The sequence below is a fragment of the Streptosporangium sp. H16 genome, from assembly GCF_051918855.1.
In the GTDB taxonomy this organism is placed as follows: Bacteria; Actinomycetota; Actinomycetes; order Streptosporangiales; family Streptosporangiaceae; genus Streptosporangium.
In genome coordinates this window covers 115344-173014 of the sequence record NZ_JBPXMD010000019.1, presented here as the reverse complement: position 1 = coordinate 173014, position 57671 = coordinate 115344, and the positions used below count along the sequence as shown (strand labels likewise).

43 protein-coding genes and 1 pseudogene (2 of these 44 cut by a window edge) are annotated in these 57671 nt (G+C 71.2%); 16 read left to right on the top strand and 28 right to left on the bottom strand.

The window, feature by feature from the left end:
- The 5 genes from ACTOQ2_RS28610 to ACTOQ2_RS28590 form a co-directional block, all read right to left on the bottom strand.
- Nucleotides 1-276: the beginning of an SMI1/KNR4 family protein gene (locus ACTOQ2_RS28610; protein ID WP_440103695.1), read on the bottom strand. The gene continues 852 nt to the left of window position 1, outside the view; 276 of the gene's 1128 nt are visible here — the first part of the coding sequence; its start codon is at nt 274-276; its stop codon lies off the left edge, out of view.
- 428 nt (nt 277-704) lie between these two features.
- Nucleotides 705-3137 (bottom strand): NACHT domain-containing protein, encoded by a 2433-nt coding sequence (locus ACTOQ2_RS28605; protein ID WP_440103693.1) that lies wholly within the window; start codon nt 3135-3137, stop codon nt 705-707.
- Between the two features lie 427 nt (nt 3138-3564).
- Nucleotides 3565-5010, bottom strand: a complete 1446-nt coding sequence (locus tag ACTOQ2_RS28600) for an MFS transporter (RefSeq protein ID WP_440103691.1) — start codon at nt 5008-5010, stop codon at nt 3565-3567.
- Complete coding sequence (locus ACTOQ2_RS28595) at nt 5007-5591, bottom strand: TetR/AcrR family transcriptional regulator (RefSeq protein WP_440103689.1); 585 nt, start codon at nt 5589-5591, stop codon at nt 5007-5009. The genes ACTOQ2_RS28600 and ACTOQ2_RS28595 overlap by 4 nt, the downstream gene beginning before the upstream one ends.
- Nucleotides 5592-5762: 171 nt before the next feature.
- Complete coding sequence (locus tag ACTOQ2_RS28590) at nt 5763-6563, bottom strand: cellulose binding domain-containing protein (protein ID WP_440103688.1); 801 nt, start codon at nt 6561-6563, stop codon at nt 5763-5765.
- Nucleotides 6564-7038: 475 nt separating this feature from the next.
- Here ACTOQ2_RS28590 and ACTOQ2_RS28585 point away from each other — a divergent pair, with 475 nt between their 5' ends.
- Nucleotides 7039-7866 (top strand): alpha/beta fold hydrolase, encoded by an 828-nt coding sequence (locus ACTOQ2_RS28585; RefSeq protein ID WP_440103686.1) that lies wholly within the window; start codon nt 7039-7041, stop codon nt 7864-7866.
- Nucleotides 7867-8055: 189 nt separating this feature from the next.
- On the opposite strand, the gene ACTOQ2_RS28580 is transcribed toward ACTOQ2_RS28585, so the two are convergent.
- Complete coding sequence (locus ACTOQ2_RS28580) at nt 8056-9021, bottom strand: helix-turn-helix transcriptional regulator (RefSeq protein ID WP_440103684.1); 966 nt, start codon at nt 9019-9021, stop codon at nt 8056-8058.
- Nucleotides 9022-9273: 252 nt separating this feature from the next.
- Between ACTOQ2_RS28580 and ACTOQ2_RS28575 the strand changes: the two genes are divergently transcribed.
- Entirely contained in the window at nt 9274-10395 is a 1122-nt protein-coding gene (locus tag ACTOQ2_RS28575) for an epoxide hydrolase family protein (RefSeq protein ID WP_440103682.1), read from the top strand.
- Between the two features lie 146 nt (nt 10396-10541).
- Here ACTOQ2_RS28575 and ACTOQ2_RS28570 read toward each other — a convergent pair whose 3' ends face one another.
- Nucleotides 10542-11024 carry a hypothetical protein gene (locus ACTOQ2_RS28570; RefSeq protein WP_440071916.1) on the bottom strand — a complete coding sequence of 161 codons (483 nt, stop codon included), beginning with the start codon at nt 11022-11024 and terminating at the stop codon, nt 10542-10544.
- Between the two features lie 168 nt (nt 11025-11192).
- Between ACTOQ2_RS28570 and ACTOQ2_RS28565 the strand changes: the two genes are divergently transcribed.
- Complete coding sequence (locus tag ACTOQ2_RS28565) at nt 11193-14492, top strand: ATP-binding protein (RefSeq protein WP_440103680.1); 3300 nt, start codon at nt 11193-11195, stop codon at nt 14490-14492.
- 81 nt (nt 14493-14573) lie between these two features.
- Here ACTOQ2_RS28565 and ACTOQ2_RS28560 read toward each other — a convergent pair whose 3' ends face one another.
- The 5 genes from ACTOQ2_RS28560 to ACTOQ2_RS28540 form a co-directional block, all read right to left on the bottom strand.
- Nucleotides 14574-15527 (bottom strand): NAD(P)-dependent alcohol dehydrogenase, encoded by a 954-nt coding sequence (locus ACTOQ2_RS28560; RefSeq protein ID WP_440103678.1) that lies wholly within the window; start codon nt 15525-15527, stop codon nt 14574-14576.
- Nucleotides 15524-15757, bottom strand: a complete 234-nt coding sequence (locus ACTOQ2_RS28555) for a helix-turn-helix transcriptional regulator (protein ID WP_440103677.1) — start codon at nt 15755-15757, stop codon at nt 15524-15526. Before ACTOQ2_RS28555 ends, ACTOQ2_RS28560 begins: the two co-directional genes overlap by 4 nt.
- Nucleotides 15751-16182 (bottom strand): hypothetical protein, encoded by a 432-nt coding sequence (locus ACTOQ2_RS28550; protein ID WP_440071913.1) that lies wholly within the window; start codon nt 16180-16182, stop codon nt 15751-15753. The genes ACTOQ2_RS28555 and ACTOQ2_RS28550 overlap by 7 nt, the downstream gene beginning before the upstream one ends.
- A 280-nt stretch (nt 16183-16462) precedes the next feature.
- On the bottom strand, nt 16463-17698 hold the full coding sequence (locus ACTOQ2_RS28545; protein ID WP_440103675.1) for an epoxide hydrolase family protein: 1236 nt from the start codon (nt 17696-17698) through the stop codon (nt 16463-16465).
- 196 nt (nt 17699-17894) lie between these two features.
- The gene (locus ACTOQ2_RS28540) at nt 17895-18884 is read right to left on the bottom strand and encodes an AraC family transcriptional regulator (RefSeq protein ID WP_440103673.1); all 990 of its coding nucleotides are present in this window, start codon (nt 18882-18884) and stop codon (nt 17895-17897) included.
- A gap of 328 nt (nt 18885-19212) precedes the next feature.
- Here ACTOQ2_RS28540 and ACTOQ2_RS28535 point away from each other — a divergent pair, with 328 nt between their 5' ends.
- Nucleotides 19213-20160: a dienelactone hydrolase family protein gene (locus ACTOQ2_RS28535; RefSeq protein ID WP_440103672.1), complete on the top strand. Its 948-nt coding sequence runs from the start codon at nt 19213-19215 to the stop codon at nt 20158-20160.
- Nucleotides 20161-20302: 142 nt separating this feature from the next.
- Here the strand turns inward: ACTOQ2_RS28535 and ACTOQ2_RS28530 are convergent, their stop codons facing one another.
- Nucleotides 20303-22468: an amylo-alpha-1,6-glucosidase gene (locus ACTOQ2_RS28530; protein WP_440103670.1), complete on the bottom strand. Its 2166-nt coding sequence runs from the start codon at nt 22466-22468 to the stop codon at nt 20303-20305.
- 188 nt (nt 22469-22656) lie between these two features.
- Between ACTOQ2_RS28530 and ACTOQ2_RS28525 the strand changes: the two genes are divergently transcribed.
- From ACTOQ2_RS28525 to istB, 10 genes and pseudogenes are all read left to right on the top strand, one after another.
- Complete coding sequence (locus ACTOQ2_RS28525; protein ID WP_440103668.1) at nt 22657-23850, top strand: LacI family DNA-binding transcriptional regulator; 1194 nt, start codon at nt 22657-22659, stop codon at nt 23848-23850.
- A 56-nt stretch (nt 23851-23906) separates the two neighbouring features.
- Complete coding sequence (locus tag ACTOQ2_RS28520; RefSeq protein WP_440103666.1) at nt 23907-25178, top strand: sugar ABC transporter substrate-binding protein; 1272 nt, start codon at nt 23907-23909, stop codon at nt 25176-25178.
- 65 nt (nt 25179-25243) lie between these two features.
- Nucleotides 25244-26365 (top strand): carbohydrate ABC transporter permease, encoded by a 1122-nt coding sequence (locus ACTOQ2_RS28515; RefSeq protein WP_440103664.1) that lies wholly within the window; start codon nt 25244-25246, stop codon nt 26363-26365.
- A complete protein-coding gene (locus ACTOQ2_RS28510) occupies nt 26365-27252 on the top strand; it encodes a carbohydrate ABC transporter permease (protein WP_440103662.1) in 888 nt (295 codons plus the stop codon). The genes ACTOQ2_RS28515 and ACTOQ2_RS28510 overlap by 1 nt, the downstream gene beginning before the upstream one ends.
- A 44-nt stretch (nt 27253-27296) precedes the next feature.
- Nucleotides 27297-27527 (top strand): zinc-ribbon domain-containing protein, encoded by a 231-nt coding sequence (locus ACTOQ2_RS28505; RefSeq protein ID WP_440089808.1) that lies wholly within the window; start codon nt 27297-27299, stop codon nt 27525-27527.
- Between the two features lie 166 nt (nt 27528-27693).
- Nucleotides 27694-29223: a golvesin C-terminal-like domain-containing protein gene (locus ACTOQ2_RS28500; protein ID WP_440103660.1), complete on the top strand. Its 1530-nt coding sequence runs from the start codon at nt 27694-27696 to the stop codon at nt 29221-29223.
- Between the two features lie 676 nt (nt 29224-29899).
- Nucleotides 29900-30613, top strand: coding sequence for a polymorphic toxin-type HINT domain-containing protein (locus ACTOQ2_RS28495; RefSeq protein ID WP_440103659.1), 714 nt, complete (start codon nt 29900-29902; stop codon nt 30611-30613).
- A gap of 474 nt (nt 30614-31087) precedes the next feature.
- A complete protein-coding gene (locus tag ACTOQ2_RS28490; protein WP_440103657.1) occupies nt 31088-31537 on the top strand; it encodes an Imm1 family immunity protein in 450 nt (149 codons plus the stop codon).
- 689 nt (nt 31538-32226) lie between these two features.
- Nucleotides 32227-33854, top strand: a pseudogene (gene istA / locus ACTOQ2_RS28485) (IS21 family transposase); the annotation flags it as partial.
- 46 nt (nt 33855-33900) lie between these two features.
- Nucleotides 33901-34683 (top strand): IS21-like element helper ATPase IstB, encoded by a 783-nt coding sequence (istB, locus tag ACTOQ2_RS28480; protein WP_440103655.1) that lies wholly within the window; start codon nt 33901-33903, stop codon nt 34681-34683.
- Between the two features lie 216 nt (nt 34684-34899).
- Here the strand turns inward: istB and ACTOQ2_RS28475 are convergent, their stop codons facing one another.
- Together ACTOQ2_RS28475 and ACTOQ2_RS28470 are read right to left on the bottom strand one after the other, a co-directional pair.
- Nucleotides 34900-35100: a transposase gene (locus tag ACTOQ2_RS28475; protein ID WP_440103737.1), complete on the bottom strand. Its 201-nt coding sequence runs from the start codon at nt 35098-35100 to the stop codon at nt 34900-34902.
- 5 nt (nt 35101-35105) lie between these two features.
- Nucleotides 35106-36158, bottom strand: a complete 1053-nt coding sequence (locus ACTOQ2_RS28470; RefSeq protein ID WP_440103654.1) for an ISL3 family transposase — start codon at nt 36156-36158, stop codon at nt 35106-35108.
- 243 nt (nt 36159-36401) lie between these two features.
- On the opposite strand from ACTOQ2_RS28470, the gene ACTOQ2_RS28465 reads away from it, so the two are divergent.
- Nucleotides 36402-36710 (top strand): hypothetical protein, encoded by a 309-nt coding sequence (locus tag ACTOQ2_RS28465; RefSeq protein WP_440103653.1) that lies wholly within the window; start codon nt 36402-36404, stop codon nt 36708-36710.
- Between the two features lie 205 nt (nt 36711-36915).
- Here ACTOQ2_RS28465 and ACTOQ2_RS28460 read toward each other — a convergent pair whose 3' ends face one another.
- The 4 genes from ACTOQ2_RS28460 to ACTOQ2_RS28445 form a co-directional block, all read right to left on the bottom strand.
- Nucleotides 36916-37533, bottom strand: coding sequence for a DUF2461 domain-containing protein (locus tag ACTOQ2_RS28460; protein ID WP_440103735.1), 618 nt, complete (start codon nt 37531-37533; stop codon nt 36916-36918).
- A 54-nt stretch (nt 37534-37587) separates the two neighbouring features.
- The gene (locus ACTOQ2_RS28455) at nt 37588-38781 is read right to left on the bottom strand and encodes a 3-deoxy-7-phosphoheptulonate synthase (RefSeq protein WP_440103651.1); all 1194 of its coding nucleotides are present in this window, start codon (nt 38779-38781) and stop codon (nt 37588-37590) included.
- Entirely contained in the window at nt 38778-40502 is a 1725-nt protein-coding gene (locus ACTOQ2_RS28450) for a (2,3-dihydroxybenzoyl)adenylate synthase (RefSeq protein WP_440103649.1), read from the bottom strand. The genes ACTOQ2_RS28455 and ACTOQ2_RS28450 overlap by 4 nt, the downstream gene beginning before the upstream one ends.
- Before the next feature lie 157 nt (nt 40503-40659).
- Entirely contained in the window at nt 40660-41304 is a 645-nt protein-coding gene (locus ACTOQ2_RS28445) for a pyridoxine/pyridoxamine 5'-phosphate oxidase (protein ID WP_440103647.1), read from the bottom strand.
- A gap of 111 nt (nt 41305-41415) precedes the next feature.
- Here ACTOQ2_RS28445 and ACTOQ2_RS28440 point away from each other — a divergent pair, with 111 nt between their 5' ends.
- Complete coding sequence (locus ACTOQ2_RS28440; protein ID WP_440103645.1) at nt 41416-42099, top strand: methyltransferase domain-containing protein; 684 nt, start codon at nt 41416-41418, stop codon at nt 42097-42099.
- Nucleotides 42100-42197: 98 nt separating this feature from the next.
- Here the strand turns inward: ACTOQ2_RS28440 and ACTOQ2_RS28435 are convergent, their stop codons facing one another.
- The 9 genes from ACTOQ2_RS28435 to ACTOQ2_RS28395 all read right to left on the bottom strand — a co-directional run.
- Nucleotides 42198-42953, bottom strand: a complete 756-nt coding sequence (locus tag ACTOQ2_RS28435; protein WP_440103644.1) for an ABC transporter permease — start codon at nt 42951-42953, stop codon at nt 42198-42200.
- Nucleotides 42950-43738, bottom strand: a complete 789-nt coding sequence (locus ACTOQ2_RS28430) for an ABC transporter permease (protein WP_440103642.1) — start codon at nt 43736-43738, stop codon at nt 42950-42952. The genes ACTOQ2_RS28435 and ACTOQ2_RS28430 overlap by 4 nt, the downstream gene beginning before the upstream one ends.
- Nucleotides 43735-44850, bottom strand: a complete 1116-nt coding sequence (locus ACTOQ2_RS28425) for an ATP-binding cassette domain-containing protein (protein ID WP_440103640.1) — start codon at nt 44848-44850, stop codon at nt 43735-43737. The genes ACTOQ2_RS28430 and ACTOQ2_RS28425 overlap by 4 nt, the downstream gene beginning before the upstream one ends.
- Nucleotides 44851-44916: 66 nt before the next feature.
- A complete protein-coding gene (locus ACTOQ2_RS28420) occupies nt 44917-45315 on the bottom strand; it encodes a nuclear transport factor 2 family protein (protein WP_440103638.1) in 399 nt (132 codons plus the stop codon).
- Between the two features lie 42 nt (nt 45316-45357).
- Nucleotides 45358-46137: a thioesterase II family protein gene (locus ACTOQ2_RS28415; RefSeq protein WP_440071891.1), complete on the bottom strand. Its 780-nt coding sequence runs from the start codon at nt 46135-46137 to the stop codon at nt 45358-45360.
- Nucleotides 46134-47261 carry a Gfo/Idh/MocA family oxidoreductase gene (locus ACTOQ2_RS28410; RefSeq protein WP_440103636.1) on the bottom strand — a complete coding sequence of 376 codons (1128 nt, stop codon included), beginning with the start codon at nt 47259-47261 and terminating at the stop codon, nt 46134-46136. Before ACTOQ2_RS28410 ends, ACTOQ2_RS28415 begins: the two co-directional genes overlap by 4 nt.
- Nucleotides 47258-48412, bottom strand: coding sequence for a saccharopine dehydrogenase NADP-binding domain-containing protein (locus tag ACTOQ2_RS28405; RefSeq protein ID WP_440103634.1), 1155 nt, complete (start codon nt 48410-48412; stop codon nt 47258-47260). Before ACTOQ2_RS28405 ends, ACTOQ2_RS28410 begins: the two co-directional genes overlap by 4 nt.
- Nucleotides 48409-54039, bottom strand: coding sequence for an amino acid adenylation domain-containing protein (locus tag ACTOQ2_RS28400; RefSeq protein ID WP_440103633.1), 5631 nt, complete (start codon nt 54037-54039; stop codon nt 48409-48411). The genes ACTOQ2_RS28405 and ACTOQ2_RS28400 overlap by 4 nt, the downstream gene beginning before the upstream one ends.
- On the bottom strand, nt 54036-57671 hold the 3' portion of the coding sequence (locus tag ACTOQ2_RS28395) for an amino acid adenylation domain-containing protein (protein ID WP_440103631.1). It continues 3426 nt past the right edge of the window; only the last 3636 of its 7062 coding nucleotides appear in the window; its start codon lies off the right edge, out of view — the gene reads right to left on this strand; it ends in the stop codon at nt 54036-54038. The genes ACTOQ2_RS28400 and ACTOQ2_RS28395 overlap by 4 nt, the downstream gene beginning before the upstream one ends.

Sequence of the window (57671 nt, the reverse complement as noted above, 5' to 3'; positions counted from 1 at the left end):
CATCGGCTCCAGATCGGTCAACCAGCCGATCTCCTCGGTGCCGCGTAGGCTCCAGACGAAGTTGCCCGCGTGTCGCCAGCCGTTGGTGACCAGTAAGAACTCCCGGAATGATGGGGGCAGAACGCATCCTAGACGCGACTCCAGGGCGCGTACCTCGTCCTCGGTGGCGGGCGAGCACCCGAGCCAGGGCTCGCCGTCCGGCTCCTCGTCGGGGTGGGCGATGCGCCATTCCTCGCTCCAGCGCTGAAGGAACTGCTTCCATGCATGACGGTCCACGGCGGGCTCCTACGGCGTCGCATTATTTGGTCCCGCGAATTCCATCAGGCGCCACCGACATCGCCGGTGCCGGGAACAGCGGAACAGCCATCGGCGATGAGAAAAATCTTGCTGCTTGTTGTGGCCGTAAGCTGGTCGAACGCGAAAGAGCCCGGCGTTCAGGGCGCGCTGACGCCAGAGCACGGCCCCGGGAAACACCGGCCCGACATCCTGCATGGCCTTCCGCGACCTGCGACGCAGCGGCTGACCGCCGGTGGCTGTTCCGCTGTTCCTCAGCCCCGTACCCGGCTGGTGGCCGCTGTACGACGAGCGACCGCGTGGTGGCCCACCGCTCCGGCAGAAAACCAGGAATCTCATCTGGCGACCGGCCTCGAACTCCTATGGCCACGGCAAAGGGCAGGGTATCGGAGCGGGAGCGCCTGAGGAGGTCAGAGGTCGTCGAGGGGCATGCTCACCAGCGAGCGGTCCAGCGCGTCGAGATCGAGGCCGCGCAGCCGCGCGAGCAGCGCTTCGGCCTCGGGCGCCTCGTGCGCGGCCGCCCACTCCAGGACGATCTCCGCGGTCCTCGCGGTTTCCGTGGCGGTGAACCGCCGGAAGCGCAGGCCGGCGCCGCCGCTGATCACGTGCTCACGGCCTCGCCGGTCGGGGACGAGCCGCAGCAGCCGCTCTCCCAGGACCACCGCCTCCGCGAGCGGGACCTGGGACTCGTCGTAGTCGACCGCCCACAAAAAACAGGATCGGGCCCCCTCGACGTCACCGCGGTCGAGCAGGTCGAAACACGAGCGGAAGGTCTCAGCCGGATCGAGGTCGACGGGCCGGAGGCCGTCGAACCCGCGCCTGTCGTCCTCGGCGATGCCCTGCCTGGCGAGATGCTCGAGCAGCAGCCGGTGGATGAAGACATGGCCGTCGTCGACGTCTCGCATGATGACGCGGTCGCACGCGAAGACGAGGAACCGTTCATACCGAAACGGCACGAGCCCGGCGACGGCGAGAAGGCCGTGGACCAGATAGTGGTGAAGGAGATTGATACCCGCGCGCCAATAGCCCAGGGTGAGTCCGAAAAGCACGCCGACGGCGATTCCCGACCACCCGAGAACGGGCGTCAGCAAGGCCGCCACGCCCAAGGCTCCCACCGTGAACAACCGGGCGAAACGGCGGAGCAAGGGGCCCGGCCGGCAGCTCGTCTCCTGATGGGGGATCTCCCCGATGGCGTACGGCGCGCCGTGGAAGTGGCGTTTCACGCTCTCCACCTGGTCCTCCCCGAATAACACCGCCACCGCCACGATCAAGCCGCCGGCGACTCCGCGCATCGCGGTGGCCAGGACGTCGCCGGCGAACAACCCGGCCACGAGGCCGACAACTCCCCCGGCGATGCCGAAGACGGGAACGCTCCCGGCGACGAAGGCCAGGTCGTCCGGCGTCATCCGCGGAGGAGCGGGGCGTGCCGACGCCGGCAGCGGAACACCCAGCAAGCCGTCCTTGACCGCCAGGCAGGCGATCAAAAGCCCGGCGGCAGCCCCGAGGACCAGGCCCATGACCGGCCCGAGGAAGGTCCAGCCCAGCGCGCCGATAAAAGACCCGAAGGTCAGGCCGCCGATGCTCGCACCTGTCACCAACAGGAACCGTCGCCGACCGATTCCTGGGAGCCACTCCCCAGCCTGCGCGCCGACGCTGAAAACGACGTTCCTGCCCCGGGCCAGGTCGCGGGCCATGTAGATCAGCCAGCGCAGGGACGTGGCCTCCGTGTACTCGGGCCTGAGCCGCCTGCGCCCGAACATGCGGTGGAGGTAGTCGTCGAAGAGCTTGGCCCGCCAGGTGCGGACCGTGGCGTGGTCCGGCGGCGCGACGACGGCGACACCGGAGTAGGCGGCGACGGCGACGTGCAGCATGAGCGGGGTCCTCACGAGGTCCCAGAGCACGGGGTCGGAGCCGATGGCGGTGCGGATGCCGTCCAAGGGCTCGCCCAGCTGCTCCAGGAAGGAGGCGACCTGCTCCCGGCTCAGCGGCTCCAGGCGGACCGCGTCGTCGATGTCGAGCTTGATGCCGAGCGCCGCGTAGTCCGCGGTCCTGCTGCAGACGACGAGGGGGGCCGCCCCGCTGTGGCGGATGTACTCGTTGATCTGCGACGCGCACGTGACTCGCAGCTCGGGCGTCACCTCGTCCAGGCCGTCGAGCAAGGGGACGATCTCGTTCTTCTTCAACCACGCCGCAGCGGCGTCCGGGTGCACCTTGTAGCGCACCCCGGTGAGTTCGTCGTGTAGCCAGTCGCCAAGGGATCTCGTGCCCCGGGTCCAGGAGCCGAGGTGGAAGACGACCGGGATGGGGCGGTCGTCCCCGGCTTCCTCCAGCAGACCTTTCGCGATCTCCAGCAGGAACGTCGTCTTCCCGGTGCCGGGCTCGCCCAGGATCAGGAATCTTCCCCCGAAGCGGGAGAAGACCTCGACGGGGCGGGTGCCCGCCGGCAGGCGCGACGCTGCGGGCCCGAGTTCCCGCACCAGCGGATTCCACGGCCTGACCACGGCGCCGGGATCGTCGATCAAGCCGATCTCCAGGCGAGGGGTCTGCTCGTAGGCATGGTCCAGGAAGCCGGCGATCCAGGTCCTCCGGACCTTCCGTAGGATCTCGCGGCGCTCCCGCAGCAGCAGGTCTTCGTCGGCCTCCGGCCGGGTCTCCCGGGCGGCCTCCCTCGCGCGACGCCATCCGAGAAGGAGCGTGAGAAGCGGGATCACTAGCCACGCCACCCATAGGTACGGCTGGAGCGCTTGCGGAATGGTGTCGGTGGCGACGTTTATCGTGATGCCGAGGAGAACGCCGATGAGCTCTCCCGCGACGATCCATACAAAGGTCGGCGTTCGGCGCATGAGGCAGGCCCTTCACGCTCATCGACGAGAGATACGTCTCAGTAGACAAGACGATCACCTCCCGCGCAACGCCTGATTCGGCCGCTTCAGACGAACAGGCGTCGACGCTCCGCCAGAGGGCCATCTGGCCATCATGAGGGATGTGCTGGCCGACGACCGCCGCCACAGCTACTGGGGCGGCGTCACCGCGATCAGCAAGGACCTGGAGCTGCGAGCCCTGCTCACAGAGCGGCTGTCGCACGCCTGAGCCGCCTGCGAAGGGTCAAGTCGCCGGGCAACGCGGCCGGCGTACGGGCAGGAAGGCCCGTACGCCGGCCAGGGCCGCCTCATCCTGCCCAGCGCGCCCTCAGCAGAGCGGCTTACTTCGGGGTTGGGGACAGGTTCGGGAGGAGGAGGCCGTTGCAGGTGACGCGGCAGCCCGCCGCCGCTATCGGCGGGTGGCGTGAGAGGGCAGCCTGGCCGCCGCCGGGACGCCGAGCGCAGCGACGGCGGCGAGAAGCAGCAGCGTGGGCCCCATCGCGCCGCCGAAGGCCGCGGCCGTCCACCGCGGTCCCCCGCCACCGGCTTGTCCGGCGGCCAGGCCGGGCGCGATGAGCGTGATCGACGTGGTGGCCAGGGCGATGCCCAGCGCCGGGCCGATGTTCATGACGGTCTGCTTCAGTCCGCCGGACACCCCCGCGTCATCGGCGGATGCCCGCTGCACGACGACGGCCGTCGCCGTGACCATCACCGTGCTGAAGCCGGCACCCAGCATGAGGAACGCCCCCGTCATCACCGGCGAAGCCGTCGGCCGGTCCACGCCGGCCAACAGCAGCATTCCCAAGCTGACCAGGGCCGTCGCCGCCAGGGCCGTCCGGCGGGGACCCTGCCGGCGCAGGAGCACGGCGGCGACCGGCGCGCCGACCACCATCGTCACCGCCGGCGGCAGCATGCGCAGCCCAGTCTGCAGCGGGTCCAGTGCCAGGACCTCCTGCAGGAAGTAGCTGCCGACGAACAGTGCCCCGAACATCGCCGCGGCGGCTGTCAGCAGGACGGCCAGCGCCGCGGTCAGCGTCCCCGACGCGAGCACGTGCCGGGGTATCAGCGGGTGGGCGGCGATCCGCTGGTGCCGGGCGAACGCGCCGCCCGCCGCGACGGCTGCGGTCAGGCTGAGCGCGGTGCCCGCGGTCCATCCCGTGCGCGGTGCCTCCACCAGGGTGTGGACCAGGCACGCCAGGGCCGCGGCCAGCAGGCAGGCGCCGGTCAGTCCGAGCCGGCCGGCCCCGACCCCGGTGCCGACCCCGGTGCCGGGGTCGGGGTCGGGGTCGCGCGGTGCCGGCGCGCGGACGGCCAGAGCTGCCACGCCGATCGCGAGCGCGGGGGCGATGTTCAGGAGGAACACCGAACGCCAGCCGAAGTGGGCGGTCAGCGCGCCGCCGAGGAGCGGGCCGGCGGCGGCCGCCAGGCCGATGGCGCTGTTGCGTACCGCGATGGCCATCGGGAGCCGGTCGGGCGGGAACGCGGCACGGAGCATCCCGAGGGTGGCCGGTTGCAGCAGCGCGCCGAAAAGTCCCTGGGCGACGCGCAGGCCGATGACCCAGCCGATGCCGGGCGCCAGCGCGATCGCCGCCGAGGTGGCGGCGAAGCCCAGGGTCCCGGCGGCGAAGACCTCCCGGTGACCGTAGCGGTCGCCGAGCCTGCCCGCGAGGACGAGCAGGGCGGCCACGACGATGAGATAGCCCGTGCTGGTCCACTGGACCTGCGCGAACGAGGCGTACAGGTCCCGTTGCATGGCGGGCTGGGCGATGGTGAGCACGGTTCCGTCGAGAGCGACGATGGCCGCCCCCGTGACGCTGCCGGCCAGCGTGAGGTGGCGGTGGCGTCCCGGCCTCACCGCGGTTCCGGCCCGAGGTGCGCCTCCAGCGCGGCCCGCAGCAGCGATTCGAGCTCGGTCGATCCGGTGGTCAGTTGCAGGCTGCCCCAGGCCCACAGCTGGGCGATGCCGTGCGCGTTCGCCCACAGCACGCCCGCGGCGATCCGCGGATCCACGCCCGGCCGCAGGCCTGCCCGGGTCAGCAGATCCACCACGACGTGGAACAGCGGCAGGCTGGCCTCCCGCAGGCCCAGATGGTTGCTCTCGAGCAGGTCGTGGCGGAACATCAGCTCGTACATGCCGCGGTTGGCCAGCGCGAAGCCGAGATATGCCCGGCCCAGCGTCGTCAGCTGCGCGCGCGGATCCGCCCGGCCGTCGCCCAGCGCCCGGACGACCTCGGCGCCCAGGGCCGCGAAGCCCTCCCGTGCGATGGCGGAGAGCAGTTCCAGGTGGGTGGGGAAGTATCGGCGCGGTGCGCCGTGCGAGACTCCGGCCCGGCGAGCGATCTCACGCAGTGACAGCGCCTGCGTCCCCTCGCGGGTCACCAGATCCACGCCGACCTCTATCAGGCGGGTACGCAGCCCGGCGTCCTCCTCGCGCATGGACACTGTCTACCAGCGTTGAGTAGACAGTGTCTATGCGCGAGGACCGACGGGATGCCCCCATGCCGCTTCTGGGGGCATCGCCTGTCTCAACACCTCGGTGGCACGCCTGGTCACGGTCAGCTCGGTCCGCTGCGGTAGGGCCGTGCGGCGCTGCGGGCGGCGGGTGCGCTAGTCGTTGTCCTGCTCGACGGCGTTCCACAGGAAGGCGCTGCTGCCGGTGATCTGGCTGCTGCGGGAGTCGAACGTCGCCGAGCCGTTCACCGCGTCGTCGTCCTCGGCCGCCGTCACGGTGAGAGGCTGAGGGACGTCCCAGTTGTCCGGGGTGAAGGTCAGCGGCGGTCCGGCGGACAGGTCCGTGTCGCCGTAGACCCGCGCGGTGCCCACGATGACGTTGCCCGGGGGCTGCTGGCTGAGCCGTACCTGGACGCTCGCCGTGCCGCCCTCGGGCACCGTGAGGTTGGAGGGGGAGATGAGGATCCGCAGCCGCGGGGGTGAGGGCGAGGGGCTGGGTGAAGGGGTGGGACTCGGCACCAGCTTGACCGTGCACGGCACGCCGTTGAGGGCGAAGTCCGTCGGCGGCGGGTTGCTGCCGGTCCAGGTTCCGTTGAAGCCGATGCCGAAGGTCCTTCCGGAGCCGATCGATCCGCCCCAGGCGGGGTTTCTGGCGGTGACCCGCTGGCCGCTCTGGCTCCACTGCGCGCTGAAGCCGCTGGTGATCTGCTGGGTGCTCGGGAACGTGAAGGTCAGCGCCCAGCCCGAGAGCGGGTCTCCGGTGTTGGTGATGTCGATGAAGGCGGTGAAGCCGCCCGACGAGGTGCCCCAGGTGTGCGAGGTATAGGTCACAGCGCAACCGACCGCCGCGTCGGCGGAGGTTGCCGTGCCGCCTATGACGGCCCCGGCCGCGAGCAGCGCGGTGGCCGCGGCCGACGTCAGAACCCTGTTCCTTGACGAGCCCTTACCGAGTCTCACGAATGACCAACCTCCCGTTGAGACGCCCCGTTGGCCGCCGCCCGTCCGCGTCGGCGGTTTCAGGTTCGGACGGTTCTCTGAGGATGTACAGACACCGTCGTCGCCCGTACGGTCATCGCCTCCCCGGAGCCCGTGCGAGACCTGGGGAAGGGCCTTCAAGACCTCGGGAAACGCCGCCCTCACACCCGACGCCCAAGCGGGGACGGCAGGCGGAACCGCATGAAAGATTCACGCGGCGCCGACGGCCCGACCGGCGAGCCGCCGGTGACGATCAGCACGTCCTCGATGAGTGACCGGCTCGCAGGACGGTGACCCGCCGCCGGCGGGGTCGTCCGCGACGGCTTACGAGTCGGTGGCGACAGTGGCGAGGCGCGCAGGCGGTTGTCCGGTCGGCTCCGGTGTCCGGTCGGCTCCGGGCTGGAGATCGAGATCGTGGCGTGACGGCTTTCGGGGGCTGCGATGCGAGGATGGAGGGATGGTCAGTTTTACGTCATATGACGGGACCGTGCTCGTCTGTCATGAGCGCGGAGAAGGTCCGGCGCTGGTCTGCTTGCCGGGCGGGCCGGGGCGGTCCTCGCGATACCTGGGAGATCTCGGCGGTCTGGCGGCTCAGCGTCGGCTCTTCCTGCTGGACAATCGAGGAACCGGCGAATCCGCGGCGCCACTGGATCCAGACACGTATGCGATGGACCGCATGGTCGCGGATGTCGAGGCGCTGCGGGTGCGTCTGGGGTTCGAGCGGATGGACCTGCTCGGGCATTCGGCGGCCGGAGGGCTGGCGTTGCTCTACGCGGCCCGGTATCCCGAACGGACAGGGCACCTGGTGTTGGTCACACCGAGCGTGCACCCGGTGGGGATCGAGATAACCGATGAGCAGTGGTACGCCCAGATCGAGCGCCGAGCCGATGAGAGCTGGTACGAGAGCAGGCTGCCGGACCTCAAGGCGTGGGACGCGGGCGATGAGAGCCGGCGCCTGAGGGCGCAGCCGTTCTTCTACAGTCCTTGGAACGAGACCGCCGAAGCGCACGCCACACGGTTCGCCGAACGCTCGGTCGAGGCGGCGAAACGCTTCCACACCAACATGCCCGCTGCCGAGAAGACCCGGGCGAGCCTGGCGAAGGTCACCACGCCGGTCCTGGTGATCGCGGGAGAGCAGGATCCAGGACCACTGCCCGCGCACGCGGCCGAGCTGGCCGGGATCTTCCCGCGCGGGACCAGCATCGTGCTGCCCGGGGCTCACTATCCCTGGGTCACCGCTCCGAAAACCTTCGCCGAGGCGATCGAGAGATTCCTCGGCAGCTAGCCGAGCGGCGGCACATCTGGAAGTGTCGCAGCTGGGCGGCACGACGCGTCATTCATGACGATCAGCGAGCATGTCGCCCTGTCCCATCCCGTGTTGACCGGGATCTCCAGAAAACATCCGGCGGGAAGGGGAAGGGACGCTGCCCGGCGCCGACGGGAAACCGGGCGTCCAGGCCCGCATACGCACCGGTCATCCGGCAGACGGGCCGAGCGCGTGGCCGATGCGCGCGTGCAGCGTTCCGAAGCGCTCGACGAGCTCGGCCGGTTCGTGGACGGTGAACTCGAAGCCGAGCAGGGTCACGTGCAGTGCGAGCCCGTCGAGGGAGTCCGAGCCGACCCACAGGGTGCAGCTGCGCTCGTCGACCGCTTCGATCACCCCTGTTTCGGCCGATACCCGTTCGGCCACCTGTGCCGCCGGGGCGTACATGGTGAACCGCGCCCGGTGGCGATAACGGCCGACGCCCACGGCCCAGGACGCGTACCCACCGATGTCGTCGGCGGGCGGCTCGCGAGGGCTGAACCGGGGGCCGGCCGGGGTCCGGGTCCGCAGCCGGTCGACCCGGAAGGTCCGCCAGTCCGCCCGGTCGAGGTCGTAGGCCACCAGGTACCAGCGGCGCCCGGCGTGGACGAGCTTGTGCGGCTCGACCGTGCGGGTGCTCTCGGTGCCGTCATGGCTGCGGTAGTCCATACGCAGCCGCAGGTGGTCGCGGCAGGCCGCGGCGATCGTGGTCAGCGCCTCGGCCGAGACGACCGCGCCCGGCCGGTGCTGGGCCACGATGGCCGCGTCCAGCGTCGAGACCCGGTATCGCAGCCGGGGAGGCAGGATCTGTTCCAGTTTCGCCAGAACCCGCACCGACGTCTCCTCGATCCCGGCCACCGCGGCGTTGGCCGCGGTGCGCAACCCCACCGCGACCGCGACGGCCTCCTCGTCGTCGAGCAGCAGCGGCGGCATGGCGGCCCCGGCACCCAGCCGGTATCCGCCGACGTTCCCGATCGTGGCGTGCACCGGATAGCCGAGCTCGCGCAGCCGATCGACGTCACGGCGCACGGTACGCACCGTCACCCCCAGCCGCTCGGCCAGCTGCGGACCGGTCCAGTCCCGGCGCTGCTGCAACAACGACAACAGCCGGAGCAACCGGGCGGACGTCTCAAGCATGCCCCCATTGTGCATCGCAACGAGGACAGTAACTGACCTCCTTGGCTGACATGATCGTCTCAGTGTCCGCCGCTGACCGCCGCCGAACGGAGCAGACGCCGGACGGCGTGGTGTCGGCGGAGCCTTCGCCCGGAACACCGGTCACGGGCCTTCGGGCGGGTTCGCGACCGGGCCCAGCGAGGCGAACCCGCCCAGCCAGGGCGCCACCCCACGCACGCGGCCGAGCGCTTCGTGCCGACATAGAGGAGTCGTGTGTTGAACAGCGAGATCAAGCCGTTCCAGGTCCACATCCCGCAATCCGAGCTGGACGATCTGCAGCGGCGCCTGTCCGCCGTTCGCTGGCCCGGCCAGATTCCGGACGTCGGCTGGAGCCGCGGCGTGCCGGTGGGTCACCTGAAGGAGCTGACCGAGTACTGGACCACGACATACGACTGGCGCGCGACGGAGAAACGGCTCAACCGGAACCCGCAGTTCACCACCCGGATCGACGGGCTGGACCTGCACTTCCTGCACGTCCGCTCACCCCACCCGCAGGCGTTCCCGCTGATCCTCGCGCACGGCTGGCCCGGGTCGATCGCGGAGTTCCTGGATGTGATCGAGCCGCTGACCGACCCCGACGACCCTGCCGACGCCTTCCACCTCGTGATTCCCTCGCACCCGAACTTCGGGTTCACCGGGCCGGCCGCGGCGGGCTGGGACGCGCGCCGCATCGCCACCGCCTACGCCGAGCTGATGGCCAGGCTCGGCTACGACAGGTACGGGGCGCAAGGCGGCGACTTCGGCTCGATCATCGTGCCCGACCTCGGGCGGGTGGATCCCGAACACGTCGCCGGCGTGCACGTCAACGCGGCCACCGTCGGGTTCATCCCGCTCGGCGACGTGCCCGCGGACACGATCCTCACCGATGCCGAGCAGGTCAGGCTCGACCGGATGAACCAGTTCCTCTCCGACGGCAACGGCTACTTCCAGATCCAGGCCACCCGCCCGCACACGCTCGGCTTCGGCCTGGCCGACTCCCCTGTCGGCCAGCTCGCCTGGATCGGCGAGAAGTTCCACGACTGGGCCCATCCCGCGGGCTCGATCGGAGCCGACCAGGTCATCACCCACGCGATGATCTACTGGCTGACCAACACCGGCACGTCCTCGGCCCAGATGTACTACGAGTCCATGCACACCGGCAACTGGCCCACGCCCTCCCAGGTGCCCACCGGCGTGGCCAACTTCGCCGAGGACATCGCGATCCGCGCCTTCGCCGAACCGCTCAACAACATCACCCGCTGGACCGAATACGACCGCGGCGGGCACTTCGCCGCGCTTGAGGTTCCCGACCTGTTCGTGGACGAGGTGCGCGCCTTCTTCCGTACCGTCCGCTGAACACCCGGCCACCGCATCCCGGCCGGAGCTTCGATCGGGAACGCCATGCTCCTTCTTCAGGAGCAGGGCGTTCCTCGCATTGTGGGAGGCCGACGCTCTTGCCGCGCTGCCCCGCGGTGGCAGCGCGGCCTCGGCTCCGGGGGCGGTTACAGAGCGATCATCTCAAGGCGGACCACGTACGAGTACGCCGTCTGCTCGGTCCCGGTGAGGGTCCTCGTGATGATCGTGCTGGCGCCCGTGGCGAGCCCGGCGCACGTGCTGCCGGAGGCGGTCACCGTGCCGAGCCGGTCGCCCTGTCCCCAGGCCGGGCCGTCGGTCTCGCGCAGCTCGAAGTCCACGTCCTGGGTGCTCTGGATGATCGAGGTCGGGTATTCGAAGTCGCCGGGGTCCCCGTCGCCACCGGCGTTCATGCCGAAGTAGTTGGCGTTGAGCGTGGGGAACAGGTTCCCGCCGACCAGGAACCGGACCTCGTCCCGGCCGTCCCGGTCGGCCACGTTGCCGGCGTCGATGTCGTACAGTTCCACGCGGCACGAGCCGGCCATCGCGGCCGCCGGGGTCGCGGCCAGCGCCATCGGCGCCACCAGACCTCCGGCCAGGGCGAGTGCGGCGATCACCTTACGAGAATGCATGCTGCTCCTCCTGGAGACGCTGACGTTTCGCGACCGTCGCGAAACGCGGCATCAGAGTCGCGGACGTGGTGTGAGCACATCGTTAGACCACAGGTCAACGGCATAGAGCACACGGTCTCCGCGCCTTCTGACACAGCCGCGCGGCAGGCCCGCGCCTACCGTCCTCGCATGGGAGACTCCTTCAGCCTGCTGCTGCTCGGCACGCCCGAGCTGGCCGTCGGGGGAAGGCCGGTGCGGATCCGTTCGGCCAAGACCCGGGCACTCCTCTGCTACCTCGCCACCACGCCGGGGGCGCGCTCGCGGGCCGAGCTCGCGGGGCTTTTGTGGGGCGAGCGTCCCGACGCCAACGCCAGGGGCAGCCTGCGGCTGGCGCTGTCGGAGCTGCGCAGGGACGTGGGCGGCTGGCTCGACATCACCCGCGACCACGTCGGCCTGCGCGCCGGCGACGGCTGCTTCGTGGACTACCGGCAGCTCACCCGGGACCCGACGGTGGCGGGGGCGCTCCGGTTGTGGCGCGGAGAGTTCCTCGACGGTCTCTCCTTCGGGGACGCGCCCGCGTTCGCCGGGTGGCTGGAGTGCGAGCGGCGGCGGGCCCGGCTGGTGCTGCGCGAGCTGCTCGTACGCGCCGGGCCCGCCGCCTGCGAACACGTCGTGCGGCTGGCCAGGATCGTGACGGAGCTGGACCCGTACGACGAGGAGGCCCACCGGGTGCTGATCGCCTCCCTGGCCGGGTCCGGGAACCGGGCCGCGGCCCTGGCCTGTTACGAGGAGCTGCGCCTGCGGCTGGCGCGCGAGCTGGGCGTCGATCCCGCACCCGAGACCCGCGCGCTCCGCCGGGACCTCACGTCCCGGCCCGCGACCGCCCGCCGGGCCGCCCTGCCGGTCCCCGGGGCGGAGCTGGTCGGCCGCGAGTCCGACATTCGCCGCCTGCGTGCCCTGCTGTCCCGGGAACGCCTGATCACCCTGTCGGGCCCGGGCGGCATCGGCAAGACCCGCCTGGCCATCGCCGCGGCGGAGGCCGAGGACCGGGATACCGCGTCCCTCTCCCCCGCGAGGACCTCCACGGGGACCGGGAAGAACGACACCGCCGTCCCCTCCTCCGCGAAGCCCGGTGAGCACGACTCCTCCGCGAAGCCCGGTGAGCACGCCGCCGCGTCCCCCTCATCGACGGATGTCGCGTTCGTGTCTTTTGCCGGGGTGCAGGCGGAGGCGGCCGTGACGACGCTCGCGCGCCGGCTCGGCGTGGACCTCTCGCCGCCGCGGCCCGCCGCCGAGCTGCTGCTCGCCGCCCTCGCCGGTCGCTCGACGCTGCTGGTGCTCGACAATCTCGAACATCTGCCGTCCTTCGACGGGGTGATCGCGGAGATCCTGCGGGTGGCGCCGGGCCTGCGGGTGCTGGCGACCAGCCGGCGGCGGCTGGACGTGCCCGGGCAGGTGATCGTCCCGGTGGAGGGGCTTGCCGAGCCGGCCGCCGAGGCGTTGTTCGTCGCGCGGGCGCTCGAGGCCCGGCCGGGGTTCGACCCCGAGCGCGAGGCCCCGCTGGTGGCCGCGATCTGCGCCGCGACCGGCGGGCTGCCGCTGGCGATCGAGCTGGCGGCCGGCCTGCTGCGTGCCGTGCCGTGCGCCGACCTGGCCGAACGCCTCGGCGTGGACACGGAGCTGCTCTGCACGTCCGGACCCGCCGCACGGCCCAGGCACGCGAGCATGCGTACGGTCTTCGAGACGTCCTGGCGGCTGCTCGACCCGGCGAGGCGGGCGGCGCTGGCGGCGTTGTCGGTGTTCGGCGGCGGCGCCACCCTGCGCGCGGCCCTGGAGGTCGCGGAAACCGGCCCTGAGGTGCTGGTCCACCTGGTCGACCACAGCATGCTGCGGCTCACCCCGTCCGGCCGGTACAGCCTCCACCCTCTCATCCAGCGGCTCGCCGCCGCCCATCTGGAGGACCCGGGGGTACGCGAACGGCACGCCCGCCATTACGCCCGTCTCCTCGACCGGCACGCCACCGCGCTCCAGGACGGCTCGGACGCCGAGGTCGTCCGCGTGCTCGGCGTCGAGATGGACAACATCCGCCTGGCCTGGCGGGTGTCCGGGCAGCCGCGCTTCCTGGACCGCTACTGGACGTTGTGCCTGCGGTTACGCCTGTACGAGGAGTCGGTGGCGATCGTCCGCGAGCACCTCGACCGCCCTGTGGAGGACCCGCGCCTGCGGGCCCGCCTGCTCCGGATGGCCGCGGTGAGCTCCCACCAGCTCGCCAGGGAACGCGCCGCCACCCGCCTGGCCCGCGCCGCCCTCGACACGCTCGGCGAGCCAGTCCCCACCACCCCCACCGGCCTCGCGGCCGCTCTCCTGACCGCCGCCACCCGCCAGGCCGCCCACCGCCTCCTGCCGGCCGCGGCCGCCCGCCTCCTCCTCCCCGCACCCCGCGCGGACGAGACCGAGGCCGCGCAGGCGCTGACCTTGCTCGCCCGGCTCGCCTACCACGGGCAGGACCTCCCCGTGATGCTGGTGACCTCGCTGCGCCAGCTCAACGCCGCCGACCGCGGCACCGACCTCGCCCTGCGCGCCGAGTCCTGCGCGAACTTCGCCACTATCGCCCGCCTCGCCGGTCGCCACCGGATCGCCACCTGCTACGGCAGCCTCGCCGATCAGGCACTTTCCGGCATCGACCATCCGGACGAGGCCGTGCACCGGGCCCGGCTGGCCCGCGGGATCGACCTGCTCCACGCGGGCCGTTTCGAGGACGCCAGGCGGTCGTTCACGGAGGGACGGTCGCGGACGATCGACCCGCGGGTGGCCGAGAACTGCGCCGGCATGCTCGCCGAGACCGCGCTGTGGCAGGGTGAGTTCGCCACGGCGGCCGCCGGGTACGCGGAGACGGAGGAGCTGGCGGTCGCGCGGGTGGGCGGGGACGACATCGGCCGCCACTGGTGCCTGACCGGCCGGGCGGAAGCGCTGTTGCGCCTGGACGGGGTGCCGGTGGAGCGGATCCGGGAGCTGCTGGCGGCCGCCCGCGCCTCGCACGAGCGGCGGCGTACGCACGCGAAGGAGATCGGCCTGCGCGACAGCCCGGCGAGCCGCACGATCCAGGAGCTGCGCCTGCTCACCGTCGCGGCCCGCCTGGACCCGGCGCGGGCGCCCGCGGCGCTGGCCGAGGCGCTGACGCTGGCCGAGCGGCTGCCGACGGTGCAGCCCGGCATGCTGGAGTGCTGGACCGGCCTCGCCGAGCTGCTCGGGGACGCGGGGCAGGACCGGACCGTGGCCCCCCTCCTGCTCGGGCACCTCTCCCGGTACGCCGCCCGCAACCCCGGCGCCGCCGCCCGGATCGGCTGGGCCCTCGCGCTGGTCCTGGCCGCCCTGGGCGGGCGAAGGCGGGCCAGGCGTGCGGCCGAGCGGGCGATGGCGACCGCCGAACGCCTGGCCGCGCCGTACGACCACCGCAGAGCCGAGTCCCTGGCCCGCGCCCTTGGCTGAAGGTTTCACCGTCTTCGAGGAAGGACGGATGGTGCGCACGCGCCTGTCATCTTCACGCTGCCGGGTGCCGGCGCCCCGGGGTCAATCGACCGTGATGACGAGCTTTCCCGGCGCGTTGCCCGCCGCCAGGTCACCTACCGCGGTGGAGGCCTCCGCCAGGGAGTACGTGCGCCCGACGGCCGGTCGTATGGTCCCGGCCTCGATGAGGTCGCGCAGCGCGTCCAGGTCGGCGGTGCGGGTCAGCGCGATCTGCGCGTCCAGGCGCTGGCGCGTGAACGGGGTGATCAGCCGGGCGGCGAGCAGCCGGCTGATCCCGCCGAACCACCGGCCGCCGCCCTCGCCGCCGACGATGGCGAGCCGGCCGCGCTCGGTGAGCAGCCCGCGCAGCAGGGGCAGCGGCCGGATGCCCGCGATGTCGATGATCAGATCGTAGGTCCCGGTGAGCGGCTCGCGCGTGTAGTCGATGACGGCCTGGGCGCCCAGCGACCGGACGAGGCCGGCCTTGGCCGTGCTGCACACGGCGGTGACGTGGGCGCCGCCGGCGACCGCGAGTTGCGTCGCGAAGCTGCCCACTCCGCCGCCGGCACCGATGACCAGCACCTTCTCGCCGGTGGTGACCTGGCCGACGGCCCGTAACGCGGTCACCCCTGAGACGGGTACGGCCGCCGCTTCGGTGAAGCTCAGATTGGCGGGCTTGCGGGCGAGCTTGCCCGGGCGGGCGAGCGCGAACTGCGCGTACGCGCCGGTCGCCTGGCCGTACACCTCGTCGCCGGGGCGAAACGCGGTCACGTCGGCGCCGACGGACTCCACCACGCCGGCCACGTCCATGCCCGGCACGCGGTTGCGGGGCCGGCGCAGGCCGAAGCCGAGGCGGCCGACGAGCGGCAGCCCGGTCATGACGTGCCACACGCCGTAGTCGACGCCGGCCGCGTGCACCCGGATCAGCACATCGCCGGCGCCGGGCGCCGGGATCGGGACCTCACCGAGGCTCATCGTGTGCGGCGGGCCGTACTCGTCCTGGACGATCGCCCTCATGGGGGGTCTCCTTCGATGTCGGGGTACTGGAAGACGTCGTCGAGTCCGACCCGGAACACCCGGGCGATGCGGAACGCCATCTCCAGCGAGGGGGAATAGCGACCCTGTTCGATCGCGATGATGGTCTGGCGGGTGACGCCGACCCGGTCGGCCAGCTCGGCCTGGGTCATCTCCTCGTGCGCGAACCGCAGGGCCCGGATCGCGTTGGTGACCCGCGTCGGCTTCACCACGTCTGGAAGCCGCCCTTGCGGTACGCCATGATCTTGGCGAACGAGCTGAGCACCGAGGACAGCATGAACGCCAGGTAGACGGTGTTGGCGATCCAGAAGTGGCGCAGCTCGGCGATGGCCATGACCAGCACGGCGAGCGCGCCGATGATGACGATCGACTGCCCGATGCGCTCGCTGACCTGGTTGATCTCGCGGTCGCGCTCGTCGGTGCGGTCGGCGCCGTGGCCGCCCGCGACGGCCATCGCGATGTGGGCCACCATCGCGGCGACGATGGCGCCGCCGATGGTCCACAGCAGAGTTCCCGCGTAGGCGACGTCGGCGAGCGGGCCGTCGCCGGCCCGGCTCAGGACGGTCACCACGTAGATCGTGTACGCGCCGATGGAGACCACGATCATCACCCAGGCGCGCTTTTCCTCGAAGGCCATGCCCGCCCCTCATGTAAAACAAAGCTGACATCAATCAATGTAAAGCGTCTCAGACACCATGTCAAAGTTTATTTACATGCACGGCCGACGACGCCGTGGCGCCCGGCGCGGTGTCGCTCCAGGACGTCCGCAGCCGGCCGGACGGCGCAGGTCACACCGGCCCGCCCTCATCGGAAGAGCCGCAGGGTCCGGGCCACTCCGGCTCGCGCCGCCGGGGCGGCGCCCTCGCCGCCCCGGCGGCAGACGCCTGGCCCGTCGCCGGACGAGCCCGCAGGGTCGTTCAGGGCCTGCGGCCGTGGAAGGTGCGGCGCAGGTCGCTCACCCAGGCGTCGGGGTTCTCCCAGGGGACGAAGTGGCCGCCGCGGTCGTGGGCGTTGACGTTGACGTGGTTGAACCAATCGGCCTGCGGGCCGTTCTTGAATGCCCGGACGCGCTCGCCGGCGGTGTGGATGCCGGGCGGGTTCTCGTACGTGACGAAGGTGAGACCGACCGGGGCCCGCACGACCGGGGTGCGGTCGTGGGAGGGGGCCCAGGGGTAGCGGTTGGCGTTGGCGTAGTAACGCATCGACGTGGCGATGGAGTTGTTCACCCAGTAGATCGTGGCGTGGGTGAGCAGGTCGTCCTTGGTGAAGACGGACTCGACGTCGCCGCCGTTGTCGCTCCAGGCGTTCCAGCGCTCCAGCAGCCAGGCGAGCAGTCCGGCGGGCGAGTCGCTCAGCCCGTGGGCCAGGGTGGCGCCGTCGAGCATGTGCACGGCGAGGTGGGACGCCCAGCGGTGGTCCAGCTCGATGACGCGGGCGCGGACGTCGTCGGGCTGGTCGTCGGTGAGGGGCCGATTCCGGGCGAAGTCCCAGGCGCGGGGGCCGGTGAAGAAGTCGAGCGGCAGCCCGGAGCCGATGTGGATGCCGTACAGCTCGTCGGCGTACTTGTGGCCGAGCTGGCTGGAGACGATCCCGCCGATGTCGCAGCCCCCGGCGGCGTATTTCCCGTATCCCAGGGTCTCGGTCATCAGGGTGTGCCAGAGGTCGGCGACCTTCCAGAAGTTGACGTCGGGAAAGCCGGTGAGCGGGCCGGGGAAACCGAAGCCGGGCAGGGACGGCACGATGACGTCGAACGCGTCGGCGGGGTCACCGCCGAACGCGGCCGGGTCGGCGAGCGGGCTGATCACCTTCGACCAGTGCCAGAACGTCCACGGCCAGCCGTGGGTGAGGATCAACGGGATCGGGCGGGGGCCGCGGCCGGGCTCGCGCATGAAGTGCACCGGGACACCGGCGACGCTCACCTGGTAGTGCTCGTGGACGTTGATGGCGGCCTCGGCCCCGCGCCAGTCGTAGCCGTCCCGCCAGTAGGCGACCAGCTCACGCAGATAGCTGTCCGGGACGCCGTAGGACCAGTCCCCGTTCCCCTCGTCCAGCGGCGGACGGGTCAACGCGAGACGGGCGCGCAGGTCGTCGAGGACCTCGTCGGAGACATGGATGGGGGCGGACTCCAGGGGGAAGGCGTGCGGAGTGGTCATGGCGTGGTTCCTTTCGCCGCGACTCGGCCGCCTTGGCACCGGCGCGGACGCTCAACGGCCCTGACGATGGGATGTTTCCACATCCGCCCCGGGGGCGTCGCACAGGTTGGTCTGCCCCGGTCCTGTGGAGGCGGGTTCCATCAGACCCGGACCGCTTCGGCCGGCGGCGGGACGCGCACGCTACGGCCGCGTGCCGTCAGTTGCCGCGCAGCGTCTGTGACGGCGCCCGGCCGTAGCGTGCGCGGTAGAGGGCGGCGAAGCGCCCCTGGTGTGGGAAGCCCCACTGGGCCGCCACGTTCGTCACGGTGCACCTGGCCGGATCGCCGGCCGCCAGCTCGTCGTGCACCCTGCCCAGGCGCACGTCCCTTAGGTAGGTCATCGGGGTCAGGCCGAGATGGCGGCGGAAGCCCTCCTGGAGCGAGCGGCCGCTGACCGCCACGGCGCGCGCGACGTCGTCGGTCGTGAGCGGCAGGTGGGCGTGGTCGTCGATGTACCGCATCGCCCGGCGCACCACCTTGGGCAGGGCGGGCGGCCGGGGGGCGTTCAGCCGCTCCAGGTAGTTGGACGGCTGCCCGGTGAGCAGGGAGGAGAGCATGGCGTTCTCCAGGTGGGCGATCGCCAGCGGCTGCGCGGCGAGCCCGTCGCCGTGCTCGGCCTCCCTGACGATCAGGTCGGCCATCGCCTTCCAGGCTCGCGCCCAGCCGGCGGTCATGTCCATGCCCAGATCGAAGACGATCGGGCGGTCGAGCCGCTCCCCGAGCATCCGCTCCAGGGCGTCCTCGACGACCGGCCGGTCGAATTTGACGATCAGCTGGGGGCAGCCCGCTCCCCAGCGCATGTCGAGGTACTCCGACGGCGACGGCAGGGACGCCAGGTCCGGCGTCGACACGATCTCCTGACCGCCGCACCGGATCAGGCTGCGCCCGGCCAGCGGGATCTGCACCAGGAAGAAGGACTCGAGCTCCCCGGGCTCGATGCGGACGTCCACCCCGTAGTCCAGGTAGTTCACCCGCACGGTGCCCAGCTGGACCGAGTTGAGCCGCGCGGCCAGCCGGGAGGCGTCACCGGTGAGCTCCAGCCGGTGGGGGCAGAACACCCGGCCCACCAGCTCGCGGGTTTCGTCGAGGTCCGCGGTGTCGAAGACCGGCCTGTTACCTAACGGGAGCGGCCCTCGCGTCTCGCCCATCGACACTCCAACCCTCTGTGCCCGTACGTGTCCGCACGTGCCGTCGCATGCGCACGGCGACGCGAGGTCGCGCGCGGCCGGTCCCCACATGGTCCACCGGCCGGGCCCGGCCGACTATGGAGAAATACGCAAAGACTTCAAAGGACGATGTCCGATAGTGGACAGCCCTCGCGGGCGAGGCGCGACGGCGGGCCCACGGGCGCGCCGGGCCCGCGTGAGTCACCGCCGGGAGGGCTCCACCGGGTGGTGGCGCGTGACCCTGCTTTCGGGTGACGGCGCGTGACCCGGCTTTGCCGTGGCTTTCATCCGCCGGTCCTACCGTGTGCTGGTGACGTCTTTTCACCGGTACCTCGCGGAGGAGGTCGCGGTCGACCACGCGGAAGGGCTCATCCCCCGGCGCGAGGCGCTGCACCGCCTGACCCTTCTCGGGCTGGCGGCACCCGCCGCCGGCGCGCTGCTCGCGGCCTGGGGAACCGGCGGGGAGAGCGCGGCCGCATCGGCCGCCACGGGACCCGGTGCCGCTACCGGATCCGGTACGGCGACGGCGTCCGCCGCGCCACCGGACGGCGCCTCACCCCCGGGACCCCCGCCCCTGCCGACCGAGGAGATCATCTTTTCCGGCACCGAGAGCGGCGTCACCCTCAGGGGCACCTGGGCGGCGCCCGCGCAGCCGCGGGGCGCGGTGCTGGTCATCCACGAGAACCGCGGGCTCACCGATCACATCCGGTCGGTCGCCGGGCGCCTGGCGGCCGACGGCTACTGCGCGCTCGCCGTCGACCTGCTCTCCCGCGAGGGCGGGACCGCCTCCTTCGAGGACCCGGCGCAGGCCACCGCGGCGCTGGGCGCCATCTCTCCCGAGCGTCTCGCCTCGGACATGAAGGCCGCCCTGGGCGAGCTGGAGCGAGGCGCCCCCGGCAGGAGGCTCGGCGTCACCGGTTTCTGCTTCGGCGGTGCGATGACCTGGCTGCTGCTCGCCTCGGACGAGCCGCGCCTGTCGGCGGCCGTCCCGTTCTACGGCCCGCTTCCCGACGACGCCGACCTCTCCGGATCGAGGGCCGCCGTCCTCGCGATCTACGCCGAGCGGGACGACCGGGTCAACGCCACCCGCGACGAGGCCAAGACCGCCCTGGAGAGGGCGGGCCTGGAACACGAGATCGTGACGTTTCCCGGCGTCGACCACGCCTTCTTCAACGACACCGGCCCGCGGTACGACGCCGGTGCCGCCGCCGAGGCGTACCGACGCGTCCTGGACTGGTTCGGCCGCCACCTGGCCTGAGCGCCCCACAGCCCACGTGCCCACGCGGTCCCCGTGTCCACGCGCCCCCGCCCGCCTCGGCGGAGCGGGGCGGGACGCCGGGCAGAGGCCGCGGGCGGCGCGCCGGGGCGGGGCGGGACCGGGCGGGACGGCGGGGCTCAGCTCATGTCGAGGCGCGCTCGGTGGAGATCCCCCCGGGCAGGCCGGTCACCACGACCTCTCCCTCCCGGTCGACGGCCGCGCTCACCTCCGCTCCGGCGACCCGCAGGCCGCGGGCGGAGACCGCGCCCAGGGGGGCGCCGGCGAGCGGGCGCAGCAGCAGCCGGCCCTCGGGCACGTCGGGGTAGAGACCGAGTGCCGCGTGCACGATGGTCACCGCGGCGGCGGCGGACCAGGCCTGCGGGCGGCAGGCGGCGGGGTAGGGCACGGGGCGTCCGAGCGCCGAGCGGTCGTCGCCGCCGAACAGCTCCGGCAGCCGGTAGCCGAACGTCTCGCCCGCCGCGAGCAGCCCCTCGGCCAGGGTCGCCGCGTGCGTGGCGAATCCGGCGCGGGCCAGCCCGGCGACCACGATCGCCGTGTCGTGCGCCCAGATCGACCCGCAGTGGTAGGACAGCGGGCTGAAGCCGCCCGCGTTCGCCGACATCGTCCGCAGGCCGAAGCCACCGGCCATCTCCGGGGAGACGAGGAGGTCGGCGATCTGAGCCTCCTCGGGCCCGGTGAGCAGGCCGGTGCCGAGGAGGTGCCCGATGTTGCTGGTCAGCGCGTCGACCGGGCGCTTGTCCCGGTCCAGGGCCAGGGCGGGGAACCTCCCCATCGGCCCGTCCACCCAGAAGCGGGCCCGGAAGCGCTCGGCCAGCGCCGCGGCGTGCTCGCGCCAGCGGGCCGCGCCGGGACGGCCGAACGCCTCCAGCAGGTCGGCGCCCTGCCGGGCCGCCTGGTGGGCGTAGCCCTGCACCTCGACCAGGGCGATCGGCGGCTGGGCCTGGCGGCCGTCGTGGAAGCGCAGCGCGTCGCCGGAGTCCTTCCAGCCCTGGTTGGCCAGGCCCCGGCCGCTGGTGTCGACGTACTCGACGAAACCGTCCCCGTCGGGGTCGGCGGGCCCGCCGAGCCAGCCGAGGGCGGCCTGCAGGTGGGGCAGCAGCGCGGCGATCTCCTCGGTGGGGGCGCCCCAGCGCCAGGCGTCGTGCAGCAGGCCGATCCACAGCGGCGTGGCGTCGATCGTGCCGTAGTAGGCGGCGGGCAGGTACAGGCCGTTGCCCTCGACCGCGAAGTCGTGCCGTCGCAGCTCGTGCATGATCTTCCCGGGGGCCTCGCCGGAGCCGGGGTCGACCTTGGTTCCCTGCCTGCGGGCCAGTACCCGCAGGGTGCCCATCGCCAGCTCCGTGCCGAGCGGCAGCAGCATGCGGGCGGCCCAGATGCTGTCGCGGCCGAAGAGGGTGAGGAACCAGGGCACTCCCGCGCCGAGGAAGGTGTCGCCGGGGGCGGCGGTCTCGGCCAGCCGCAGCGAGCGCAGGTCGTCCATGGACTGCTCGAAGAGCCTGCTCAGCCGGTGGTCGCCGGCGACGACCCGGGGTTCCCCCTCCCCCACCGCCCACTCGGCGGGGCGGGCGGGCGCGGTCACCACGGCCTGGGGGTCGTGCACCTCCACCCGCCAGGACAGGATGACCCGGCCGCGGGGCGCCAGCTCGACCGGCCAGCGCAGGAAACCCGTGCGCGCGTACCCGGTGGACCCCGTGGACCCCGTGGACCCAGGGGACTCGGCCCGCGCGCCCGTACCGGTCACCGTGACCCGCACGCCGCCGGAGCGCCAGGAGATCTCATCGGGCGCGGTGCGCTCCGGCGCGGCCTCCGCGGTGTCGCCGCCGGACTTGACCACCTCGATGGGGGCGAAGTCGCAGCCCAGCTCCAGGCTCACGACGGCGGTGACGGGAACGGTCGCGCTGGAGACGATCTCGACACGTTCTTCCATGCCACCTGGTACGACCTGCCGGAACCGCTCGATCCGTACAGTGGGATCGGGGACGGGATCGCCCAGCCATCGGGCCAGCGTGACGAACGTGGTGGCGCCCGGCCCCCGCGGCGCGTGGCCGACGGCCTCGGGCTCCCGGCCGTCGATCGTCAGGGTGGCCTGCGACAGGGCGCGGGAGTCCGCGTGGAACACGCCCTGGACACCGGCCGGGCGGATCTGCCCGTCGGCGCCGCTCAGTGCGACGGTCGGCGCCAGCACGGTGCTGACGAGGTCGTGCAGCAGGGGCTGGAGGCGGTGGGCCGCGGTGGAACCGGCCGCCGTGACCGCCTGTGGGGTGGGGGACGAGGCGTCGTCGAGCACGACTTACTCCCTGAGATCGTGTCGAGCCGGTGACGTCTTGACAGACGACGGCCGGGGGGTGCACATTGCGAAACACTCTCTTTACTTGAACGATCCAACCATTACGCTTCGTTTACTTGAACGATCCAATCATGCCTCATACCCCTTTGAACGTTCAAACTCCCAGAAAGGTGCATATGGCTACAAAGGTGACGATCACTGACGTCGCTCGCCGTGCCGGGGTGTCACGTCAGACGGTGTCGAACGTGCTCAACAGCCCCGAACTGGTCCGCGAGGAGACCCGCGACCGGGTGCGGGAGGCCATCGAGACGCTCGGCTACCGGGCCAGCCAGGCCGCGCGGCAGATGCGGACCGGCCGCTCGCGGCTGATCGCCACGCGCATCGAGCCCGACCGGGACGGGATCAACGGCTCGGTGCTGGACCGGTTCCTGCACGGGCTCACCGCCTCGGCGGCCCGTGCCGGATACCGGATCCTGCTGTACGCGGCGGGCGACGAGCGTTCGGAGATCGACACCTTCGACGAGCTGGTCGGCAGCCACGAGCCGGACGCCTTCGTGCTCACCAGCACCTATCACGGCGACGGCCGCCCCGCGTGGCTGCGCGAGCGGCGGCTGCCGTTCGTCACGTTCGGGCGGCCATGGGGAAACACGGGGAACGCGGGGAACGCGGGAGACACCGGGAGCCCGGACGGCGCCTCCGGCGATCCGGGGTATCCCTGGGTCGACGTGGACGGCGCGGCGGGCACCGCGGCGGCCACCCGCCACCTGCTCGACGCGGGTCACCGGCGGATCGGGTTCCTCGGCTGGCCGCCGGGCTCCGGCGTGGGCGACGACCGCAGGTCCGGCTGGGCCAGGACCCTCGCCGCCGCCGGGGTCGACCCGGCGGGCCTGGACCAGGCCACGGACGACGGGGTGGCCGACGGCGAGAAGGCGGCCCGCGACCTGCTGCGCGCCGACCAGCCGATCACCGCGCTGGTCTGCGCCAGCGACTCGCTCGCCCTCGGCGCGCTGCACGCCGTCCGTTCCCTGACGGCCTCGGGACAGCTGACCGCCTCCGGGCGCCTGACGGCCCAGGGACGTCTCACGGTCGGTGGGCGGGCCGGCGGCGAGGAGGGTCTCCCGGTCCGCGTGATCGGTTTCGACGACACGCCGGTGGCGAAGGCGGTGGGGCTCAGCAGCGTCAGCCAGCCGCTGGCCGAGGCCGCGGCCGGCTGCGTCGGCCTGCTCACCCGGCTGTTCGACCCGCCCTCCCCCGGTGGATCCGGTGGATCCGGTGGCTCTGTTGGCTTCGGTGGCTCCGGCGACCCGTATGACCCCGAGGCCGGCGGGCCTCGCACGCACGTACTGCTCCAGCCGTCCCTGGTCCTGCGGCAGTCGTCATGACCGCATGATCACCTGACTCTCTTTCCGACCACCCCCCAGAAGATTGGAAGACCACGATGAAACAGCGGACCAAGCAGCACGGCCTCCGTACCGCGGCGCTCGCCGCGCTCGCCGCGGGCACCCTGGCGACCTCGGCCGCCTGCGGCAGCGGTTTCGACGACTCCGCCGGCCAGAGCGCCGCCCCGCAGAGCAGCGGGCCCGCCAACCTGCAGGTGCTCTTCGGCTCCTCCGGCGACGCGGAGACGAACGCGCTGCGCGCCGCCGCCCAGGCGTGGTCGGCGTCCTCGGGCAGCACCGCGACGATCACCCCCGCCCAGGACCTGACCCAGCAGCTCGGCCAGGCGTTCGCCGGGAGCAACCCGCCGGACGTCTTCTACGTCGACGCCGCGCGCTTCGCCGACTACGCGAGCGTCGGGGCGCTGGAGCCGTACGCGGACAAGATCTCCGACGCCGCCGACTTCTACCCGAGCCTGCGCGAGACGTTCACCCACAACGGCACCTTCTACTGCGTGCCCAAGGACTTCTCCACCCTGGCGCTGATCGTCAACGACGACCTGTGGAAGAAGGCCGGGCTCACCGACGCCGACGTGCCGACCACCTGGGAGCAGCTCACCTCGGTCTCCAGGACGCTCAAGGAGAAGGTGCCGGACGTCACCCCGCTGGTCATCGGCGACACCCGCGACCGGGTCGGCGCGTTCATGGTGGAGGCCGGCGGCTGGATCGTGAGCCCCGACGGAAAGAAGGCGACCGCCGACAGCCCGGAGAACGCGGCGGGCCTGAGCTACGTGCGGGACCTGCTGAAGGACGAGCTCGCCCGGTTCCCCAAGCAGGTGGACGCGGGCTGGGGCGGCGAGGCGTTCGGCAAGGCCAAGGCCGCGATGACCATCGAGGGCAACTGGATCAAGGGCGCGATGAAGGCCGACTACCCGGACGTCGAGTACAGCGCCCACGAGCTACCGGCCGGTCCCAAGGGCAAGGGCACCCTGTCCTTCACCACCTGCTGGGGCGTCGCCGCCAAGAGCAAGTACAAGGAGCAGGCGATCGCCTTCGTCGAGGCGATGACCAAGGCCGACCAGCAGATGGCCTTCGCCAAGGCGTTCGGCGTGATGCCCTCGCGCCAGTCGGCCAAGGACGCCTTCACCCAGGCCTTCCCCGAGGACGCGCCGTTCGTCGACAGCGCCGAGTACGCCCAGGGGCCGGTCAACGCCCCCAAGATGGACAGCGTGCTGGCCGACTTCGACACCGCGATCCAGCGGCTGCCCGCCGGTGACCCCAAGAAGATCCTGGCGAACCTGCAGAAGAACACCCAGGCCGCGCTCGGCAACTGAGTCAGCCCGGTGCGCGGCCCCCGGAACGTTCCGGGGGCCGCGCACCGGACGTGAGGGAGACTGACGTGGCCGAGACAACGACCGCACCGCGGCGACCCGCGCGCCGCCTTGGCGACAGGGCCAGGGAGAACATCGCGGGCTGGCTCTTCGTGGCGCCGGTGGTGGTGATCCTCACCCTGTTCATGCTGCTGCCGATCCTGATGGCACTGTGGGTGAGCCTCACCGACTGGAACGGGCAGGGCAGCCCGTTCCGGGCGCAGGTGCCGTTCGTCGGCGTGGACAACTACACCGAGCTGTTCACCCAGGACAACCTGAGCCGCCTGAACTTCATGACGAGCCTTCGCAACAACTTCTACTACGTGCTGATCGTGGTGCCCGCCCAGACGGTCCTGGCACTCGGCCTGGCGCTGGTCGTCAACCGCCGGCTGCTGAGGGGCAAGACCTTCTTCCGCACCGCCTTCTTCTTCCCCTCGGTGACCAGCTCGGTGGCGATCAGCGTCCTGTTCCTGTTCATCTTCAGCAACTCCGGCGCGGTCAACCAGCTGCTCGCGTTCGTCGGCGTCGACGGCCCCCCGTGGTTCTCCGACGCGCGGGGCGTGCTGCACCTGCTGCTGGGCTCCGCCGGCCTGGTCGATCCGGAGGCGCCCCCCGCGGCGCTGACCGACGGCGGCCCGTTCGGGCTGTCGTGGTGGGACTGGCTGGCGGGCCCCAGCGTGGCGATGTGCACGATCATCATCCTGGTCGTGTGGACCACCTCGGGCACGTTCATGCTGATGTTCCTCGCCGCGCTCCAGGACATCCCGGTGACCTTGGAGGAGGCGAGCATGCTGGACGGCGCCACCTCCCGCCAGCGCCTGCGCCACGTGACGCTGCCGTTGCTCAAGCCGACCCTGTTCCTCGTCCTCACCCTCGGCCTGATCGCCACCTGGCAGGTCTTCGACCAGGTGTACGTGATGAGCCAGGGCAAACCCGCGAAGACCACCCTGACCCCGGCCTTCCTGTCGTACCAGACGGCCTTCAAGGAGCTGGACTACGGCTCCGGCGCCGCCATCTCGTTCGTCCTGTTCGTGCTCATCGTGGTGCTGGCGGCGTTCCAGCGGTGGGTCATGCGCGACAGGGACGCCAAGGGCGGCGGCACCGCGAGGCGCCGCGCGCCACGCCCCGCGTCACGCCAGAGGAGGGCATGATGTCCGCGGTCAAGACCCGTTCCGCCCCCGCCCGTCCGGAGGGGGCGGGCGGGGAAATCCGCTCGCTGGTCTCCACCTTCGGCGGGTACGCCGTCCTGGTCTTCTTCTCGCTGGTCTTCCTCTACCCGTTCGTCGTCCAGGTGGCCAACGCGTTCAAGACCGAGCCGGACGCCGCGGCCAACCCGCTCTCGCCGATCCCCGACCCGGTGACGATGGCCGGTTTCGAGCGCGTGTTCGCCGACACCGGCATGCCGCTGTGGCTGGGCAACTCGCTGCTGGTGACCGTCGTCATCACCGTCGGCCGGGTGTTCCTCGACTCCCTGGCCGGATACGCGCTCGCCCGGCTGCGCTTCCGGGGGCGCAAGGCGCTCTTCACCGCAATCGTCGCGATCATCGCGGTCCCGGGGGTGGTGCTGTTCATCCCGAAGTTCCTGGTGCTGAACCAGCTGGGCATCTACGACAGCTACACCGCGCTGATCCTGCCGATCGTCGCGGACGCGGCCGGGGTGTTCATCATGAAGCAGTTCTTCGAGTCGATCCCGGTGAGCGTGGAGGAGGCGGCGCGGATCGACGGCGCGGGCCGGTTCCGCACCTTCTGGTCGGTGGTGCTGCCGATGGGACGCCCCGCCGTCATCACCCTGACGATCATCTCCTTCCAGAGCAGTTGGAACGAGTTCCCGCACACCCTGGTGGCCGTCCAGGACCCCAGCCTGTTCACCCTGCCGCGCGGCCTCGCCGACCTGGTCAGCGGCTCCCTCGGGCTCGGCAGCCAGTATCCGCTCAAGCTCGGCGCGGCGGTGCTCGCGACCATCCCGGTCGCGATCATCTTCGTGATCTTCCAGCGCTACTTCATCCGCGGCGCCAACGAGGGCGCGGACAAGGGATGACGAAACGCGAGGAGTGACGCGTCCGTACCGGGTAGGTCTGGGGAATGCTCATCTTCGGTTTGCGTACGGTGGCCCATCGGCTCGGGGTCGTGCCCCTCACCTGCCGCAACTGCGGCAACACGGCGGCGCAGGTGCTGTCGCGACGGGTCACCAAGTTCAGTCTGTTCTTCATCCCGCTGTTCCCGGTACGGACGAGATACGGAATGCAGTGCACCTTCTGCGCGGCCTCGTACACGATCTCCAAGGACGAGGCGACCCGGCTGGCGGTCCACTGAGACCCCCGCCCACCTGCGCACATAACGGGCTATCAGATTAAAGGGGGAATTTGTCTGAAACAAACAAAGAAGTGTTAATTATTTACACTTGTCGTGTTTCTGCTTTACGGTGCCGAATCAGCCGGTGTCCGGATGGGACCCGGACCCCGATTCCCGAGGAGGCTCCGTGCAGAACGCACGGCCGCGCTCGCACCGCCGGTCAGCCGCGATCCTGTCCGCCGTTCTCGCCGTCCTGCTGCTCGTGCCCGCCCAGGCGGCGGGCGCCCGGTCGGCGGGCCCCCTGGCGGACGCCTTCGCTCGCGCCTCCGCCGCGTACGACGTGCCGCGCGACCTGCTCGTGGCGCTCGCGTACGCGGAGACGCACCTCGACGGGCACGACGGCGAGCCGAGCGCGAGCGGCGGGTACGGGGTCATGCACCTGGTCAGCAACCCCGCCGTGCGCGTCCTGGAACGCGCGGCCCAGCTGACCGGCCGGCCGGCGGCGACGCTGAAGACCGACGACGCGGCCAACATCCTCGGCGGCGCCGCGGTGCTGCGCTCCCACGCCGACGCGCTCGGCCTCGACGCCACCGCCAGGAAGGACGCCGGGCGGTGGTACCCGGCCGTGGCCAGGTACGGCAACGCCTCCAGCTCCGAGACGGCCAGGCTGTACGCCGACACCGTCTACGACCTCCTCGGCAAGGGCGTCCGGGCCACCGCCGCGGACGGCGAGGTCGTCACCGTCACGGCCGTGGAACTGCAGGCCGACCGCGGCGTCTACGAGGGCGTGCGGGAGCTGGCCGCCAAGGCCCCGAGCCCGGACTACCCGGCCGCGAGCTGGGTGGCCGCCCACGCCGGCAACCGGACCACCGCGAGCCGGCCGAGAAGCTCAAAGATCGACCGGATCGTCGTCCACGTCACCCAGGGGGCGTACGCGGGCACGCTCTCCTGGTTCCAGAACCCCGCCGCGAAGGTCTCCGCGCACTACGTCGTCCGCTCCTCCGACGGCGACATCACCCAGATGGTCCGCGACAAGGACGTCGCCTGGCACGCCGGGAACCGGTCCTACAACACCAGGTCAATCGGGATCGAGCACGAGGGGTTCGTCAACAAGGCCTCCTGGTTCACCGACGCGATGTACCGCGCCTCGGCGGCCCTGACCCGCGCCCTCTGCGACAAGTACGGCATCCCCAAGAACCGCTCGCACATCATCGGGCACAACCAGGTCCCCGGCGCCACGCACACCGACCCGGGCTCCCACTGGGACTGGGCCAAGTACATGCGGTACGTCACCGGGAGCACCGCCCCCTGGTCGGCGACCGCCGACAACGCCACCTCCGGCGCGTTCACCGCGAGCGCGAACTGGACCGCCTCCGCCCAGGCGGCCGGGCGCCACGGCCCCGACCACCGCCAGGCCAGGCCGGTGACCTCCAGCGACGTCGCCTGGTACCGGTTCGCCGTCCCCGCCGCGGCCACCTACCAGGTCGAGGTCTGGTACCCGGCCGCCCCCGGCCACAACAGCTCGGCCCCGTACATCGTCGCCACCTCCGCCGGGAGCAGGACGGTCTACGTCGACCAGCGCGCCGGCGGCGGCGCCTGGCGAAGCATCGGGACGTTCCCCCTCAAGGCCGGGACGTACAACGCCGTCGGCGTCAGCCGCTGGACCTCCGGCACAGGCCTCGTCATCGCCGACGCCGTCCGCCTCACCCGGCTCTGACGGCTCCCTCCCGCGGCACCACGCGGCCCGCGCCCCGCCCGGGGCGCGGGCCGCACCCGACCGGAACTCCGGTTCCAACGCGGGCGAAGCGCCGTCGCCGACGGGCTCCAGGCCATGGGAATACATCCCCCCGCTTGAGATGGCTCTTGGGGACCACCGGCTCCGCGTCACCCGACCACCGGGCAACGACACGCTCGCCACCACGGCGGTTATCCGCGTGGTGCGTGCCACTGAGCCGTCCGTACATCAGGTCGACTTCGACGACGCGGACATCCACCTCCAACTCGCCGGCTTTCGGCCCTCCGCACGGGTGGGGGTTTCCTCCACGGGCCGAGCAAGGCGTTCCAGTTCGCCCGGGTGCTGGAGTGGGCAGTCGTCGACGCCTTCGGCGAAGACGCCTCCCGCGTCCGGACCGGCACCGCGCCCCGGATCATGGCGAGCAGGCCCACTATAGCGACGGGTTGCGCCGGGGATGGCGGCCGTCCGCGGAAAAGCCCGGAGATGACCGCAGGCTTCTCGTCCGGTTGGAACGCTCCAGACTGTCGTCCGGACTGGTCTATATGCCCTAATTTGATCATGTTTTTGTCACAGAAAGCCGAGTTTGACCTGCACTCATTACCAACCATCACATTTACGGGTTGTCAGAAAGTCCATTCACTGTGCGGGACCGGCGCAGGTGAAACCCGCTACCCGGTCACACGAACCCGCGCTCCCATCACCGGAAACCGGCAAGACCGAAGCCAAACCTGTCATCGCGCTGATCACCGGTGAGGACGACAAGAACCTCGTCCAGATCACCGTCGACACCGACGGCAAGAAGGGCGACCAGACCGACCTGGTCATCGCCACCGAGATTCACCCGTTCTGGGCACCCGCGCTGCGCAAGTGGGTCGACGCCAAGAACCTCAAGCCCGGCATGGGGCTGCGTACCTCCGCCGGCACCCGCGTTCAGGTCATCGCGATCAAGAAGTGGACCGCCTACCAGCGGGTCCACAACCTCACCATCGCCGACATCCACACGTATTATGTGCTGGCGGGGGCGAAGCCGGTCCTGGTTCACAATAGCAACTGCGACTTCAAGATTGGCGTTGCGGACGAAAAGTACGACAAGCACGTCCTCGGTCTCGATGATTTCGGAAACCCCACCCGTAGGCCTGATATGCCGGAATATGACACGGATGGCGGGCTTGAAAGATATGTCGCGGATGCGCAGGCACTGATGTGTCCCGGTGACTGTCCTGCCGCCGCCCGTGAAGCTATCAGAAGTGATGGTGTTATTATTCGAATGGACTCCCAGGGGAGAATAGGGATGAGGAACGGAAATACCATCACTACCTATTTTCGGCCAGATGATCCGCTCGCGTACTTCGAACGAGAAGCGGCCCGATGACTCAAGACATTGAGAACTTCCGTAACGCGTTCTCCAGCTTCGTTAGAGAGTCTGGTCGGTGGCGTGACGTCGAACCGGAGGCACTCATGTCTCGCTGGAGTACGTTCGTCGAAGGTTGCGAACAGAGCTATCAAGGTGATGCCGAAGACTATTTCAATGATCTGACATCGAGGGATTCGCTGGCGCGAGCCCTGAATTCTGCGGAGCTGCAAAGCTTTCCCGAGCTTGTGCCACTTCGCGCAGAAGTGGAAGCGGTAGACTCAAGGTTCCGTGCACTCCTAATGCCAGACGCGTTCCCAGGGGTCCCTGAGGAATTCTGGTGGGCGCGCGGCGTGGTGAAATTTGCGCGGAGGCGCCTAGTGGAGGATCTGCGGCGCGAATATCGCCTTGAGGTGGCGCTAGTCGAATAGTCGTTGAAAGTTCGCCAGTAAGGCGTTTCAGCGCAAGTGGCACTACGCCGAGACGTGGCCTGAGATGCTGGCTCTAATTACCGAGGTTATAGAGAATCTAGAATCAGAAAGCAGTGCACCGCGCTGTGACCCCGGCGACGATGCATGGTTTATGTTCTCCGACAGGCGCCACGTCGACGGTCCAGATATGCCGAACAATTTTCTTCGTATTTCCGTTAATTCCACAACGGGCTTTGGGGGTCTTATTTGGTTTGTTGGAGAAAACCACCCTGCAAGGGGCGGGGTTTTTGATCATGCCTGGATATCAGATAATCCGAATCCGCCGGACTTCGACCCCAGAGTAGTCTCCGACCCAGGTGAACCAGCGTTCCATGATCCACGGAGTACTCTCTCAATACATGAAGTGCGAACGGCTGTGGAGGAATTCCGTCGCACGGGTACGGGAGATCGACCGGAGTGCATTCGTTGGGTTCACGGTGACGTGAGCGGCCATCGCCTCGATGGAGACTCGTAGCAAAGTGGGAGAGAAATAGAAGTGGCCCTACCGGATGTGACTCCGGTAGGGCCACTGAGGTGATCTCAGCGACTTTCATTTAAGGTAGCCGTGTTCGAAATGCATGAGAACGGGTGCGGCTTTGACGATTTCGCCGATTCGACTGGGACCGGCCTCGATCTTTCATGATCTTTGTGTGGTCGGTTGAGGTATTCGGCTGAGGGGTGGTTTCGTGTTCTGGTCAGCGTGGTGGCCCGGTTGTCGCGCCGGGTGGGCGGGGTTCCACGAGCCCGTGGGTCAGGGTCCCGGCGCTGATTCGCTCTGTCCCAGTTCGTCGGATTGATCAGATGGCGTAGACGGCGAAGGCGTCACCGTGGTCGAGGAGATCACGGCGGGCATGAGCGATGTTGGCGCCGCTGCTCACGCTCGACCGATCCAGGGGCGCGGGCAATCCGCGGCACCGGTACTGCCCGGCGCACCACCTCGGCCACATAGCCGCTGATCGCCGTATCCAGCGCATCGGCGTCCAAGTCACATCGGAAATGGTTATGACGACTTGAGACGGCCCCACTCGGGCGGCTTGACCTGGACCCACATCGGGTCGATGGAGTGATCCCAGACCGACATGTCGGCTTGAGATGGCCCCACCTTTAGAGTTGCGGTGACAGGCTCGACCTGCTAGATCACGCGCGCCGCGGCAAGGGGGCTTGGTGGCGCTCACCAAAGTCGAGCTGCTCGACCAAATCCGCCGAGACTCCTGGCGCGAAGGCCTGGGAGTTCGGGCGCTGGCCCGCAAGTACGGGGTGCACAGGCGACTGGTCCGCGAGGCACTGACGCAGCCCGAACCAACACCGCGTAAGACGCCAAAACGACGATCTCCGCAGTTGGAACCGTTCAAGAAGGTGATCGACGAGTGGCTGCGCGATGATCTGGATGCCCCCGCAAACAGCGTCACACCGTCAAGCGGATCCACCGCCGACTGCTCGATGAGCACGACGCGGCCGGGCTGTCGTACTCCGCGGTGCGTGACTACCTCGCCAAGCGCAAACCCGAGATCCGCATCGAGGAGGGCCGGGCACCGGCCAAGGTGTTCATCCGCCAAAACCATCCCCCTGGAGAGGAGGCCGAGGTCGACTTCGGCGAGTTGTGGGTGAACCTGGCCGGGGTGCTGACCAAGTGCTACCTGTTCGTCTACCGCATGTCGTATTCCGGCAAGGCCATCCACAAGATCTACTCCAGCAGCGGCCAGGAGGCGTTCCTGGAAGGGCACGTGGAGGCATTCACCCGGCTGGGCGGCACCCCGACCCGACACATTCGCTACGACAACCTGACCGCGGCGGTGACCAAGGTTCTCTTCCGCGGCCGACTCCAGGTGGAAAACCCCCGCTGGCGGCTGTTTCGCTCGCACTACCGCTGCGAGGCCTTCTACTGCGAGCGCGGCATCGAGGGCGCTCATGAGAAGGGCGGAGTGGAAGGCGAAGTGGGCTACTTTCGCCGCAACTACCTGTCACCGGTGCCGCAAGTGGACAGCCTGGCCGAGCTCAATGCCCGCATCGAGCACTTCGAGCAGCTCGAAGACAGCCGTCGGATCGGGGCGCGGCTGCGCACCATCGCCCAAGACTTCGCGATCGAGGCACCGCTGCTGCGCACGCTACCTGACGATCATTTCTCTACCGGGCTGCTGCTGACGCCCCGCGTTGACCGCTACGGCCAGATCACCGTGCGCTGCTGCCGCTACTCGGTACCGATTCATCTGATCGGGAGCAAGGTGCGGGTGGTGCTGCACGCCTGCGAGGTCATCGTCTACGACCGCCACCATGAGGTCGCCCGGCATGAACGGCTGGCGAGCAAGGGCACCGAAACCATCGTATTGGACCACTATCTGGAGGCATTGATGCGCAAACCCGGGGCGTTTGCCGGGTCGGTCTCGCTGGAGACGGCCCGGACCAGTGGCGCGTTCACCGACGCCCACGACGCCCTATGGTCAGCGGCCCGGCGCTCGCTGGGCGAGCCCGGCGCGACCCGCGCGCTGATCGAGGTGTTACTACTGCACCGCACCATGGACGACGCCGACGTCATCACCGGGATCCGCGCGGCGTTGTCGGTCGGCTCGTTCGCCGCCGACGTGATCGCGGTGGAGGCTCGCAAGGCCGCCGACGTCCGCGGCGCCGGACGTCCCACCCCGGGCACCGCCCGCCTGAGCGGGCCGGCGACGGTCCCGGCCCAAAGCCCCCAGGTGACCAGCCTGACTCGCAAACGCCTGGCCGAACTTCCCCCCGACACTCGTCCGCTGCCCAGCGTGGACGCCTACGACCAGTTGCTGCGCCACCCGGCGCCCCACACCCACCACCAAAGCAGTCCGACACCCACCAGGAGAGCGCGTCATGACCCGCAACCGGGGCATCACCGAACCCGCCGCCGAGGCCGCGATCGACACCGCCTGCCGCGTACTGCGCCTGCTGGCCATCCGCGATCAGTTCGCCGACTGCGCCGACCGGGCCGAGCGCGAACAGCTCACCTACCGCGGATTTCTGGCCGAGCTCTTCATGGTCGAGTGCGACGAGCGAGACCGCCGCCGCGCCGAACGCCAGCTACGCGCCGCCGCCTTCCCTCGCCCGAAATGGCTCAAGGACTTCGACTACGACGCCAACCCCCACATCGAACCCGCCATCATCAACACCCTGGCGACCTGCGAATGGGTCGGTAAAGGCGCCCCGTTGTGTCTGATCGGCGATTCGGGGACGGGTAAGTCCCACCTGCTGATCGGCCTGGGCTCAGCCGCGGCGATGGCCGGCTTCAAAGTCCGCTACGTGCTGGCCTCCAAACTCGCCAATGAACTCGTCGAGGCCGCCGACGACCGCCAGCTCACCAAGACCATCAACCGCTACGGCCGGGTCGACCTGCTCTGCATCGACGAGTTGGGCTACGTGGAACTCGACCGGCGCGGCGCCGAGCTGCTCTTTCAGGTGCTGACCGAGCGCGAGGAGAAAAGCAGCGTCGCGATCGCTTCCAACGAGACCTTTTCCGGCTGGACCAAGACCTTCACCGACCCGCGCCTATGCGCCGCGATCGTCGACCGGCTCACCTTCGGCGGCACCATCATCGAGACCGGCACCGATTCCTACCGGCTGGCCCACACCAAAGCTCAGCACAACGGCAAATCCTGACACCCCCTTGTCTCGCCCATCGAGGCGAGGGCGTCGCCCGCCCCACCCCACCACGCTCGCCGTCGCGCCCGGCCAGCGGGCGATGCACTCGCGGGGCAGGGGTTCGGGGGCGGCAGCCCCCGAGACCACAGACATTCCGTCTCATCCAGGCGGACACAGCCCTGTTGATCTGATGCGTCTAAAGAGGCTCTTCGATTTTGAGGGGGACGTTCACCCTCATGCCGCTGGCACGTTGATCGTTTGATGTGTGCAGGCCAACCGTACGCGGCGGCGTTGGTTGTCAAGGTTGCGGAAGCCGAACGCCACGCGGGCGGCATCCTTGATCAACCGGTTTGTCCCCTCGGTGCGGGCGTTGGTGATGCCGGTGGTGATGAACGCCAGCGTCTCGGGCCACCAGGCGTCGATCGTCTCAGCCAGAGTGATCAGCTCGCCGATGCCGGAATCGGCGCACCACGACAGGAACCGAAACAGCCGGTGAGAGACACCGAGCGCGGCGCCTGCTCGCGGGCGCAGGCCAGCAGAGCACGGAGTTCTTCCTTGGCGACCCACGCCGTCAGGATCTGCCCGGTGGGCTCGTGGTCGATCAGATCGTTCCACATCCGGGTGAACGTGCGCTCTGAGAGGCGTTCACGGCCGCGTAGCAGACGGCGCCGGTTGGCCCATTCCGGATCGGTGGCCCGGCCCCGGCGTCCGCGGTGCTCGCGGGTGACGCGCTGACGCACGCCGGTGAGCGCCTTGTTCGCGAGGGCGACCAGGTGGAAGTGGTCGACGACGATCGTGGCGTGCGGCAGCGCCTGTCTGATCACGGTGCGGTAGCAGGCGGCCGGATCGATCGCCACGAAGCGCACTTGGCTCCTCCAGTCCTCGCCGCGGGCGTTCAGCCAGTCCACCACGGCTTTACCGGTCCGGCCGGCGGCCTGGCCGAGCAGAGCGCCCGAGCCCGACAGGTCGACGAAGTTGATCTCGAACAACTCGGTCCGCGCCCATCGGCCGATCACCTCGCTCTTGATCCACTTCGGTCTGCCTCGGCGGGTCTCGTCGATGCCCAGTACCCGGGGCGCTTCGGGCTCGATGAGCAGGGCGTCGGCGCAGGCGGCGAAGTGGCGATGCACCAGCGGCCAGCCCACCGTGTACTCACGGCTCACCGCGGCCACCGACCGGCCCGAAGCGACCTGACGGGCCACCGCCCGGCACAGCCGGCCCGTCACCCGCGCCCTGGGCGGGATCTCCGCGATCGACTCGGTGAACGCCTTACGCGCGCACAACACCTCTTTGCAGGCGAACTGTCGTTTATGCCAGCGCACCCCAAGCGTCTCCTGGCCGTAGGGAAGGTCTCGCGGGCGGGTCGTACGTCGTTGACGGACCGAGGTCGAGATAACCCCGCATTCCGAACAGGCCGCCCAGTCCTCGGGGCGTTCGATATGCACCAGCCGCCCCGGGTTTCCGACGTCGTCGGCGACGCGCTCGACGTCCACCACCGTGATTTCCGGCATGCCGAACAGGATCGAAGTACTGTCGTTCACAGCCCGTGGCCCCCGTCACTAACTGTCCTTGATCAACAGCCAGTGTTACGGGGCCGCGGGCTCTCGTCCGTCAGGCCACGCCCATGAACTTCCCCCTCAAGATCGAAGAGCCTCTAAAGATCGTCCTGTTATCCCTGCCATGAAGGAATTACCAGGTGCGTTGCGGAGTTGGTCTGGCAACGGCAAGATCAGGACGTGACCGAGTACTCGTGGCCGGATGACGGCGTCGAGATCGGGAGAAGGGCCCGGGCCGCCTGGTCCGCTACGTGTCGAGCCTTGCCTATCGGGACTCGGGTGACCGGGACGGTTATCGGTCGGCAGCCCTTCGGTGTGTTTCTTCGCATCGATGACACGCCCGAGGCGATCGGCCTTGCTGAGATCACCGCCATGCCTCCAGATTTTGAGCTCCCTCGCTTGGGCGCCTTCGTGACCGGCGAGGTCATCTGGCATACCGAGCACAACCATCAGGTGCGGATCAGGCTCACTGAACAGACAGAGAGCTGACACGGTCCCACTGGCCTGATACATCCCATCGGGGTGGGGCCATTTCAAGCCGTCGCTTTTTCACCCAGTGATCAACAAATGGGTCCAGGTGAAGCCGTCAAATGGGGCCACCTGAAGCCGTCCTAACCATCGGAAGTTCTCTCCCGCGAGAGAGGCGTGCTCCGGTCCCCCGGCCCCGGGACACCCCGCGACCGGGGGTGACCGGTCAGCCGGTCGCCACGTGTTCCAGCAGCCAGTCGGCGAGGGGGCGGACCTTGCGCCAGCCGTCGCGTACCTCGGTGAGCGCCTTGCGGCCCTGGAGCCTGGACTTCGGGACGGCCCGCTCGGCCCCCAGCGACCTGTGACGGATCAGCTCGATGCGCGGGTGGTCCGCGGAGTAGCCGCGCGGCTGGGTCTTGACGCGCTCACCGACGAGCTCGAACCCGTCCCGCACCAGACGGTCGGTGATCTTGACGAGTTCCTTGCCCGGCCCGTCGGCGTCCACCGCGGACCGGTAGCGGGCGGTGTCGGCGGAGTCGAAGGAGTGGAAGCCCGCCCCCAGGAGCAGCCCGTCGGCCTGGAGCTGGAGGTAGTAGCCGACGGTGCCGCCCACGCCGACCGTCACCCCCTGGTAGGTCTTGTACGGCGACTTGTCACCGGTGAACCTGGTGTCGCGCTGCGGCCGGAACAGCTTGGCCTGCCCGAACTCGTCCTCCAGCTCCTCGAGCAGTGCGAGCAGCGGCTCGCGGACCTCGCTCTCGTAGGTCTCCTTGTTCCTGTGCCAGTGTTCACGGGTGTTGTCGGCGGCGAGTTCCTCGTAGAAGGCGAACGCCTTCCTGCCGATCCCCTGGAAGCCGGTGATGTCGTCTCTCCTCTCCTGCGCTCACGCTCGTACCGCTCACAGCATGCCCGCGAATCGCTCGACGACCTCGCAGGCCTGCTCGGCGTTCAACCTCGGGTCGCAGGCCGTCCGGTAGCGCGACAGGGGCGGCGGCGCCGAGAACGGGCGCGGGGCGGACACGCACTCCGTCACGTCCTGCGGCGTCATCTCCAGGTGCAGCCCTCCGGGATGCTCGCGCAGGGAGCGCAGGATCCGGACGAACGCGGTGGTCTCCTCCAGGATCGCCTCCATCGGCCGTGTCTTGACCCCCGTACCCATCCGCATCGTGTTGCCGTGCATGGGGTCGCACACCCACACCACCGGCATGCCCCGCCTGGCGACCTCGCCCACCAGCTCGGGAAGCAGGCGCCGGATCCGCGCGCTGCCCATGCGCACGATGAAGGCGAGGTGGCCGGGGAGCGCGCCGGGGTTGAGCAGGGTACTGAGGTGGACCGCCTCGGCCGGGCCGATCGACGGGCCGATCTTGACGCCGACGGGGTTGGCGACCGAGGAGGCGAAGGCGACGTGCGGGCCGTCGACGGAGCGGGTCCTGTCGCCGATCCACACCGAGTGCGCCGAGGAGGCGTAGCGGCCCGTGGCACCGTCCCTGGCCAGGGGGTACTCGTAGTCCAGGAGCAGTGCCTCGTGCGAGACGTGCACCCGCTCGGCGGCCTCGCGCCCCTCCCAGGAGGCCCGTACGGCGGCCAGCACGCGCCCGGCGCAGTCGTAGGCCCGCAGCAGGCGGGTGGGGTCGGCGAACCGGGCGCCGGGCTCGGCCGCCGGGCCGTTGACCGCGTCGCCCCGGTAGGTGGGGATCACCCTGCCGTCGGGGGCGCTCTCCCACGACTCGGAGCGCGGCTTGCCGTACTGCCCGGCCATCCGGCCCATCGCCACGACGCCGGCGCCCGAACCGGCGCGCAGGCGGGCGGAGAGGGAGTGGAGCTGGTCGACCTTCCTGCCCGTCTCCTCGGCGTTGGCCTCGCGGAAACGCTCGGCGCAGTCGCCGCCCTGGAGCACGAACGCCTCGCCGCGCGCGACCCGCTCCAGCGACTCCGCCAGCGCCGCGCACTCGTCCTCGGTGACCAGCGGCGGCCGGGAGCGCAGCTCGCGCCTGACCTCCTCGAGCGCCTCCGGGTCGCTCCACTCCGGCTGCTGGGCTGCGACCCCGGCGACCCCGGCGACCCCGGTAGCCGGGGTGGTCGTGGTCTTCACGATCCGTCACCGTCCCTGAGCCGGGCGCGGAGATCGGCCTTGTCGACCTTCCCCACCGGGGTCAGCGGCAGGGCCGCGACCACCTCGATCCGGTCGGGCACCTTGTAGGCGGCGACCCCGCGTCCGTGCAGGAAGGCCGCGATGGACGGCAGGTCGAGGGCGTCACCGGTGCCGGTGTTCGTGGCGGTGTTCGTGGCGCTGGCTGTGGCGACGAGGTAGGCGCACGAGCGCTCCCCCATGAACGCGTCCGGCATGGCGACCACTGCCGCGGCGCGGACGCCCGGGTGGGCCAGCAGGTGGTCCTCCACCTCGTCGGCGGGCACCTTGTCGCCACCCCGGTTGATCACGTCCTTGACCCGGCCGGAGATGACGAGATGGCCCGACGGGGTGAGGCGAGCCAGGTCGCCACTGCGAAAGAAGCCGTCCGGGGTGAAGGCGGCGGCGTTGTGGTCGGGGGCCCGGTAGTAGCCGCGGATGGTGTAGGGGCCGCGGGCGAGGAGTTCGCCGACCTCGCCGGGGGCCACCTCCTCGCCGTCCTCGCCGACGATGCGCACCTCGTCGGCCGGGGAGATCGGCTTGCCCTGCGTGGTCTCCAGCAGCTCGTCCGGGTCGTCGCCGCGGCTCTGGCTGAGCAGTCCCTCCGCCATGCCGAAGGACTGCTGGACCCGCCCCAGTTCCTTGCCCACTCGGCGGGCGAGGTCCGGGGAGACCGCCGCGCCGCCGACCTGGACCAGGCGGAGGCTGGACAGGTCCTGGGGCGACCAGCCGGCCGCCTCCACCCACAGCAGCGCGAGGGAGGGCACCAGGCCTGTGACGGTCACCCGCTCCCGCTCGATCAGGGGGAACGCCTCGTCGGGGCTGGGCGCCGGGGAGAGCACGACCGTGCCGCCCGCCTGCAACGTGCCCAGCACGCCGGGGCAGCCGAGCGCGTAGTTGTGCGCCACCGGCAGGGCCGCCAGGTAGATCGAGGTCTCGTCGAGACCGGCGTTCTCCGCGCTGACCCTGATGTTGTACGCGTAGTCGTCGTGCGTGCGCGGAATGAGCTTGGAGCGGCCGGTGGTGCCGCCCGACAGCAGGAACAGCGCGACGTCACCCGGCTCGGGCCCCCGCGGCGGGGAGCCGCCGCGTTCGAGGTCCGCTCCGGTGCCCGCCCCGGAGGCGGCTTCGAGGTTCGCCCCGGGAGTGGTGTCGGAGACGACCTCGGGGCCTGTTTCGAGGTCGGCGAGGGCGGTGAACTCCTGCGGGTCGCCGACGACGAGCACGTGCGCGAGCGACGGCGCCTCCGCCCGCACCCGGCGGGCGAGCTCACGGTGGTCGAACCGCTGGAAGACGTCGGGGATCACGTACGCGACGGCGCCGGTGGCCTCGGCGAGGTGCCCGATCTCGCTGCCGCGGTGGGGCGGCAGCGCCAGCACCGGCGGCGCGCCGAGCCGGAACAGCGCGAAGCACAACACCACCAGCTCCGGGACGTTCGGCAGCTGCACCAGCACGCGGTCACCGTGACCGATGCCGAGGCGGCTCAGGCCCGCCGCCAGCCGGTCGGCCCGCTCGTCGAGCTCGCGGTAGGTCCAGCGGGCCTCCCCCGCCACCAGCGCGGTCCGGGAGCCGTGGGTGTCGGCGAGGCGGCGCAGCAGGTCGCCGAGCGTCTCACCGCGCCAGTAGCCCTCCCTCCGGTAGAAGTCCGCGATCTCCGACGGCCATTCCACACATCCGGCAAGCATGGGTCTCCTTTCCCGGCGGCGTCCGTTTTCGGAGAGCCACCTTTCCCCGCGGCCTCCGCTCTCGGAGGGCCACCGGTCGCTCGGCGGCCTCCGCTCCCGGAGAGCCGCCGGTCGCCCGGCGGCTCCCGCGGGGCCACCTGTTCCTCGGCGTCCGCCCTCAGGGGGCCACCTGGTCGATCCGCCAGCCGCCGCCCTCGCGGCTGTAGCGGAACCGGTCCTGGACCTCGTCGGCGCGGCGCTGCCAGAACTCCACCTCACCCGGCACCAGGCGGTAGCCGCCCCAGTGGACGGGGCGCGGCACCTCCTGGCCGGAGAAACGCTCGCCGACCTCGGCCAGGCTCTCCCGGACCTCCTGCCCGCCGTTCACGATCCGGCGCTGGTCGGTCGCCCACGCGAGCGACTGGATCCCCCTGGGCAGGGCGGCGAAGAAGGCGTCCGACTCCACGTCGGGGATCCTGGCCGCCTCGCCCTCGACGCGGACCTGGCGGCCCACCTCCAGCCAGCCGAAGCACAGGGCCGCCCGCGGGTTGACGGCGAGGTCGGCGCCCTTGCGGCTGCCGTGGTCGGTGAAGAACACGAACCCGTGGTCCACGTACGCCACGTCCACCCAGCGGGCCGACGGGCGGCCCGCGTCGTCCGCGGTCGCGAGGACGGCGGACGAGCTCGCCGGACGGGCGGCGGCGAGCCACTCGTCGTGCCAGCGGCGGAACTGCGCCAGCGGGTCGCTCTCCAGCTCCGAGGGCTCCATCCCCTCCCTCCGGTAGGAGGCGCCCAGCCGCGAGAGGTCTGCTGTCATCGACATCTTCATTCCCTCTGTTGAATGTCTTTCGGCACCATGCCACGGCTGGCATGCTTTAAACGCTAATGCCTATAATTGAGAGACGCAATGTCAACCGGAGATCGGAGAGAGCCGATGAATATGCGCGCGCAGGAGGCCGCGGGAAATCTACTGGCCCGGCACAGGGAAATAACCGGGCCGCGGACGTTCCGCCTGCTCGGCCTCGAATGGGACCTGCTGCCCGGTGTCTACGCGCCCCACCTGGCCCAGTCGTCCGCGCTGTACGCCGAGTGGATCCCCTATCCCCTGTTCGGGAGCTTCTGCGAGGTCGGCAGCGGCACGGGCTACATCGCCGTGACCGCCGCCCTGCGCGGCTGCGCCGAGGTGGCCGCGATCGACATGAGCCGGGCGGCGGCCGACAACACGCGGCGCAACGCCGAGCGGCACGGCGTGGCCGATCGTGTCCGCGTGAGCTGCGGAGACATGTTCGAGCCGCTGGGCGAGGACGAGCGCTTCGACATGATCTACTGGAACTCCAACTTCGTCGAGGCGCCGGCGGGAGAGGCCTCGGCCGACGACCTCGACCGGGCGTTCTTCGACCCCGGATACGCCGCGCACGAGGCCTACCTCGCCGGCGCCGCGGCCCGCCTGCACCCGGGCGGCAGGCTGCTGCTGGGGTTCACCGACCTCGGGAACGCGTCGCTGATCGACGAGATCGCCGCCAGGCACGGCTGGCGCCAGGTCACCCTGCGAGCCGCGGAGTGCCTCGCGCCGCAGGGCCGCATAAACTACCGGCTGATCGAATTCCTCCGAGCCTGAAAAGGCTCGGAGGAATTCTTCCTCCACATTTATCCGGCACCGTTCCCCGACAATTCCCGCCGGAATCGTCACCGGCTCCCGATGATCGTCACGGCGAATTACCGCCTCCGGTAGAGCCGAACGCAAAGTGGTGCCGATATCGCGGTCACCGCCGCCGTCCACGCCAGCGTGAAGAGTACCGGCGCCGCCACCGGGCCGCCCTGCGACAACCCCACGAGGGCGTCGCCGCCCAGGGAGAGCGGGTTGGCCCGCACGATCGGCTGCAGGAAGCCGGGGAACTGCTCGAGCGGCACGAAGCCCGACGACAGGAACAGCAGAAGGGTCACCGGGGTGTTGAGCGCGCCGCTGACCGCCTGCTCGCTGGACGCGGTCAGCGCCACCACCATCGCCAGCCACAGGAACATCGAGGCGAACAGCAGGACGACCCCGAAGAAGGCCAGGGCGGCGAGCGGCCCCTGGGTGAAGCGGAATCCGGCGAGATAGGCCACCGCGGTGGTGACCACCGCGACGATCAGAACCCGCACCAGGTCTCCGGCCAGCCTGCCCGTCAGGACCGAGAGCCTGCCGATGTCCATCGCGCGGAACCGGTCAACGAGGCCGGTCCTCAGGTCGGTGTGGAAGCCGATGCCGGTCCCGACCGCGCCGTAGGCGGCGCTGAACAGGATGATCACCGGGGCCAGGCGGTCGATGTAGGCGCCACGGGTGGCCGCGCCGACCAGCTCGCCGAAGACCAGCAGCATCAGGAACAGCAGGATGACGGGGAACATGACCGTGTCGGCGACCAGCTGCGGCGTCTTGAAGAACCTCCGCAGGTTGCGGCCGGCCAGCAAGCCGGTCTCGGTGAGAGTGTTCATGTCGCCCTCCTGAACGCCCGCACGGCCGCCAGGGAGAACAGGACCAGCAGCCCCGCCATCCACAGGAGCGCCCGCGTCACCGGGCCCGCGGTGGGCCCGCCCTCGGCCAGCGCCCGCAACGCGTCGATCACCGCGGTGACCGGCTGGAGGCGCACCACCGGCTCCAGCCAGGCCGGGAACGCGTCCGCGGGCACGAACGCCGAGGAGATCATCAGCAGCGGCAGGTAGACGAGGTGCAGGGTCGAGGAGACCGTCTCCGGCTCCCTGGAGGCCAGCCCGAGCGCGCTCGTCCCGGCGGAGAGCGTGAGCGCGAACCCGACCGCCAGCGCCACGAACCCGAGCGCCGCGAGCGGCCCGGCCTCGAAGCGGAAGCCCGCGACGTATCCGGCGGTCACGATCACCGCGATCGCCAGCAGCGCGCGCAGCACGTCGGCGGCCATCCGGCCGACCACCACGGCGCCGCGGTTGATCGCGAGCGCGCGGTATCGCGCGAGGATGCCCGAGCGCCGGTCCGAGGCGAAGAAGAACGCGGTGGAGATGGCGACCGAGAACATCCACTGCACGACGAGTGCCGGTGGCAGGAACTGCGCGTACTCGATGCCCTTGACCTGCAACAGGTTGCCGAACAGGGCGAGGAAGCCGAACACGAAGATCACCGGGAAGACGATCATGGTGCTGATCGTGTCGGACACCGAGGTGAGCCGGATGTTGCGGCCCGCGAGCAGCATCCCCTGTCGCGCGAGGTTGCCGAGCCCGCGTTCGGTCCGCACCGGCACCGCGGTCACGGCCTGGCTCCCTGCCGCGCCGGCCCGCTCTCCGGGGTCCTCGCCGGACCGCCGTCGCGGGACCGCGATCCGGCGTCCCGGTTCGCGGAACCGTCGGAGCCGCCCGGCCCGCTTCCCCCGTCACCGTCGCCTGCGCCGCCGTCTCCGGGGCCGTCGTCTCCGGTGGCGTCGTCTCCGGTGGCGCGGGGCGCCGTCCCGGTCAACGCGAAGAAGACGTCGTCGAGCGTCGGGCGGCGCAGTGCCACGTCGTCGGGCTCGATGCCCGCGTCGCCGAGGATCCGCGCCACCTCCGCGATCGTACGGACGGTGGCGCCGGGCACGGTGATGACGCCGTCGTGCTCGGCGGTGCCGTCCATGGCGCCGCGCAGGGCACCGAGCGCCTTCTCGCGTTCGGTCGCCGACTCGAGGTGGACGGCGCAGACGGTGCCGCCGACCTGGTCCTTCAGCTCCCGCGGGGTGCCCTCGGCGATGACCGCTCCGCCCTCGACGACGACGATGCGATCGGCGAGGCGGTCGGCCTCCTCCAGGTACTGGGTGGTCAGCAGGATGGTGGTGCCGCCGCTGCGCAGGCCGGAGACGACGTCCCACACCTCGCGCCGCCCGGCGGGGTCGAGCCCCGTCGTGGGCTCGTCCAGGAAGATCACCGGCCGTTCCACCACGAGGCTGGCCGCCAGGTCCAGCCTGCGGCGCATCCCCCCCGAGTAGGAGCCCACCGGATCGTCGGCCGCCTCGGTCAGCCCGAATCCCGACAGGAGTTCCCCGGCGCGCGCGTGGGCCGCCTTCTTGCTCAGCTTCAGCAGGCGGCCGAAGAGCACCAGGTTCTGGCGCCCGGTGAGGACCTCGTCGACCGCGGCGAACTGCCCGGTGAGGGCGATGGACGCCCGCACGCCGACCGGATCGCTCACCACGTCGTGGCCGGCGACCGTGGCGCGCCCGCCGTCCGGCGGGAGCAGCGTGCTGAGACAGTTGATGACCGTGGTCTTGCCTGCGCCGTTCCTGCCGAGCAGGCCGACCATGCTGCCGGGCTCGACCACGAATGACACGTCGTCCAGGGCCACCTTCTTGCCGAAGGTCTTGCGGAGGTGGTCGACCTCGATGCCGCCTCCGTTCATGGTGGTGCCTCCCTACTGTGAGAAGTGGTCCCATCCATATGCCCGGGGGGAGAGCGGAAACCCGGATCAGCTCGCCTGGGCCTCCTGGTTGTCCTCCTTCACGGGCGTCTGCTGGTGGAAGATCAGCTTCCAGCCGCCGTCGTGCCGCACGTAGGCGCTGGTCATGTAGAGCTGGAAGGTGAGATCGGTCTGGCTGAGCCGCACGACGGCGCGGTAGGTGATGATCGCGCTGTCGCCGGTGAGCGGCAGGACCTTGACGTCCTCCAGTTTGTAGTCGTCGAACGGTGAGGGGTTGGCGTCGATGTCGTCGGCGAGCTCGGCACCGGTCTGCAGGCCGTCGGGCTCGACGCACAGCGTCTCCTCCGTGACCATCCGCCGGTAGAACTCCCCGTCGCCCTTCGAGATCGCGCTCCAGCCCTGCTCCTCCAGGAGGAGCAGTTCCTTCTCGATGGCACCGTTACCCATGATGGTTCCTCTCTTTGACGATGTCGTGGAATCTCGGGAGTGTTAGGGGGTCGAAGGCCACGGATCGACCGGGCCGCAGGCGCGCATCACCTCCTCGACCACGCCGGCCTCGTTGGGCAGCAGATAGAAGTGGTCGCCGGGGAAGGTCCGCAGGGTGAACGCGCCGGAGGTGTGACGCGACCACGCGGCGGCCTCGTCGCCGTCGACCTCCGGGTCGGCGTCCCCGACGAAGACGTGGACAGGGGTCTCCACCGGCGGCGCGGGCGGCGCCTCGTACGTCTCGATCAGGCGGTAGTCGGCGCGCAGCGCGGGGAGCACGAGCTCGCGCAGGTCGGGGTCGGCGAGGACCTCCTCGTCGGTGCCGCCGAGCTTGCGCAGGTCGGCCAGGAGCGCCTCGTCGCCGCCGAGGTGCACCTCCGCGTGCCGGGTGCGGTCGGGCGCCGGGCGCCCGGAGACGCACAGCCCGGCGAGCGGCCCGCTTCCGCCCTCCTCCAGCCGCATCGCCACCTCGTGGGCGACGGCCGCGCCCATGCTGTGGCCGAACAGCGCGAGCGGGCGGTCACACAGGGGGCGAAGCGCCGCGGCGACGGGACCGGCGAGCGCGTCCATGTCGGGGGCGAAGCCGTCCTGGATGCGGTCCTGACGGCCGGGATACTGGACGGAGTAGAGCTCCACACCGTACGGCAGCCGCGCGGCCCACGTCCTGAAGAAGCCGGCCGCGCCCCCCGCGTGCGGGAAGCAGACCAGCCTCAGGCCGGGCACGGGCACGTCCCGGTAGCGGCGCAGCCATCGCGCCAGCAGGTCGTCGCCGGTGATGGTCATAGGGGCACCTCCTGGTGTTCTGCGGTCATCGCGGACATCAGATCACCGGCCGACAGCGGGCGGGGAGACGGCCCCGCGAGTCGTTCCGGATAGCCCAGGACCGCCGCCACATCCTGCCACGCCTTACTCACGGAGAGATGATATTGCCCCTCCTTCAGAGGGTCCCGGTTACTCCGGACGGCCTCCCACGCGGCGTCGATCGCCCGCCCGGCCCCTGCCGGCCACATCTCGCCGAGGATCTCCCGGTAGCTGGGGGCGCGCGCCGGGCCGACGGGCACGCAGCTGGGGAAGTCGAGGTGCTCGTCCTCGGCGCCGTCCAGCGCGGTGAGCTCCCTGGCGCGGGCCGGCAGGTGCGGCCGGGGCGACCACAGCACGGGGCCGTGGGTGTTGACCAGCGTGAGCGTGCCGCCCTCGACGCCGAGGGTGATCCGGTGCAGGAGGTGGGCGTGGTTGTCGGGGTCGGCGGGGTGCAGCTGGTTCTGCACCCTCAGGGTGAGCGGGACGCCCGCCAGCACGCCCTCGACGGTGCGGAAGGGCGGCGCGCTCTCCGACAGCCGCCGTACCGTCTCGGGCAGCCGGCCCGGTTCCGCGAAGCCCCACGGCCGCAGCCCGCCGAGGGCCTGGCCCAGGATGTCGAACATGGTGTAGGAGACCTGGACGCCGCACGCGGCGTCGACGAACAGCGCGGGCCCGCGGGCGAGCAGCGTCCTGGCGGCGGCCACGAACCGCCGTACCGGATCGAGGTGGACGTAGTGCGTGTTGACCCGGAAGACGACCCGGTTGCGGCGGGCGGCGCGCAGCGAGGCGGCGAGCTCGTCGTGCAGCAGCGGCGCCTCCTGCAGCACGTGGACGCCGCGTTCCATCAGCCTTGCCGCCACCTGGCTGCCGGGGCCGCCGTTGACGTCGGCGAGGAGCACCACGCAGGCCAGGTCGACCTCGGCGGGTATCTCGTCCACGTCGGTGAACAGCGGCACCCCCGCGCGCTCGGCGCACAGGCGCGAACGCTCGCCTCCCCTGGCCAGCACTCCGGCGAGCTCGAACGGCGTGCCCGGCCGTTCCAGCGCCGCCAGGTGCACCCGCCCGAAACCGGTGCCGCAGACGACGACGCGTGGCCGGTCGCTCACAGGACCCCCTCCTCCACCGGCGCGGCGTGCGCCGCCCCTTCGACGATCTCCAGGCGGGTGACCCGCGGGTCGTCGAGAAGCGCGGCGAAGACCCGGCCAGGGTCGAGCACGTCCGCCGCCTCGCCCGGTCCCGGCGGGACCCGCCCGGCCTCCACCGCCTCCACCGCCGCGGCGGCGACCGCCGCGGTCAGCTCGTAGCCGTCGGCCGCGCGCGCGAGGAGCGTGCGGGTCACGGCCGCGCCACCGGACTCCCCGGACATCTCGAAGACCAGCTGGAAGTACGGGGAGCGCCCGAACGCCTCCAGCCGGGAGACCCGCACCAGTTCCGCGGCGGCCTCCTCGGCGTCCATGTCCTGGAGCCTGCCGAGCGCGGCGGCCGTGAGGTCGCCGTCGAACACGCTCGCCCACTCGACCTCGGCGAGGCCGAGTTCCCTGGCGAGCCGCTCGGTCTCGGCGGCGAGGTAGGGGTAGGTGTCGACCCTGCCGGGGAAGTGCGGCACCCGCACGCCCATGCCGGGACGCAGCGCGCGCGGGATCACCTGGTGGCCGCGCCAGGCGGCCAGCGGCGTGGCGTACCCGCCCGACAGCGAGGCCACGTAGTCGAGCGCGGCCGCCGGCGTGAACAGGTCCAGGCCCCCGGTGTACGCCCGCAGCCGCTCGGGCCGGTCGAATCCGGCGGCGAGGTGGCGGGGCAGCAGCGCCGACAGGCCGGGCATCATGCCGGCCGACAGGAGCGCGACCAGTCCCGGATTGTCGCGGGCCGCGCGGGAGACGCCGTCGAACGCGGCGGCGTCCCCGGCGACGTCGACGTAGTGGGCGCCCGCGGCCAGGGCCGCGCGGGCGGCCGTGTCGAGAATCACGCATGACGGCCCGGCGCAGTTGAGCACCAGGCGGCAGCCGTCGCAGAACGCGGCGAGCGAGGCGGCGTCGGCGATGTCCACGGCCAAGGCCTCGTCGGCGGGGCCGCGACCGGAGGCGTCCCGCCCGGCCCCGCCGCCGGGGCCGCCGGGGCCGTCCCGCTCCGCCAGCTCCCCGACCCTGCTGAGATCCCTGCCGCCCAGCCGGAGCGGGCCGATGCCCGCCTCGCGGAGCCTGCGCACGGCGGAGCGGCCGACCGCCCCGTAGCAGCCGAGGATCCCGACGGCTCTCATCGCTCCCCCTGTATCCGGGCCAGCACGTCCGCCACCTGGTCGACGTTGGGCGGCTGCAGGCAGGAGAAGTGGTCGCCGGGGATGTCGACCACGTCCAGGTCCCCCAGGCACAGGTCGCGCCAGAAGCCGGTCATGTCGTCGCGCAGCCACGGCAGGAACCTGGTGTCGCCGAGTTGCCGCAGGAAGGTGATGTCCCCCGCGTACGGCTGGGGGACGTGCCTGCCGACGGCGTCCAGGCTGTGCTTGACCACCCGGAACAGGGAGTTCACGTGCCGCTCGACCTCCTGGTCGGAGTGGGCGGCGGTGGCGGCGCGGCCGATGGCGGCCAGCCTCTCCTCGGGGGCGACGGCGGCGAGCCGCCGGAAGTCGGCGGCGGCGGCCTCCACGGCCGGGTCTCCGGTGAGTTCCGCCACCCGGCCCCTGGGCACCCGCTCGGGGTTCTCGCCGAGCAGGAGCTCGAACACCCTGGACATGACGTCCTCGTCGCCGGGGTAGCCGGCGTCGGCGGGGTCGACGCCCATGACGCGGGCGAAGACGTACTCCGCGACCAGCTCGTCCTCGATGACGCGAGGCAGGGTGTAGCTGCTGATCACGGTGAGGGTCTCCACGTCGGCGCCCGCCTCGGTGAGGTGCCTGGCGACCTCGGTGGCCAGCAGCCCGCCCATGCAGTAGCCGACGACGTGGAAGCGGGTGGAGCCGCTGTCGAGCAGCGTCCTGGCGTAGCGGGCGGCGCGGCGCTCGATGAGTCCCTCCGGCTCCTCGGCGAGATAGGGCTCCACCTCCGTGACGGCCAGGCCCGCCAGCGGGCCTCCCTTGTCCGCCAGGCGCCGGGCGAGCGCGCGGTACGGGGCCAGCGTGCCGCCGCCCTCGTGGACCAGCACGCGCAGGGCCTCGCCGCTCTCGCCGCCGCCTTCGCTCCCGTCGCCGCCGAGGCGCACGAGCGGGGAGGCGGCCTGCCGGGTGCCCTGCTCCCCCTCGTCGTGCGAGCGGCGCAGGTGCTCGGCCAGCGCGGCCACGGTGGGCCGGTGCAGGATCTGCCGGACGAGGTCGTCCCAGAACACGTCGCGGGTGGCGGGGACCTCCTCGCGCAGGCGCGCGGCGAGCTTGGCGATGACGAGGGAGTCGCCGCCCAGCTCGAAGAAGTCGCCGTCCCTGGTGACCTCGGGCAGGCCGAGGACCTCGGCCCACACCGTGGCGAGCGCGCGTTCGAGGTCGTCGGCGGGGGGACCTCCGGCCGCGGCCCGCCCGGCGACGGCGCGGGGCAGCCAGGAGCGCAGCGTGTCGTGGTCGATCTTCCCGTTGCCGGTGAGCGGGAGGGCGTCCACGACCTGGATGTGTCCGGGGATCATGTACTCGGGGAGCCGCTCGGCCAGGTGCCGGGTGAGGCCGGGCGCGTCCAGCCGCGCGCGGTCGTTCTTGAAGCGGGCCGCGAAGACGCTCTGGCCGAGGGTGACGGTGGCGTCGCCGGGTCCCGGCAGGCAGAGGGTGGCGTCGGCGCCGGCCTCGGTGAGGAGTTCCAGCCACTGCTCGCGCCCCAGGAACGTCTGGTCGCGGCCCTTGCGGAGGTCCTCGTAGTCCCACTTGCGCGGGTCCTTCTCCGGCATCATGAACTCCATCGAGGTCATGATCTGGTAGCTGTCCTTGGTGGTGTCGATGAAGACCAGCCAGCCGCCGGGCGCCAGCATCTCCCTGAGCCTGGCCAGCACCCGGCCCGCGTGCCGCGCGTTGTGCAGCACGTTGGCGCAGAGGATGACGTCGAAGGAGCAGGCGGTGTAGCCCTGCTCGCGGTAGTCCTGGTTGATGTCGAACAGGCCGTAGCGCACCCAGGGACGGTCGCCGAAGCGCTCCCTTGCCTCGTTGAGGAAGAAGGGCGAGACGTCGCTGAACAGGTAGTCGACGTCGAAACCGGCCAGCGCGGGGATCATCTGCGCGCTGGTGCCGCCCACACCGGCCCCGACCTCGAGGACGTTCAGGCGTCCCTCGTGGCGCCCGGCGATGTCGGTGAGGATCGCGATGGCGGCGTGGTTGACGTAGCGGCTGATGATGTTCTCGCGGTAGGCGGCCTCGGATATCTCCAGGCGGCCCTCGGGGAACAGCAGCGGCAGCGGGTCCATCTCGTCGCGGACGAGCTCGGGCAGGTGCTCGGTGCTGGTCCTGAAGTAGTCGATGAGCTCGGCCTTGTAGCTGTCCTCGCGCCGCAGCTCGCCGACCCGCCGCCAGGCCTGCTCCAGGTCGTCGGCACCGGCCGTGCGCAGCGCGCGGAAGCGGCCGGACCCGCGCTCCAGCATCCCCTCGTCCACCAGGACCCGCAGCCACCTGCGGACCAGGCGGTGGTGGCGGGGCGCGGCCCCGGTGGCGGCCAGGATCTCCTCCAGGGTCGCCTCCCGCCCGGCCGTCTCGAACAGCCCCCGGCGGCGCAGCGCCCACATCATGCCGAGCACCGCGGCCCGGTCCAGGCGGTCGAAGAACTCCAGGAGCTCGGCGCGGTCGATGTGCCGGGTGTGCACGTCGCCCGCCGCCGATCCCGCGGCGGTCATCTCCGGCACCGGGTCGTCTTCGTCCGGCGTCCGTTCGAGGCGGACGGGTTCCACGAACGCGGCCAGCCGCCGGTCCAGGCCGGTGCCCTCGACGAGAACGTCCGCCGCGGCGACCGCCGGGTGGGCCTGGACGGCCGCCTCGATCTCGGCGAGCTCGATCCGGTGCCCGCGGATCTTGACCTGCCGGTCCTCGCGGCCGAGGAACTCGATGGTGCCGCCGGGGTGGTAGCGGCCCAGATCGCCGGTGCGGTAGAGGCGCTCACCGGTGACCGGGTGCCTGACGAACCTGTGGGCGGTCTTCCCCTCGTCGCCGAGGTAGCCCAGGGCCAGCCCCGCCCCGCCGATGTACAGCTCGCCGGGGACGTGGTCGGGGCACGGGCGCATGTCCTCGTCGAGGACGTGGAAGGTCTGGTTGGCCAGGGGCGTGCCGTACGGGATGCTCCGCCAGCCCTCGGGGACCTCGCCGATGGGGTGGTGGATCGACCAGATGGCGGCCTCGGTGGCCCCGCCGAGGCTGACCAGCTCCAGCCCCGGCAGGCGGCCCCGCACCCGGCCGGGGAGGTTGACGGGGATCCAGTCGCCGCTGAGCAGCGCCAGCCGCAGCGACGTCAGGCCGGGCTCCGGCTGGGAGCTGAGGTAGTGGTCGAGCATCTGGAGCTGCGCGGGGACGGAGTTCCAGAGCGTGACGTCGTGCTCGGCGATCAGCCGGGCCCAGTGCGCGGGGTCCCCGCGGCTGCCCGCGTCGGGAAGCACGAGGGTCCCGCCGAGGGCGAGGGGGCCGAAGATGTCGTAGACCGACAGGTCGAAACCCAGGCTTGCCAGGCCCAGGACCCGGTCCTCGGCCGTCACCGCGAAGCGCCGGTTGACGTCGGCGACGGTGTTGAGCGCGGCCCGGTGGGAGATCATCACACCCTTGGGGGCACCGGTGGAGCCCGACGTGTAGATCACGTACGCGAGGTCCCCCGGGTCCACGGCGGACGCGACGCCGTTCGGGCCGGACGGAGCGGACGAAGCGGACAGGCCGGACGCGGCGGAAACGGCATCGCCAGGACCGGGCACGAAGGAGCCGACACCGTTCTGGCCGGACGCGCCGGATCCGGCGCCGCTCGGACCGGGCACGAAGGAGCCGGAACCGCCCGGACCGGACACGCCGGGCAGGAGGTCGACGTCGATCGCGCCCTCCGGACGGTCGCCGATCCGCGACTGGGCGAGCACGTGGCGGACGCCCGCGTCGGTGAGGATCCTGTCCCGTCTGGCGGGTGGCTGCCCGGTGTCCACCGGCAGGTACGCGCCACCGGCCAGCAGCGTGCCGAGCACCGCGACGACCTGTTCCCACCCCTTCTCCATCATGACCGCGGCCAGATCGCCCCTGCCGAAGCCGCGCGAGGCCAGGACCCGCGCCACGTCCTCCGCTCTGCCGAGCAACTCGCCGTAGGTGAGGGTCCGGCCGCCGGAGACGACGGCCGGCCGCTCGGGCGTGCGGCGCGCCTGCGCGACCACCGGCTCGTGCAGCAGCCCCGGGGGCATCGGCGCGGCGGTGTCGTTGACCTTCTCGCGCTCGCGCGCCTGCGCGGCGGGCAGCTCGACCGGGCAGGTGGCGTCCCACGCCTCGTCCGTGTCGGCCAGCTCGCCGAGCAGGCCGGACAGGGCCTCGAAGGCGCCCTCCACGACCCCCTCGGGGAACACGCCGTCACGGACGTCCCACCTGACCTCCAGCGCGCCGCCCTCGACCACCGCCTGGCAGTCGATCCACACCTGCGGTGTCTGGCTCGCGCCGTACACGACCTCGGCGAGGCCGCTCATCCCCTCGTGCCCGGCGGCCTCGTCGCTGAGCCCGATCGTGCTGGTGAACACCACGGGCATCAGCGCGGCACCCCGGCCCCGGCGGCGGGCGATCTCCCGCATGAGCTCCACCCCGGAGTAGAGGCGGTGATCGAGGTCCTCCCAGAGCCGGTCCTGGATCGCGCGGGCCCGGTCGCGGAACGCGGTGCCCCGCCCGCCCTCGACGGCGAGCAGGCTGACGGTGGTGAAGTCACCGACCAGCTCTCCCACCTGCGGGTGCAGCGGCTGCCGGTTGAGCAGCGTCAGGTTCAGCGAGAAGCGGGGGCGGCGGCTCCAGCGTCCGACGATCTCGGCGAAGGCGGCCAGCACCGCCGTGGACGGGGTCACGCCGTGCGCGCCCGCCCGGGTGCGCAGGCGCGCCCACCGCGTCGGGTCGAAGGTGACCTGGTGGCGGGTGAAGCGACGGCCGGCCTCGGTGGCGGCGTTCTCCCGTACGGGCAGCTCGGGCGGGCCCGGCAGGTCGTCTGCGCGCCCCTCCCAGTAGTCGCGGTCGCGCTCGTAGGCGGCTCCGTCGCGCTGCCGCCGGGCGGCGAGCAGGTAGTCGCGAAAGCCGATCTCCAGGGCGGGCAGCTCGTGGCTCGGATCGAGGTAGAGCCGCTTGAGCTGGGTCAGCAGCAGCTGGATGCTGAGGTAGTCGGCGATCAGGAAGTCGATGGACACGTGCAGCACGGCCCGGTCGCCGGCCTGGGTGACGCGCAGCTCGAACAGCGGCCAGGTGCCGGTGTCGTAGACCCGGTGGTCCATCTCGGCCCTGACGGCCTCCAGGTGGGCGTCCACCTCCCGGGCCGGGCGCCCGCGCAGGTCGGTCACGCGCACCCGGTAGGCGGGGACGTCGGCCTGGATCCGCTGGTGGCCGTCGACGTGGACGACCGCGCGGAGCATGTCGTGGTGGCCGACCAGCCGCTGCCAGGCGGCCTCCAGGCGGGGCGGGTCGAGCTCGGCGAAGGCCAGCTCGGCGTAGACCTGGCAGGCGGTGCCGCCGAAGTCGAAGGCCTCCCTGCGTCCCAGCATGTAGGCGGCCTGGACGTCGGTCAGCGGGAACGGCTCGTGCCGGTCCGCCGGTTCCGGGGTCAGTGCCCCGGCTGGCTCGCGCAGGCACTCCAGGAGGTCGTCCCGGTACGCGGAGAGCTGTGCCCTCCGCTCCTCGGTCATCACGCCCTGCGGTGCCCGGAAGCGCAGCCGCCCCGATTCCTCCCACAGGCGTACGCCCAGGTTCTCTAGTTCCGCGATGAGCTGACCGGCTGTCATACGACGCCCTCCTCGAAGGCTCCTGTCTCCTGCTGTTCGATCAGGACCGCGTGTTCGGCGACGGTCGGACCGGCGAATATCTGCCTCAGGGCGAGATCCGCGCCGAAGGCGCGGCGGATCTCCTCGGCGAGGCGGGCGGCCAGGATGCTGTCGCCGCCCAGGGTCACGAAGTTCTGATGGCGGCCGACCCGCTCCATGCCGAGCAGCTCGCACCAGATGCGGCCGAGCCTCTCCTCGACGGGGCCGGACGGCGGCTCGTCCTCGGCCGCCGCGGGCACGTCCCGCTCGGCGAGCCTGGCCAGCGCGGCGCGGTCGACCTTGCCGTTGGCGCTGAGCGGGAACCGCTCCAGCAAGGTGACGGTGGCCGGTACGGCGTAGGCGGGCACGCGCTCGGCCAGCCATTCGGTGAGCGCCCGGGGATCCGTGTCGGCGACGACGAGGGCGGCCAGGCGGCGGGCCGGCCGGCCGACGGTGGTGACCACGGCGTGGCGTACGGCCGGGTGGGCGTGCAGGGCGGTCTCGATCTCGCCGAGTTCGATGCGGTGCCCGCGGACCTTGACCTGGTGATCCACCCGGCCCAGGAACTCCAACGTGCCGTCAGGCCAGTACCGGCCCATGTCACCGGTGCGATACCAGCGCACCCCACCCACCTCGACGAACTTCGCCGCCGTCGTCTCGGCATCGCCCCGATACCCCTTCGCCACCCCCACGCCACCGATCCACAACTCCCCCGCCACCCAGTCCGGGCAGTCACGCCCCCGCCCGTCCACCACCCGGAAACACTGGTTCGCCAGCGGCCTCCCATAGGGCACCGACCGCCACGACGACGGCACCGACGCCGGCACCTCGAAGAAGTTCGACCAGATCGCCGCCTCCGTCGCACCCCCCAACGCCACCAGCCGGCACCCCGGCGCCGCCGCCCGCAACCGGCCCGGCAGATCCAGCCCCACCCAGTCACCCGACACCAACGCCAGCCGCAACCCACCCGGCAACCGCTCCGGCTCGGCCACCAGCAGCATGTCCAGCAACGCCGGAACCGTGTTCCACACCGTCACCCCGTGCGCCTCCATGAGCTTCAGCCAGTGGTGGGCCTCGCGCCGGGAGTCCTCCTCGACGAGGACCAGCGCGCCGCCCACACCGAGCAGGCCGAACAGGTCCCAGACCGACAGGTCGAAGTCCAGCGCCGACAACGCCAGCACCCGATCCGACTCCCCCACCCCGAACCGCCCGTTGACGTCCACCACCGTGTTCAACGCCGCCCGATGCGACACCTCCACACCCTTCGGCTCCCCCGTCGACCCCGACGTGAAGATCACATACGCCGACGAACCCGCCTCCACCACCACCGGCGCCTCCAACGGCACCCCACCCACCGCCACCCCCACACAAACCCGCTCGACACCACCCTCCGAACCGGCCTCCACACCGGCGGAAGAACCGGTGGACGAACCGCCATCCGAACCGAAAGACGAGTCGTCGCCGGTCAGCACCAGCCGCACCCCGGCCCGGCGACAGATCCGCTCCTTGCGGGTCTCCGGCTGGTCCACCCCCACCGGGACGTACACGCCCCCGGCGGCCAGCACGCCGAGCACGGCGACGGCCTGGTCCGGGCCCTTGGGCAGGGAGACGGCGACCGCGTCGCCCGGCGTGACGCCGTGCCCGCGCAACCACCCGGCCACCCCCAGCGCCCGCCCCGCCAGCTCCCCGTAGGAAAGCTCACCACCGTCCCACACCACCGCCGTACGACCCGGCTCCCGAGCCGCCCACCCGAAGAACCCCGAATGCAGCAACCCCTCCGGCACCGCACCCGCCGTCGCGTTCACCCCCGCACGCACCAGCAACTGGTCCGCGGGCACCGGGCACGGCGCCGTGGAGTCCCAGCTTCCGGCCGACAGCCATTCGAGCATCCCGGCGAAGGCGCCGAACATGGCGTCGAGCACGCCGGGCGGGAAGAGCTCCTCGACCGCGTCCCAGTTGAAGAACAGGCCGCCGCCGATCTCCATCACCTGGTGGTCCAGCCACACCTGCGGCGTCTGGGACACGCCCCAGACGGGCTCGGCGAAGATCTGGGAGTCCGCGTCCCAGAGGTCGCCGTCGCCGGTCACGCCGAGCGTGCTGGTGAACACCACCGGCATGGAGACCTCGGCGGAGCCGGTGCGCCTGGCCAGCTCGCGCATCACCCAGATGGCGGAGACGTCGCTGTGCTCGAGGTCGCGTACCACCTGCCGTTGCAGGCGCCGGGCGCCGTCGAGCCAGGTCTCCCCCGCGGCGGGCTCGTAGGCGACGAGCAGCAGCGAGGTGAAGTCGCCCAGGACGCGGTTGATGTCGGGGTGGACCTCCCTGCGGTCGAAGAGGGTGAGGTTGATCGTGAGGTCCTGCCGGGCGCTCCAGGCGCCGAGGACCTCGGCGAAGGCGGTGGCCAGCACCGTGGAGGGGGTGAGCCCGTGCTCCTTGGCCGTGGCCTTGACGGCTCGCCACTGCTCGGGGGACAGGCGGCCCTCCCTGCGCGTGAAGCGGGGGCGGCCGATCTGCGAGGGGTCGGCGGCGAGCGGCAACTGCGGCCCCGGGGGCAGATCGGCGACCCGCTCCGACCAGTACCGCTGCGAGCGCTCCAGCGCGGCGGGTTCCGGGTGAACGCCGAGGACGTAGTCACGGAAGGACAGCTCCACCGGGGGCAGCTCCGCGCCGGGGTCGGCGTAGAGGGTCTCCAGTTCCCGCAGGACGATCATCGAGCTGAGCGCGTCCAGGACGATGTTGTCGAAGCTGACGCCGACGCGCGTGCGGCCGGCGCCGTAGCGCACGGCGCGCACGTCGAACAGCGGCCAGCGGGTCGCGTCGATGAGCTGGTGCGACATGTCCTCGCGCAGCCGGGCCAGCGCGGTGTCCGCGTCGTCCGCGTCGTCCCCGTCGTCGGCGCCGGCGTCGACGACGGGGATCGTGAAGCGCGGCACCTCGGGCAGGATGCGCTGCCTGCCGTCGGGGAGGAACTCCGCGCGCAGCATCTCGTGCCGGCGGATGAGCGCGTTCCACGCCTCCTCCAGCCGGGGGATGTCGGTGCCGACCGTGTCGTACTCGGTGTAGAAGTGGCAGCCCACGCCGCCGAGCGCGAAGTCGTCGGTCCGCCCGACCCAGTAGGCGCGCTGCACGTCGGTCGGCGGGAAGGGGTCGTGGCGGTGTTCGAGGTCGGGGACCAGGGCGGGCAGGGGGCGCTCGGGGTCGCCGGGTTCGAGGGTCGCCGCGAACTCGGCGAGGACCGGCGTCTCGAAGAGGGTGCCGAGCTCGGCCCCGGCGATCCCGGCGGCGCGCAGCCGGGTCACCAGGCGGGTCGCGAGGAGGCTGTCGCCGCCGAGCGTGAAGAAGCTCTGGTCGCGGCCGACGGCGGGCAGCCCGAGCAGCTCGGACCAGATCTCCGCCACGGCCGTCTCCATGCCCTCCTCGGGCGGGTCGAGCCGCTCGACGCGACCGGCGAGCCGGTCGGCGAGAAGGGTCCGCACCGCGCCCCTGTCGACCTTGCCGTTGGCGCTCAGCGGCAGGCTCTCCGCGACGGTGATCTGCTCGGGAACCATGTAGGCGGGCAGGCGCCCGGCCAGCCAGTCGTGCAGGGCCGTCTCGTCGGTCACGTCGCGGGTGAC

Excerpts from the sequence above, each read along its gene's own strand:
- ACTOQ2_RS28605 (WP_440103693.1), bottom strand. The coding sequence starts at position 3,137 with ATGCGCCGAACGCCGACCTTTGTATGGATCGTCGCGGGAGAGCTCATC.
- ACTOQ2_RS28595 (WP_440103689.1), bottom strand. The coding sequence starts at position 5,591 with ATGCGCGAGGAGGACGCCGGGCTGCGTACCCGCCTGATAGAGGTCGGC.
- ACTOQ2_RS28585 (WP_440103686.1), top strand. The coding sequence starts at position 7,039 with ATGGTCAGTTTTACGTCATATGACGGGACCGTGCTCGTCTGTCATGAG.
- ACTOQ2_RS28580 (WP_440103684.1), bottom strand. The coding sequence starts at position 9,021 with ATGCTTGAGACGTCCGCCCGGTTGCTCCGGCTGTTGTCGTTGTTGCAG.
- ACTOQ2_RS28570 (WP_440071916.1), bottom strand. The coding sequence starts at position 11,024 with ATGCATTCTCGTAAGGTGATCGCCGCACTCGCCCTGGCCGGAGGTCTG.
- ACTOQ2_RS28565 (WP_440103680.1), top strand. The coding sequence starts at position 11,193 with ATGGGAGACTCCTTCAGCCTGCTGCTGCTCGGCACGCCCGAGCTGGCC.
- ACTOQ2_RS28560 (WP_440103678.1), bottom strand. The coding sequence starts at position 15,527 with ATGAGGGCGATCGTCCAGGACGAGTACGGCCCGCCGCACACGATGAGC.
- ACTOQ2_RS28550 (WP_440071913.1), bottom strand. The coding sequence starts at position 16,182 with ATGGCCTTCGAGGAAAAGCGCGCCTGGGTGATGATCGTGGTCTCCATC.
- ACTOQ2_RS28545 (WP_440103675.1), bottom strand. The coding sequence starts at position 17,698 with ATGACCACTCCGCACGCCTTCCCCCTGGAGTCCGCCCCCATCCATGTC.
- ACTOQ2_RS28540 (WP_440103673.1), bottom strand. The coding sequence starts at position 18,884 with ATGGGCGAGACGCGAGGGCCGCTCCCGTTAGGTAACAGGCCGGTCTTC.
- ACTOQ2_RS28520 (WP_440103666.1), top strand. The coding sequence starts at position 23,907 with ATGAAACAGCGGACCAAGCAGCACGGCCTCCGTACCGCGGCGCTCGCC.
- ACTOQ2_RS28510 (WP_440103662.1), top strand. The coding sequence starts at position 26,365 with ATGTCCGCGGTCAAGACCCGTTCCGCCCCCGCCCGTCCGGAGGGGGCG.
- ACTOQ2_RS28505 (WP_440089808.1), top strand. The coding sequence starts at position 27,297 with ATGCTCATCTTCGGTTTGCGTACGGTGGCCCATCGGCTCGGGGTCGTG.
- ACTOQ2_RS28490 (WP_440103657.1), top strand. The coding sequence starts at position 31,088 with ATGCTGGCTCTAATTACCGAGGTTATAGAGAATCTAGAATCAGAAAGC.
- istB (WP_440103655.1), top strand. The coding sequence starts at position 33,901 with ATGACCCGCAACCGGGGCATCACCGAACCCGCCGCCGAGGCCGCGATC.
- ACTOQ2_RS28450 (WP_440103649.1), bottom strand. The coding sequence starts at position 40,502 with ATGCTTGCCGGATGTGTGGAATGGCCGTCGGAGATCGCGGACTTCTAC.
- ACTOQ2_RS28445 (WP_440103647.1), bottom strand. The coding sequence starts at position 41,304 with ATGTCGATGACAGCAGACCTCTCGCGGCTGGGCGCCTCCTACCGGAGG.
- ACTOQ2_RS28440 (WP_440103645.1), top strand. The coding sequence starts at position 41,416 with ATGAATATGCGCGCGCAGGAGGCCGCGGGAAATCTACTGGCCCGGCAC.
- ACTOQ2_RS28435 (WP_440103644.1), bottom strand. The coding sequence starts at position 42,953 with ATGAACACTCTCACCGAGACCGGCTTGCTGGCCGGCCGCAACCTGCGG.
- ACTOQ2_RS28425 (WP_440103640.1), bottom strand. The coding sequence starts at position 44,850 with ATGAACGGAGGCGGCATCGAGGTCGACCACCTCCGCAAGACCTTCGGC.
- ACTOQ2_RS28420 (WP_440103638.1), bottom strand. The coding sequence starts at position 45,315 with ATGGGTAACGGTGCCATCGAGAAGGAACTGCTCCTCCTGGAGGAGCAG.
- ACTOQ2_RS28415 (WP_440071891.1), bottom strand. The coding sequence starts at position 46,137 with ATGACCATCACCGGCGACGACCTGCTGGCGCGATGGCTGCGCCGCTAC.
- ACTOQ2_RS28405 (WP_440103634.1), bottom strand. The coding sequence starts at position 48,412 with ATGAGAGCCGTCGGGATCCTCGGCTGCTACGGGGCGGTCGGCCGCTCC.
- ACTOQ2_RS28400 (WP_440103633.1), bottom strand. The coding sequence starts at position 54,039 with ATGACAGCCGGTCAGCTCATCGCGGAACTAGAGAACCTGGGCGTACGC.